Annotated in this window: 52 protein-coding genes (2 of these 52 running past the window's edge); 31 read left to right on the top strand and 21 right to left on the bottom strand. The window is 59.3% G+C overall.

All coding sequences use genetic code 11. The annotated features are described in order from the left end of the window. Both D882_RS0108555 and D882_RS0108550 read right to left on the bottom strand, forming a co-directional pair. Positions 1-826, bottom strand: the 5' portion of a protein-coding gene (locus D882_RS0108555) for an argininosuccinate synthase (RefSeq protein ID WP_027922848.1). 392 nt of this gene lie to the left of the window's left edge; only the first 826 of its 1218 coding nucleotides appear in the window; the start codon lies at positions 824-826; the stop codon falls past the left edge of the window. Between the two features lie 129 nt (positions 827-955). Continuing rightward, a complete protein-coding gene (locus tag D882_RS0108550; RefSeq protein ID WP_027922847.1) occupies positions 956-1867 on the bottom strand; it encodes an OmpA family protein in 912 nt (303 codons plus the stop codon). 159 nt (positions 1868-2026) lie between these two features. Between D882_RS0108550 and pyrC the strand changes: the two genes are divergently transcribed. After that, positions 2027-3073: a dihydroorotase gene (gene pyrC / locus D882_RS0108545; RefSeq protein WP_027922846.1), complete on the top strand. Its 1047-nt coding sequence runs from the start codon at positions 2027-2029 to the stop codon at positions 3071-3073. Continuing rightward, positions 3070-3747 carry a ribonuclease T gene (rnt, locus tag D882_RS0108540; protein WP_027922845.1) on the top strand — a complete coding sequence of 226 codons (678 nt, stop codon included), beginning with the start codon at positions 3070-3072 and terminating at the stop codon, positions 3745-3747. Before pyrC ends, rnt begins: the two co-directional genes overlap by 4 nt. A 74-nt stretch (positions 3748-3821) precedes the next feature. On the opposite strand, the gene D882_RS0108535 is transcribed toward rnt, so the two are convergent. Beyond that, complete coding sequence (locus D882_RS0108535) at positions 3822-4424, bottom strand: peroxiredoxin (RefSeq protein ID WP_027922844.1); 603 nt, start codon at positions 4422-4424, stop codon at positions 3822-3824. 313 nt (positions 4425-4737) lie between these two features. Here D882_RS0108535 and D882_RS1000000131935 point away from each other — a divergent pair, with 313 nt between their 5' ends. Then, entirely contained in the window at positions 4738-4956 is a 219-nt protein-coding gene (locus D882_RS1000000131935) for a bacterioferritin-associated ferredoxin (RefSeq protein ID WP_007943567.1), read from the top strand. A 198-nt stretch (positions 4957-5154) separates the two neighbouring features. After that, on the top strand, positions 5155-5631 hold the full coding sequence (gene bfr / locus D882_RS0108525) for a bacterioferritin (protein WP_027922842.1): 477 nt from the start codon (positions 5155-5157) through the stop codon (positions 5629-5631). 85 nt (positions 5632-5716) lie between these two features. On the opposite strand, the gene grxD is transcribed toward bfr, so the two are convergent. From grxD to D882_RS01000000130905, 4 genes are all read right to left on the bottom strand, one after another. Then, on the bottom strand, positions 5717-6058 hold the full coding sequence (grxD, locus tag D882_RS0108520) for a Grx4 family monothiol glutaredoxin (protein WP_007943565.1): 342 nt from the start codon (positions 6056-6058) through the stop codon (positions 5717-5719). Between the two features lie 97 nt (positions 6059-6155). Continuing rightward, positions 6156-8261: a molybdopterin oxidoreductase family protein gene (locus D882_RS0108515; protein ID WP_027922841.1), complete on the bottom strand. Its 2106-nt coding sequence runs from the start codon at positions 8259-8261 to the stop codon at positions 6156-6158. Between the two features lie 134 nt (positions 8262-8395). Then, a complete protein-coding gene (locus tag D882_RS0108510) occupies positions 8396-8686 on the bottom strand; it encodes a hypothetical protein (protein ID WP_027922840.1) in 291 nt (96 codons plus the stop codon). A 164-nt stretch (positions 8687-8850) separates the two neighbouring features. Continuing rightward, on the bottom strand, positions 8851-9024 hold the full coding sequence (locus D882_RS01000000130905) for a hypothetical protein (protein WP_177327599.1): 174 nt from the start codon (positions 9022-9024) through the stop codon (positions 8851-8853). Between the two features lie 463 nt (positions 9025-9487). Here D882_RS01000000130905 and argF point away from each other — a divergent pair, with 463 nt between their 5' ends. Both argF and D882_RS0108495 read left to right on the top strand, forming a co-directional pair. Beyond that, the gene (gene argF, locus D882_RS0108500) at positions 9488-10408 is read left to right on the top strand and encodes an ornithine carbamoyltransferase (RefSeq protein WP_027922839.1); all 921 of its coding nucleotides are present in this window, start codon (positions 9488-9490) and stop codon (positions 10406-10408) included. Continuing rightward, complete coding sequence (locus D882_RS0108495) at positions 10405-11514, top strand: ABC transporter ATP-binding protein (protein ID WP_027922838.1); 1110 nt, start codon at positions 10405-10407, stop codon at positions 11512-11514. The genes argF and D882_RS0108495 overlap by 4 nt, the downstream gene beginning before the upstream one ends. Before the next feature lie 116 nt (positions 11515-11630). On the opposite strand, the gene D882_RS0108490 is transcribed toward D882_RS0108495, so the two are convergent. Together D882_RS0108490 and ybaK are read right to left on the bottom strand one after the other, a co-directional pair. Next, on the bottom strand, positions 11631-12413 hold the full coding sequence (locus D882_RS0108490; RefSeq protein WP_027922837.1) for a PhzF family phenazine biosynthesis protein: 783 nt from the start codon (positions 12411-12413) through the stop codon (positions 11631-11633). Between the two features lie 107 nt (positions 12414-12520). After that, positions 12521-12991 (bottom strand): Cys-tRNA(Pro) deacylase, encoded by a 471-nt coding sequence (ybaK, locus tag D882_RS0108485; RefSeq protein ID WP_027922836.1) that lies wholly within the window; start codon positions 12989-12991, stop codon positions 12521-12523. A gap of 136 nt (positions 12992-13127) precedes the next feature. Between ybaK and D882_RS1000000132645 the strand changes: the two genes are divergently transcribed. From D882_RS1000000132645 to glpD, 5 genes are all read left to right on the top strand, one after another. Beyond that, positions 13128-13355: a hypothetical protein gene (locus D882_RS1000000132645; protein ID WP_155953711.1), complete on the top strand. Its 228-nt coding sequence runs from the start codon at positions 13128-13130 to the stop codon at positions 13353-13355. Between the two features lie 8 nt (positions 13356-13363). Continuing rightward, a complete protein-coding gene (locus tag D882_RS0108480) occupies positions 13364-14215 on the top strand; it encodes an MIP/aquaporin family protein (RefSeq protein WP_027922835.1) in 852 nt (283 codons plus the stop codon). A gap of 74 nt (positions 14216-14289) precedes the next feature. Further along, positions 14290-15795 carry a glycerol kinase GlpK gene (gene glpK / locus D882_RS0108475; RefSeq protein ID WP_027922834.1) on the top strand — a complete coding sequence of 502 codons (1506 nt, stop codon included), beginning with the start codon at positions 14290-14292 and terminating at the stop codon, positions 15793-15795. A gap of 94 nt (positions 15796-15889) precedes the next feature. Beyond that, a complete protein-coding gene (locus D882_RS0108470) occupies positions 15890-16645 on the top strand; it encodes a DeoR/GlpR family transcriptional regulator (protein ID WP_027922833.1) in 756 nt (251 codons plus the stop codon). A gap of 266 nt (positions 16646-16911) precedes the next feature. Continuing rightward, positions 16912-18450 (top strand): glycerol-3-phosphate dehydrogenase, encoded by a 1539-nt coding sequence (glpD, locus tag D882_RS0108465; RefSeq protein ID WP_027922832.1) that lies wholly within the window; start codon positions 16912-16914, stop codon positions 18448-18450. A gap of 65 nt (positions 18451-18515) precedes the next feature. Here the strand turns inward: glpD and D882_RS0108460 are convergent, their stop codons facing one another. Then, a complete protein-coding gene (locus tag D882_RS0108460; RefSeq protein ID WP_027922831.1) occupies positions 18516-19403 on the bottom strand; it encodes a LysR family transcriptional regulator in 888 nt (295 codons plus the stop codon). 105 nt (positions 19404-19508) lie between these two features. Here D882_RS0108460 and D882_RS0108455 point away from each other — a divergent pair, with 105 nt between their 5' ends. The 11 genes from D882_RS0108455 to D882_RS0108405 all read left to right on the top strand — a co-directional run bounded on the left by D882_RS0108455 (position 19509) and on the right by D882_RS0108405 (position 29491). Further along, positions 19509-20876, top strand: a complete 1368-nt coding sequence (locus D882_RS0108455) for an MFS transporter (RefSeq protein WP_027922830.1) — start codon at positions 19509-19511, stop codon at positions 20874-20876. Beyond that, entirely contained in the window at positions 20857-21282 is a 426-nt protein-coding gene (locus D882_RS0108450) for a hypothetical protein (RefSeq protein ID WP_027922829.1), read from the top strand. The genes D882_RS0108455 and D882_RS0108450 overlap by 20 nt, the downstream gene beginning before the upstream one ends. 282 nt (positions 21283-21564) lie before the next feature. Beyond that, complete coding sequence (locus D882_RS0108445; protein ID WP_027922828.1) at positions 21565-22479, top strand: glutamate/aspartate ABC transporter substrate-binding protein; 915 nt, start codon at positions 21565-21567, stop codon at positions 22477-22479. 192 nt (positions 22480-22671) lie between these two features. Continuing rightward, on the top strand, positions 22672-23418 hold the full coding sequence (locus D882_RS0108440; protein ID WP_027922827.1) for an amino acid ABC transporter permease: 747 nt from the start codon (positions 22672-22674) through the stop codon (positions 23416-23418). After that, entirely contained in the window at positions 23418-24089 is a 672-nt protein-coding gene (locus tag D882_RS0108435; protein WP_027922826.1) for an amino acid ABC transporter permease, read from the top strand. Before D882_RS0108440 ends, D882_RS0108435 begins: the two co-directional genes overlap by 1 nt. Next, positions 24086-24820 carry an amino acid ABC transporter ATP-binding protein gene (locus tag D882_RS0108430; RefSeq protein WP_027922825.1) on the top strand — a complete coding sequence of 245 codons (735 nt, stop codon included), beginning with the start codon at positions 24086-24088 and terminating at the stop codon, positions 24818-24820. The genes D882_RS0108435 and D882_RS0108430 overlap by 4 nt, the downstream gene beginning before the upstream one ends. A gap of 178 nt (positions 24821-24998) precedes the next feature. Then, positions 24999-26900: a sensor histidine kinase gene (locus tag D882_RS0108425; RefSeq protein ID WP_027922824.1), complete on the top strand. Its 1902-nt coding sequence runs from the start codon at positions 24999-25001 to the stop codon at positions 26898-26900. Then, positions 26897-28225, top strand: coding sequence for a sigma-54 dependent transcriptional regulator (locus D882_RS0108420; protein ID WP_027922823.1), 1329 nt, complete (start codon positions 26897-26899; stop codon positions 28223-28225). The genes D882_RS0108425 and D882_RS0108420 overlap by 4 nt, the downstream gene beginning before the upstream one ends. 8 nt (positions 28226-28233) lie before the next feature. Further along, positions 28234-28563 carry a GlpM family protein gene (locus D882_RS0108415; protein ID WP_177327600.1) on the top strand — a complete coding sequence of 110 codons (330 nt, stop codon included), beginning with the start codon at positions 28234-28236 and terminating at the stop codon, positions 28561-28563. Between the two features lie 159 nt (positions 28564-28722). After that, positions 28723-29097, top strand: coding sequence for a transporter (locus D882_RS0108410; RefSeq protein WP_027922821.1), 375 nt, complete (start codon positions 28723-28725; stop codon positions 29095-29097). After that, the gene (locus D882_RS0108405; RefSeq protein ID WP_027922820.1) at positions 29090-29491 is read left to right on the top strand and encodes a transporter; all 402 of its coding nucleotides are present in this window, start codon (positions 29090-29092) and stop codon (positions 29489-29491) included. Before D882_RS0108410 ends, D882_RS0108405 begins: the two co-directional genes overlap by 8 nt. Before the next feature lie 35 nt (positions 29492-29526). Here D882_RS0108405 and D882_RS0108400 read toward each other — a convergent pair whose 3' ends face one another. Beyond that, positions 29527-30279, bottom strand: a complete 753-nt coding sequence (locus D882_RS0108400) for a MipA/OmpV family protein (protein ID WP_027922819.1) — start codon at positions 30277-30279, stop codon at positions 29527-29529. A 219-nt stretch (positions 30280-30498) separates the two neighbouring features. On the opposite strand from D882_RS0108400, the gene D882_RS0108395 reads away from it, so the two are divergent. From D882_RS0108395 to D882_RS0108375, 5 genes are all read left to right on the top strand, one after another. Then, complete coding sequence (locus D882_RS0108395; protein ID WP_027922818.1) at positions 30499-31197, top strand: MtnX-like HAD-IB family phosphatase; 699 nt, start codon at positions 30499-30501, stop codon at positions 31195-31197. Beyond that, a complete protein-coding gene (locus D882_RS0108390) occupies positions 31190-32584 on the top strand; it encodes an aspartate aminotransferase family protein (protein WP_027922817.1) in 1395 nt (464 codons plus the stop codon). Before D882_RS0108395 ends, D882_RS0108390 begins: the two co-directional genes overlap by 8 nt. Next, positions 32581-33459, top strand: a complete 879-nt coding sequence (locus D882_RS0108385; protein WP_027922816.1) for a carboxylesterase — start codon at positions 32581-32583, stop codon at positions 33457-33459. The genes D882_RS0108390 and D882_RS0108385 overlap by 4 nt, the downstream gene beginning before the upstream one ends. A 138-nt stretch (positions 33460-33597) precedes the next feature. Then, positions 33598-35370, top strand: coding sequence for an ATP-binding protein (locus tag D882_RS0108380; protein WP_027922815.1), 1773 nt, complete (start codon positions 33598-33600; stop codon positions 35368-35370). Next, positions 35360-36748, top strand: coding sequence for a sigma-54 dependent transcriptional regulator (locus tag D882_RS0108375; RefSeq protein WP_027922814.1), 1389 nt, complete (start codon positions 35360-35362; stop codon positions 36746-36748). Before D882_RS0108380 ends, D882_RS0108375 begins: the two co-directional genes overlap by 11 nt. Before the next feature lie 36 nt (positions 36749-36784). Here D882_RS0108375 and D882_RS0108370 read toward each other — a convergent pair whose 3' ends face one another. The 3 genes from D882_RS0108370 to D882_RS0108360 form a co-directional block, all read right to left on the bottom strand. After that, positions 36785-37693, bottom strand: coding sequence for a hypothetical protein (locus D882_RS0108370; RefSeq protein WP_027922813.1), 909 nt, complete (start codon positions 37691-37693; stop codon positions 36785-36787). Beyond that, complete coding sequence (locus tag D882_RS0108365; protein ID WP_027922812.1) at positions 37690-38385, bottom strand: hypothetical protein; 696 nt, start codon at positions 38383-38385, stop codon at positions 37690-37692. The genes D882_RS0108370 and D882_RS0108365 overlap by 4 nt, the downstream gene beginning before the upstream one ends. Before the next feature lie 94 nt (positions 38386-38479). Beyond that, entirely contained in the window at positions 38480-39145 is a 666-nt protein-coding gene (locus tag D882_RS0108360; protein ID WP_027922811.1) for a DsbA family oxidoreductase, read from the bottom strand. A 446-nt stretch (positions 39146-39591) separates the two neighbouring features. On the opposite strand from D882_RS0108360, the gene D882_RS0108355 reads away from it, so the two are divergent. Further along, positions 39592-39948 (top strand): DUF6124 family protein, encoded by a 357-nt coding sequence (locus D882_RS0108355; RefSeq protein WP_027922810.1) that lies wholly within the window; start codon positions 39592-39594, stop codon positions 39946-39948. A gap of 111 nt (positions 39949-40059) precedes the next feature. Here D882_RS0108355 and D882_RS0108350 read toward each other — a convergent pair whose 3' ends face one another. Beyond that, entirely contained in the window at positions 40060-41094 is a 1035-nt protein-coding gene (locus D882_RS0108350; protein WP_027922809.1) for an alpha/beta fold hydrolase, read from the bottom strand. A gap of 255 nt (positions 41095-41349) precedes the next feature. Here D882_RS0108350 and D882_RS0108345 point away from each other — a divergent pair, with 255 nt between their 5' ends. Further along, positions 41350-44715 (top strand): hypothetical protein, encoded by a 3366-nt coding sequence (locus tag D882_RS0108345; protein WP_027922808.1) that lies wholly within the window; start codon positions 41350-41352, stop codon positions 44713-44715. Between the two features lie 186 nt (positions 44716-44901). Beyond that, positions 44902-50130 (top strand): dermonecrotic toxin domain-containing protein, encoded by a 5229-nt coding sequence (locus D882_RS0108340; protein WP_027922807.1) that lies wholly within the window; start codon positions 44902-44904, stop codon positions 50128-50130. Positions 50131-50172: 42 nt separating this feature from the next. On the opposite strand, the gene metE is transcribed toward D882_RS0108340, so the two are convergent. Next, positions 50173-52485: a 5-methyltetrahydropteroyltriglutamate--homocysteine S-methyltransferase gene (metE, locus tag D882_RS0108335; RefSeq protein ID WP_027922806.1), complete on the bottom strand. Its 2313-nt coding sequence runs from the start codon at positions 52483-52485 to the stop codon at positions 50173-50175. Between the two features lie 107 nt (positions 52486-52592). Here metE and metR point away from each other — a divergent pair, with 107 nt between their 5' ends. Beyond that, complete coding sequence (metR, locus tag D882_RS0108330) at positions 52593-53510, top strand: transcriptional regulator MetR (RefSeq protein WP_007944922.1); 918 nt, start codon at positions 52593-52595, stop codon at positions 53508-53510. 32 nt (positions 53511-53542) lie between these two features. On the opposite strand, the gene D882_RS0108325 is transcribed toward metR, so the two are convergent. The 5 genes from D882_RS0108325 to D882_RS0108305 form a co-directional block, all read right to left on the bottom strand. Continuing rightward, positions 53543-54040: a GNAT family N-acetyltransferase gene (locus tag D882_RS0108325; RefSeq protein WP_027922805.1), complete on the bottom strand. Its 498-nt coding sequence runs from the start codon at positions 54038-54040 to the stop codon at positions 53543-53545. Between the two features lie 2 nt (positions 54041-54042). Further along, a complete protein-coding gene (locus D882_RS0108320; RefSeq protein ID WP_027922804.1) occupies positions 54043-54681 on the bottom strand; it encodes a LysE family translocator in 639 nt (212 codons plus the stop codon). A 24-nt stretch (positions 54682-54705) separates the two neighbouring features. Beyond that, positions 54706-55140: an NUDIX domain-containing protein gene (locus D882_RS0108315; protein ID WP_027922803.1), complete on the bottom strand. Its 435-nt coding sequence runs from the start codon at positions 55138-55140 to the stop codon at positions 54706-54708. 203 nt (positions 55141-55343) lie between these two features. Next, positions 55344-56669 carry an APC family permease gene (locus tag D882_RS0108310; protein WP_027922802.1) on the bottom strand — a complete coding sequence of 442 codons (1326 nt, stop codon included), beginning with the start codon at positions 56667-56669 and terminating at the stop codon, positions 55344-55346. 238 nt (positions 56670-56907) lie between these two features. Next, a protein-coding gene (locus D882_RS0108305) for a carbon-nitrogen hydrolase family protein (RefSeq protein WP_027922801.1) crosses the window boundary here: on the bottom strand, positions 56908-57671 show its 3' portion. It continues 58 nt past the right edge of the window; 764 of the gene's 822 nt are visible here — the last part of the coding sequence; its start codon lies beyond the right edge, outside the window — the gene reads right to left on this strand; it ends in the stop codon at positions 56908-56910.

The raw sequence follows: 57671 nt of genomic DNA, 5'->3' as shown, positions 1-57671 counted from the left end.
AGCAACCACGGGACTTCATGCCCACGTAACGGTTCTCGACGATGTCGAGACGGCCGATACCGTGTTCACCACCGATACGGTTCAGGGTCGCCAGCACGGTGGCCGGGGTCATTTCGACGCCGTCCAGTGCAACGATGTCGCCGTTACGGTAGGTCAGTTCCAGGTATTGCGGTTTGTCTGGAGCGTTCTCCGGGGAGACGGTCCATTTCCACATGTCTTCTTCGTGCTCGGTCCAGGTGTCTTCCAGCACGCCGCCTTCATAGGAGATGTGCAGCAGGTTGGCATCCATCGAGTACGGGGATTTTTTCTTGCCGTGACGCTCGATCGGGATGTTGTGCTTTTCAGCGTAATCCATCAGCTTTTCACGGGACAGCAGGTCCCATTCGCGCCACGGAGCGATCACTTTCACACCTGGCTTCAAGGCGTACGCGCCCAGTTCGAAACGAACCTGGTCATTGCCCTTGCCGGTGGCACCGTGGGAAATGGCGTCAGCACCGGTTTCGTTGGCGATTTCGATCAGGCGTTTGGCGATCAACGGACGAGCGATGGAAGTACCCAGCAGGTACTCGCCTTCGTAAACGGTGTTGGCGCGGAACATCGGGAAAACGAAATCACGCACGAATTCTTCGCGCAAGTCGTCGATGTAGATCTCTTTGACGCCCATGGCCTGTGCCTTGGCGCGCGCAGGTTCGACCTCTTCGCCCTGACCCAGGTCAGCGGTGAAGGTCACCACTTCACAGTTATAAGTATCCTGCAGCCACTTGAGGATCACCGAAGTGTCCAGGCCGCCGGAATACGCCAGAACGACCTTGTTTACGTCCGCCATGCCATCACTCCACGGGGTTCTACGGAAAGCCGTGAAGTCTACCGGTCATACGAAATAATTTACAGTGTCGCGACAGCTTATGACGACGAAGCGACAGATTCTGTCGATCGGGCGACGATTTCAGCAGGCTCAGGAGGTCGTCGCAGCGCTTCCCGGTGTCGCCCCTTGAGGCGCGACTTTCTCCGTCGGCGCGACGCGTTCCAGACGCACGGCAACCCGGCGGTTCTTCGCGCGGTTGGCGGCGTTGGTGTTGGGCGCTAAAGGGTAACGCTCGCCGTGGAAGCGCATGGTGATCTGCGATTCCTGAATGCCGTTGGCCTTGAAGTAATCCATCACCGCCAATGCACGCCGGCGTGACAGTTCACGGTTGGCCAGACGATTGCCGCTGTTGTCGGAGTGCCCGTCGAGCTCGATGTGATTGACCGATGGATCAGCCTTCATGAACTCCAGCATCACTTGCAACTGCGCCTTGGCATGCGCATCGAGATCGATGCCTTCAGCACCCGTGAAGGTGATTTCGGACTGTTTGACCTGTTCGAAATTCTTCGGCAGCAGTTTCGCCACGCAGCTTTGGTAATCATTGAACGCCTTGCTGAACTTGACCGGCAACAGCCGTACCTCCGAGACCCTGCCATCACCTGAGGCATGCCGGATCACTGGACTGCGGCCATCGATCAAGCCACTGATCAAGCGCCCGGCCTGAGCTTGCGAGCTGTTGAACAGCACATTACCGCTGCCCAGGCGTACCAAACCCAGATTGATGTCGCCACGCCCTGGTTGCCACGGCGCGGCGGCCGCCAGCAAGGTTGCCGAACCGCCCCCAATCATCGCGTTGTAGGTGTTCAGACGAAATATCGCCTGCTCACCGGCACGGCGTACGAATTCACCCGACCCGAAATCGGTGATCGGCTGAGTCAGGCGGCATTCGAACTTGTCACCTTCGACCGTCCACTCGATGCTCTCCAGACGCGTCTGGAAAGTGAGCGCCATCGCAGGAAGGCTGGCAAACACGCTGAGCAAGGCTAAATAACGCTGGCGCACGGGAGGCTCCACTGGCTTCTACAACAAAAAGACCGACACACGCATGTTTCCGGCATACCTGATTCATATCGGTAGGTTCCTGTAAAACTTGATAGCGAGTGCCTGCAAGAGTCTTTTCCGGTAGCATTCCCCTGAGTTTGACCCGCCTGGAATCCCCTCATGTCCGACCGCCTGACCCTGCTGCGTCCCGACGACTGGCACATTCATCTTCGCGATGGTGCCGTGTTGACCAATACCGTTGCGGATGTTGCGCGCACCTTTGGTCGCGCCATCATCATGCCCAACCTGGTACCTCCGGTGCGTAACGCCGCTGAAGCCGACGGCTATCGCCAGCGAATCCTTGCTGCACGCCCGGCCGGCAGTCGCTTCGAACCGTTGATGGTGCTTTACCTGACCGACCGCACCCAGCCCGAAGAAATTCGCGAGGCCAAGGCCAGCGGTTTCGTGTACGCCGCCAAGCTGTACCCGGCCGGCGCGACCACCAACTCGGATTCTGGCGTCACCAGCATCGACAAGATCTTCCCTGCGCTCGAGGCCATGGCCGAAGTCGGGATGCCGTTGCTGATTCACGGTGAAGTCACCCGTGGCGATGTCGACGTGTTCGACCGCGAAAAAATCTTTATCGATGAGCACATGCGCCGTGTGGTCGAGCGTTTCCCGACGCTTAAAGTGGTGTTCGAACACATCACCACCGCCGATGCCGTGCAGTTCGTCAACGAGGCTTCGGCCAACGTCGGCGCAACCATCACCGCGCATCACCTGCTGTACAACCGCAACCACATGCTGGTGGGCGGGATTCGGCCGCACTTCTATTGCCTGCCGATTCTCAAGCGCAATACACACCAGGAAGCCCTGCTCGACGCCGCCACCAGCGGCAGCGAAAAGTTCTTCCTGGGCACCGACTCGGCCCCCCATGCCCAGCACGCCAAAGAAGCCGCGTGTGGCTGCGCCGGTTGCTACACCGCGTATGCGGCCATCGAGATGTACGCCGAAGCGTTCGAACAGCGCAACGCGCTGGACAAGCTCGAAGCCTTCGCCAGCCTCAACGGCCCGCGTTTCTATGGCCTGCCAGCGAACACCGACCGCATTACCCTGGTCCGCGATGAGTGGACCGCCCCAACCAGCCTGCCATTTGGCGAGTTGACCGTTATCCCGCTGCGCGCCGGTGAAAAACTGCGCTGGCGCCTGCTGGAGGAACACGCGTGAGTGAAGACCATTTCGACGACGAACAGGACGGTCAAGGCGGTGGAGGCGGTCCTCGTCATCCAATGGCAGCCAGATTCCGTGGCTACCTGCCGGTCGTCGTCGACGTAGAAACCGGTGGTTTCAACTCGGCCACCGACGCCCTGCTGGAAATTGCTGCAACCACCATCGCCATGGACGAAAAAGGGTTTGTGTACCCCGATCACACCTACTTCTTCCGTGTAGAGCCTTTTGAAGGCGCAAACATCGAAGCAGCGGCGCTGGAATTCACCGGAATCAAACTCGATCACCCGCTGCGCATGGCCGTGAGTGAAGAAGCGGCGCTGACCGATATTTTCCGCGGCATCCGCAAGGCCCTGAAAGCCAACGGCTGCAAACGGGCGATTCTGGTCGGCCACAACAGCAGTTTCGATTTGGGCTTCCTCAACGCAGCCGTCGCACGCCTGGACATGAAACGTAACCCGTTTCATCCGTTCTCCAGCTTCGACACCGCGACCCTTGCCGGCCTGGCCTACGGTCAGACCGTGCTGGCCAAGGCCTGCCAGGCAGCGGATATCGACTTCGACGGTCGCGAGGCCCACTCGGCTCGTTATGACACCGAGAAGACGGCAGAGCTGTTCTGCGGCATCGTCAATCGCTGGAAACAAATGGGCGGCTGGGAAGATTTCAACGACTGATCTGTCGCTGATGAATCCCGCGCAGAAAAAAACCGGCCACTGAGGCCGGTTTTTTTTATGCCTGACGCTTGGGCTTACAGCGCCGCAGCGTGCTCGGTCAGGTAAGCAGCAACGCCTTCTGGCGAAGCGTTCATGCCCTTGTCGCCTTTTTTCCAGTTGGCAGGGCAAACTTCGCCGTGCTCTTCGTGGAATTGCAGAGCGTCGACCAGACGGATCAGCTCTTCCATGTTACGGCCCAGCGGCAGGTCGTTGATGATCTGCGAACGGACAACGCCTTTGTCGTCGATCAGGAACGCGCCACGGAAAGCCACGCCGTCAGCGGACTGAACGTCGTAGGCCTTCATGATTTCCTGCTTGATGTCGGCAGCCATGGTGTAGCGAACCTGGCCGATACCGCCATTGTTCACCGGGGTGTTGCGCCAGGCGTTGTGGGTGAAGTGCGAGTCGATCGACACGGCAACCACTTCAACGTTGCGGGACTTGAAGTCAGCCATGCGGTTGTCCAGAGCGATCAGCTCGGACGGGCAAACGAAGGTGAAGTCCAGTGGGTAGAAGAACACCAGGCCGTATTTGCCTTTGATGGCCGACGACAGGGTGAAGCTGTCTACGATTTCGCCATTGCCGAGGACGGCTGGAACGGTGAAGTCCGGGGCTTGTTTGCCTACGAGTACGCTCATTGGATATCTCCTGGTCTATTAACGTGAAGAACTGGATTCGCATCAGCCTGCCACCCTCAGGCGACAGCCCTGTGACACGATCCCCTTCGAAGGACCGACCATCATACACGGCGTTTTTAGGCTGTCCTCAACGGTTTTTTTCAGGAGGAGCAAAATTGCCGTAATGACCGTTACTGGCAGATTGCCTGATTGAAAACCGTTCGTCGGTCACGCCCGCTTATATCGCAAAGCTTTCAGAAACCACTTTGACAATCATTCTCGTTAACATTAAGATCCATCGCAATTGAGTCACAACCAGCGACGGTTTTTTCTTATGTATGTCTGCCTCTGCACTGGCGTCACCGACGGTCAAATCCGCGATGCAATCTATGAAGGTTGCTGCAGCTATAAGGAAGTCCGTCAGGCCACCGGCGTAGCCAGCCAATGCGGCAAATGCGCCTGCCTTGCAAAGGAAGTGGTTCGCGAAACCCTGACCAAATTGCAATCGGCCCAGGCAGCCATTCCTTTCCCGGTAGAATTTACTGCCGCGTAAAGCCCCTGTTTCAAAGAACCGGACTTGATGTCCGGTTTTTTTATGTCTGAAAATCAATCGCTTACGCTCCAGACGCGGAACACAAACATTCTTATTCAGATTAATTTTCATATAAGTTTCAATAACTTAGGTTTGACACCCTTACATACGCAGCTCAAACTCAGCCTTATTGACAGCTACTCAGGGCAGGACCCCATCATGAAAGGCGACGTTACAGTCATCCAGCATCTCAACAAGATCCTTGCCAATGAGCTGGTCGCGATCAATCAATACTTCTTGCATGCGCGCATGTATGAAGATTGGGGCCTGAACAAGCTGGGCAAGCACGAGTACCACGAATCCATCGATGAGATGAAGCACGCGGACAAGCTGATCAAGCGCATCCTGTTCCTTGAAGGCCTGCCGAACGTCCAGGACCTGGGCAAGTTGCACATCGGCGAGCACACCAAGGAAATGCTTGAGTGCGACCTGCGTATCGAGCGCACCGGCCATGCCGATCTGAAAGTCGCCATCGCTCATTGCGAAACGGTCGGTGACTTCGGTAGCCGTGAACTGCTCGAAGACATTCTCGAATCCGAAGAAGAACATATCGACTGGCTGGAAACCCAACTGGGCCTGATCGATAAAGTCGGTCTTGAGAACTACCTGCAATCGCAGATGGGCGAAGACGAGTAAGTGAGCGCCCGCTAAACTCGAGACATTAAAAAGCCCCGCACTCTTTTAAAGAGGCGGGGCTTTTTTATTGCCTACAAATACCGAATCAAGCTTCGGTCTTGTTGGCAGCGGCCGCTTCAACAGCGGCTTTGATCGTGGTCTGCAACGAACCGTCAGCAGCCATTTCAGTCATGATGTCGCTACCGCCGACCAGCTCACCACCGACCCACAGTTGCGGGAAGGTTGGCCAGTTGGCGTATTTTGGCAGGTTGGCGCGGATTTCCGGGTTCTGCAGGATGTCCACGTACGCAAACTTTTCGCCACATGCCATCACGGCCTGCGCGGCTTTCGCGGAGAAGCCACACTGCGGGGCATTCGGCGAACCTTTCATGTAAAGCAGAATGGTGTTGTTAGCAATCTGCTCTTTAATCGTTTCGATGATATCCATGGAGCACCTCGGCTGAACTTTCCGACTCAGAGGTCGGCACGGTGGCGCATTGTAACGGAAACCCGAGCGCCATGCTCGGTCTCCCCGACAGACACGATCACGCCGCCGCCACGGTGACCGGCACGCCGTTCAACGCCGCATTCCCCGACAACTCGTCGAGCAGACATTCATCGGTCAGGTCATTGGCGCTGGATCCCGGCTGGCCACTGGCAATCGTCATCTGCACACCCGGCCGGGCATGCCCCCAGCCGTGCGGCAGGCTGACCACGCCTTTCATCATGTCCAGGCTGGCGACCACTTCCACTTCAATCATGCCCACCCTCGAACTCACCCGCACGCGCTGCCCGTCGCTGAGTCCGCGACTGGACAGGTCGTCGGGATGCATCAGCAATTGATGACGTGGTTTGCCCTTCACCAGGCGGTGATAGTTGTGCATCCACGAGTTGTTGCTGCGCACATGACGGCGGCCAATCATCAGCAACTGATCAGCGGCCGGTGCTTGTAGTGCGGCGAAACGTGCGAGGTCGGCAAGGATCGCCGGCGGCGCTGCCTGCACTCGCTGATTGGCGGTTTTCAAACGTGGCGCGAGGTTGGATTTCAACGCGCCCAGGTCGACCCCATGCGGATGGTCGAACAAGGTGGCCAGCGACAGTTTGTGTTCCGACGCATCGCCATACAGCCCCATCCGCAAGCCAAGGTCGATCATTTGCGCGGGCGCAATCGTCGGTTTCAGTTCTTTGCCAGTCTTCGCCGCAAACGCCTTGGCCAGGCCGACAAAGATCTCCCAGTCATGCAACGCACCTTCCGGCTTGGCCAGAATCGCCCGGTTGAAACGCGTCACGTTGCGTACCGCGAACATGTTGAACGTCGTGTCGTAGTGATCGTTTTCCAGCGCCGAGGTCGAGGGCAGAATCAGGTCGGCATAGCGCGTGGTTTCATTGATGTACAGGTCGACGCTGACCATGAATTCCAGACCATCCAGCGCTTGCTCCAGTTGCCGGCCATTGGGTGTCGACAGCACCGGATTGCCAGCGACGGTGATCAGGGCGCGAACCTGCCCTTCCCCTTCGGTGAGCATTTCTTCAGCCAGCGCCGATACCGGCAACTCGCCGGCGTATTCCGGACGTGCGGACACACGGCTTTGCCACCGATTGAAATGCCCGCCCGAAGTCGACGCCACCAGGTCCACCGCCGGCTCGGTGCACAACGCACCGCCGACGCTATCAAGGTTGCCGGTGACCAGATTGATCAATTGCACCAGCCAATGGCACAGCGTACCGAATGCTTGGGTCGAGACGCCCATGCGGCCGTAACACACCGCGGTCGGCGCCGCCGCAAAATCCCGCGCCAGTTGGCGGATCTGTTCGGCCGGTACGGCGCACAACGGGCTCATGGCTTCGGCGGTGAACGTGGCGATGGCCTGGCGCACGTCATCCAGACCGTCGACCGGCAAATGACTCTCACGCGTCAGGTTTTCAGCGAACAAGGTATTGAGCAGCCCGAACAACAACGCCGCATCGCCACCGGGACGCACGAACAGGTGCTGATCGGCCATCGCGGCGGTTTCGCTGCGACGCGGATCGACCACCACCACTTTGCCGCCCCGGGCCTGAATCGCCTTCAAGCGCTTTTCCACATCCGGCACGGTCATGATGCTGCCGTTGGACGCCAGCGGGTTACCGCCCAGGATCAGCATGAAATCGGTGTGATCGATGTCCGGAATCGGCAACAACAATCCATGGCCGTACATCAAATGACTGGTCAGGTGATGCGGCAACTGATCGACGGACGTCGCGGAAAAACGGTTACGGGTTTTCAGCAGCCCCAGGAAATAATTGCTGTGGGTCATCAACCCGTAGTTGTGCACGCTGGGGTTGCCTTGGTACACCGCCACCGCGTTCTGCCCGTGACGCTCCTGAATCGCTGCGAGGCGTTCGGCTACCAGGCTGAAGGCGTCTTCCCACGCGATAGGTTGCCATTCGCTGCCCACTCGCAGCATCGGCTGACGCAGACGATCCGGATCGTTCTGAATATCTTGCAGGGCCACCGCCTTGGGGCAGATGTGCCCACGGCTGAACGTATCCAGCGGATCGCCCTTGATCGAGGTGATCTGCACCGCGCCGTCGGCTTCAGTGGTTTCGAGGGTCAGGCCGCAAATGGCTTCACACAAGTGGCAGGCACGGTGATGGAGAGTCTTGGTCATGGCCAGTCTCTGTCTTGTTCTGAGCGGGCAATAGCGGCCGCGGGATCAAAACTATGGCGCCAGACACGCTCCTGCGCCAGCGACGTTCGTCTTGTGAATCGGCGCCCATCAGGCCAGCCGATGGCCGTTTGCACTCAGTTCGGCGGCAAACCGGGTGCCGCCTGTAACTGGAGTTCCTGAAGGGTTTCGACTTGTTCCTGGGGAACATGCACGCCGGTGAGCTCGCCGATCAGTCGCCAATGCTCGTCGAGCCCGGTGCTGATGGTTGCCATGCGATCAATCATTCGTCGACCGGCGGCGTTGGTCACTTCGTCTTCGCTGCGCATCAGCTCGAAGCACATCGAGGTCATTGAGGCGGTGAGGTGGGTCAGGGAGCGGGCCGTGAGGCCGAGTAAATCCATTAACAGCTGTTCTTTCGATTCCATTTCGAAGGCTTCCTGCGTCACTCGTCAGGTAGTTATAACCCAGCACTTTGCATTAGCAAGTGTTTCAGGCCAGACACCGAGAAAGCTCGGAGATGAAGACACACCTCACTGACTGGCGAGGCATTCCTCGAATAAATCTGCACTCGTGTCGTACTTGAAATTCTTCACGCCAATAAAAGCACCGACGATGGCCCCACCACGGCGCTCGGAACGCCGGGGTAAATCGTGCTGGCGATGATCGCGAAGCCCATGACCGTGGACAGCACTGCCGTATCAAACGCCGGAGAGACCCGGCGAAGCCGTGTCAGGCCTGCGTATCCGGTTTTATTGATCGACATACGGCGGGGTCCCTCCTTGGGAGTGTCTGACTAGATTCAGTCGACTTTACGCAATGAGGCGCAGATTACCTGAGTGCCGCCTGATTCCCGCACGCAAAACCCTAACAACAGACAACGTAACCCTTGAGAAAACAAGCCATCTTCGGCGCATAGCCCCCGGGCAAAAGCACGCGCTCAATGCGCGAGCCTGAACAAAGGGGTGGTTGCATACCCGCTTCGGCACCGTGTACAAATGCTGAGCGACGAGGATCAAACAACCTTCGCTTGCATCGAACGGTTGCAGCGCTGCAACCTTTCGAAGCGGTAAAAATGAGCCCCCTATTGGTAAGACGCGACATTTAATTATAAGATCGCGCCTTCCCCTATTTCGTCGCCCCGTGCGGCTTACGCCGCAGGTCTCGCCCGTTGTTCCGTTAAACAAGGCTTTGAGCATCTGCGGTTTGTAGCAAAAAGGTAGTCAATGATGAGCGCAAGGCACTTTCTCTCCCTGATGGATTGCACGCCCGAAGAGCTGGTCAGCGTGATCCGTCGAGGCGTTGAGCTCAAGGACCTGCGTAACCGCGGCGTACTGTTCGAGCCTCTGAAAAACCGCGTCCTGGGGATGATTTTCGAGAAGTCCTCGACCCGAACCCGGATCTCATTCGAAGCCGGCATGATCCAGCTCGGCGGCCAGGCGATCTTCCTGTCGCCGCGCGACACGCAACTGGGCCGTGGCGAGCCGATCGGCGACTGCGCGATTGTCATGTCGAGCATGCTCGACGCGGTGATGATCCGGACCTTTGCCCACAGCACCCTGACTGAATTCGCGGCCAACTCCCGCGTGCCGGTGATCAACGGCCTGTCCGATGACCTGCACCCGTGCCAGTTGCTGGCCGACATGCAAACCTTCCTCGAACATCGCGGTTCGATCCAGGGCAAGACCGTGGCCTGGATCGGCGACGGCAACAACATGTGCAACAGCTATATAGAAGCGGCGATCCAGTTCGACTTCCCGCTGCGCATTGCCTGCCCTGAAGGTTACGAGCCCAACCCTGATTTCGTGGCCAAGGCCGGCGATCGCGTGACCATCGTCCGCGATCCAAAGGAAGCCGTGCGCGGCGCTCACCTGGTGAGTACCGACGTCTGGACCTCCATGGGCCAGGAAGAAGAAACCGCCAAGCGCCTGAAGCTGTTTGCGCCCTACCAGGTCAATCGCGCGCTGCTCGACCTGGCTGCGGACGACGTGCTCTTCATGCATTGCCTGCCGGCCCACCGCGGCGAAGAGATCAGCGTCGACCTGCTCGACGACAAACGCTCGGTCGCCTGGGATCAAGCCGAAAACCGTCTTCACGCGCAAAAGGCCCTGCTCGAATTTCTCGTCCCGCCTTCGTATCACCACGCATGAGCCAGCCATTACTGCTTAACCTGCGTAACCTCGCCTGCGGCTATCAAGACCAGCGGGTCGTGCAGAACCTCAACCTGCATTTGAATGCCGGTGACATCGGTTGCCTGCTCGGCTCTTCGGGCTGCGGCAAAACCACCACGTTGCGGGCGATCGCCGGTTTCGAACCGGTGCACGAAGGTGAAATCACCTTGGCCGGCGAGACCATTTCCCGCGCCGGTTTTACCCTCGCCCCGGAGAAACGCCGGATCGGCATGGTGTTTCAGGACTACGCACTGTTCCCGCATTTGAGCGTGGCCGAGAACATCGCCTTCGGGATCCGCAAGCATCCGCAAAAGGAGCGCGTGACCGAAGAGCTGCTGGAACTGGTCAACCTGAAGAACCTCGGCAAGCGCTTCCCGCATGAACTGTCCGGCGGTCAGCAGCAACGTGTTGCACTGGCCCGTGCACTGGCGCCGGAGCCCCAACTGCTGTTGCTCGACGAACCGTTCTCCAACCTTGATGGCGAACTGCGACGCAAGCTCAGCCATGAAGTGCGCGACATTCTCAAGGCCCGTGGCACCAGCGCGATTCTGGTGACCCACGACCAGGAAGAGGCGTTCGCGGTCAGCGATCATGTCGGTGTGTTCAAGGAAGGTCGGCTGGAACAGTGGGACACGCCTTACAACCTGTATCACGAACCGCAGACACCGTTTGTGGCCAGCTTCATTGGCCAGGGTTACTTCATTCGTGGCCAGTTGAGCAGCCCGGAATCGGTACTGACCGAGCTGGGTGAATTGCGCGGCAATCGGGCTTACACCTGGCCGATGGGCGGCGCGGTGGACGTGTTGCTACGCCCGGACGATATCGTCTATGCCCCGGACAGCCCGTTGAAGGCGCGAATTGTCGGCAAGTCCTTCCAGGGCGCGTCGACGTTGTATCGGTTGCAGATGCCAACCGGGGCGCAGCTGGAATCGATTTTCCCGAGCCATGCTGATCATCAGGTCGGTGCTGACGTCGGCATTCGTGTGGCGGCTGATCACCTGGTGTTGTTCCAGGCGTCCGGCAGCGTTGCCGCGCAGATTCCGGCCGTCGAATCGGGTGTGCGCCGCTACAGCAACGCCAACTGATACATACGGACCACCTGTAGGAGTAAGCCTGCTCGCGATGGCGGTATGTCAGTCAACGAAGATGTCGACTGATATACCGCCATCGCGAGCAGGCTTACTCCTACAGGTGTTTTGCGTTAAGCCAATATCAGTGTGCCGCTCGCAACGAGCGTCGCATTGCCGCCAATCTTCACCCGATCACCTTCCAGCCGGCAGAACAACTCCCCACCCCGTTTCGAACACTGATACGCGGTCAGGGCCGATTTACCCAGCCGTTTCGACCAATACGGAATCAGGCTGCAATGGGTCGAGCCGGTCACCGGGTCTTCGTTGATACCAATCGCTGGCGCGAAATAGCGAGAGACAAAATCATGCTTGCTGCCTTTGGCGGTCACGATAGCCCCGGGCCACGGCAGCTTCGCCAATGCGAGCATGTCTGGCTGGCAATCGAGCACAGCCTGTTCTGACTCCAACACCACAAACAACTCGTTTGACCCCAGCACATCGACCACTTCGACCCCCAAGGCGCGCTCGACGTCCAGAGTGACGCCGACCTCCGAAGGCGTGATCGCCGGGAAGTCCAACCATAAACGCCCACCTTCGCGGCTCACGCTCAACGGGCCGGACTTGCAAATGAAGTCCAGGCGTTCGGCAGGTTCTTTATAGATCTCAAACAACACATAGGCGCTGGCCAGCGTCGCATGGCCGCACAACGGCACCTCGGTGGTCGGGGTAAACCAGCGGATGTGCCAGCCCTGCCCTTCACGCACCACAAAGGCGGTTTCGGCGAGATTGTGTTCGGCGGCGATTTTCTGCATCAACTCATCGGCGAGCCAGGCATCGAGTCGATAGACCATCGCCGGGTTGCCACTGAACGGCCGATCACTGAACGCGTCGACCTGGTGAAATTCAAGCTGCATGACCTTCTCCCTTTGTCAGATCCCCCAGCATGCCGCGCCAGGCTGTCTCACACCAGTGACAGAGAAACCGAATTTCCACCATACAGACCCGTCTGGATAAGCCTCAATCAGACGCGACTGATATCGGCGAACTTGGCTTGGGTATGTTCGGCCAGCACCGCTGGCGCCAATTCCACTTCCAGACCACGTCGCCCCGCACTGACAAAAATACTGGCGAAAGGCTGAGCCGAGTTATCGATGAAAGTACGCAAACGCTTCTTCTGCCCCAACGGACTGATTCCGCCCAGCAGATAACCCGTCGCTCGCTGTGCAGCCGCCGGATCAGCCATTTCGACTTTTTTCACGCCCGCCGCATGCGCCAGATGCTTCAAGTCCAGACTCCCGACGACCGGTACCACCGCCACCAGCAATTCACCTTTTTCACTGGCCGCCAGCAAGGTCTTGAACACCTGCGCCGGGTCGAGCCCAAGCTTCTCTGCGGCCTCCAACCCATAGGACGCGGCCTTTGGATCATGTTCGTAACTGTGCACGCGATGTTCGGCTCGAACTTTTTTCAACAAATCCAATGCGGGGGTCATGACAGCTCCAGACTGGGCGGCAGTAGAAAAATCCTGCGCTGGATTCTAGGACATTGCCTCGCAAAAGGCTCTATTGCGGCCCTGTTTTAAAGGGCTGGCGCCGACTTTTACCGTTCGTCCGCGCAGGAACCACTGCGTGAACAATACGATCATTCACCTGACTAATAGTTGGATTGTGACCGACAGTTCACTTTCGACCTTTGACAGCAGTGTTTCTTGTCTATATTTTTTCGAATCTGAATACAGCACGAAAAGTCCTACAGCAGCACCCGGCAGTAAACCAAGTCCAGGATGGGGATCCTGCCTTGGTGGAAATCGCGCTTGGACCATGATGAAAAAAGCGCCAGACAACAAAAACAATTGAGGTTTTCAATGACAACTGCTTTACAACAACCGTCGCTCTCGAGCCAATGCATGGCCGAGTTTCTGGGCACTGCCCTGCTTATCTTTTTCGGCACCGGTTGTGTTGCCGCGCTCAAGGTCGCGGGTGCCAGCTTTGGCTTGTGGGAAATCAGCATCATCTGGGGCGTCGGCGTCAGCATGGCAATCTACCTGACCGCCGGGGTTTCCGGGGCGCACCTCAATCCTGCCGTGAGCATTGCGCTGAGCATTTTCGCGGACTTCGAAAAGCGTAAATTGCCGTTTTATATCCTTGCCCAAGTGGCAGGCGCCTTTTGCGGCGCACTGCTGGTCTACACGCTGTACAGCAATCTCTTCTTCGATTTCGAACAAACCCACCATATGGTCCGCGGCACTCAGGCCAGCCTGGAATTGGCGTCGGTGTTCTCGACCTTCCCCAATCCAGCCCTGACCACGGCCCAGGCGTTCCTGGTGGAAGTGATCATCACCGCGATCCTGATGGGCGTGATCATGTCCCTGACCGATGACAACAACGGCCTGCCCAACGGTCCGATGGCACCGCTGCTGATCGGCCTGCTGATTGCGGTGATTGGCAGCTCGATGGGCCCGTTGACCGGCTTCGCGATGAACCCTGCGCGTGATTTCGGACCGAAGTTGATGACTTTCTTCGCCGGCTGGGGTGAAATTTCCTTCACCGGCGGGCGTGATATCCCGTACTTCCTGATTCCTGTTTTTGCACCGATTGTCGGTGCCTGCCTCGGCGCTGCCGCCTATCGCGGGCTGATTGCCCGCCATCTGCCCAGCGCCACACCTGCTACAAAGGAAGCAACACCGGCCATTGACGGCAAACCAAGAACTTCTTGATACCGTAGGCGCGTGACCCTGCCCCTGTGGCGCGCGCCTGACCTCACTCCCTTTTTTCGTCCAAGGCAATCGACATGACCGACACTCAGAATAAGAACTACATCATTGCCCTCGATCAGGGTACGACCAGCTCGCGCGCGATCATTTTCGACCGCGATGCGAACGTGGTCTGCACCGCCCAACGCGAATTCGCCCAGCATTACCCGCAAGCCGGCTGGGTCGAACATGACCCGATGGAAATCTTCGCCACCCAAAGCGCCGTGATGGTCGAGGCCCTGGCACAAGCCGGCCTGCATCACGATCAGGTCGCAGCCATCGGTATCACCAACCAGCGCGAAACCACCGTGGTCTGGGACAAGACCACCGGCCGCCCGATCTACAACGCGATCGTCTGGCAGTGCCGCCGCAGCACCGAGATCTGCCAGCAGCTCAAGCGTGACGGTCACGAGCAATACATCAGCGACACCACGGGCCTGGTCACTGACCCGTACTTCTCCGGTACCAAGCTCAAGTGGATCCTCGACAACGTCGAAGGCAGCCGCGAGCGTGCGCGTAACGGCGAGCTGCTGTTCGGCACCGTCGACAGCTGGCTGATCTGGAAATTTACCGGCGGCAAAGTCCACGTCACCGACTACACCAACGCCTCGCGCACCCTGCTCTTCAACATCCACACCCTGGAGTGGGACGCGAAGATGCTGGAGGTGCTGGATATTCCGCGCGAAATGCTGCCGGAAGTTAAATCCTCGTCCGAAATCTATGGTCACACCAAAAGCGGCATCGCCATCGGCGGTATCGCCGGTGACCAGCAAGCCGCGCTGTTCGGCCAGATGTGCGTCGAGCCAGGCCAGGCGAAAAACACCTACGGCACCGGTTGCTTCCTGCTGATGAACACTGGCGACAAAGCGGTGAAGTCCAAGCACGGCATGCTGACCACCATCGCCTGCGGCCCTCGCGGCGAAGTGGCGTATGCGCTGGAAGGCGCGGTATTCAACGGCGGCTCCACGGTTCAGTGGCTGCGTGATGAACTGAAAATCATCAATGACGCCCACGACACCGAATACTTCGCCAACAAGGTCAAGGACAGCAACGGCGTATACCTGGTGCCGGCCTTCACCGGCCTGGGCGCGCCGTACTGGGACCCGTATGCCCGTGGCGCCCTGTTCGGCCTGACCCGCGGTGTGCGCGTGGATCACATCATTCGTGCTGCCCTGGAGTCGATTGCCTACCAGACCCGCGACGTGCTCGACGCCATGCAACAGGATTCCGGCGAACGCCTCAAAGCCCTGCGCGTGGACGGTGGTGCGGTAGCCAACAACTTCCTGATGCAATTCCAGGCCGACATCCTCGGCACTCACGTTGAACGTCCGCAAATGCGTGAAACCACGGCACTCGGCGCCGCTTACCTGGCCGGTCTGGCGTGTGGCTTCTGGGGCAGCCTGGAAGAACTGCGCGGCAAGGCCGTGATCGAGCGCGAATTCGAACCGACCCTGGACGAAGCCGCGAAGGAAAAACTCTACGCCGGCTGGAAAAAAGCCGTCAGCCGCACCCGCGATTGGGAACCCCATGAAGGCGCTGAATAAGCCAACAACAGGTTCACAGTAGGTTGTAACTGGTCGGGAGCGGATTCCTGCGGCATCATGGGCAAATTTTGCACGGCAGCCCAAAGGAAGCCCCATGAATCTGCCTCCCCGTCAGCAGCAAATCCTCGAACTGGTTCGCGAACGCGGCTACGTCAGTATCGAGGAAATGGCCACGCTGTTCGTCGTCACACCGCAAACCATCCGCCGCGATATCAATCAGCTGGCGGAAGCCAATCTGTTGCGTCGCTACCATGGCGGCGCGGCCTACGATTCCAGTGTCGAAAACACTGCCTACGCCATGCGCGCCGATCAGATGCGCGATGAAAAACAGCGCATCGGCGAAGCCATTGCCGCCCAGATACCCGATCACGCCTCGTTGTTCATCAATATCGGTACCACCACCGAATCGATTGCCCGGGCGCTGCTCAACCACAATCACCTGAAAATCATCACCAACAACCTGCACGTGGCCTCGATGCTCAGCGCCAAGGACGACTTCGACGTTCTGCTGACCGGTGGCAACGTGCGGCGCGACGGCGGTGTGGTCGGTCAGGCGAGTGTCGACTTTATCAACCAGTTCAAAGTCGACTTCGCGCTGGTGGGCATCAGCGGCATCGATGAAGACGGTAGCCTGCTGGATTTCGATTATCAGGAAGTGCGGGTGTCGCAGGCGATCATCGCCAATGCGCGGAAAGTGATTCTGGCGGCGGACTCCAGCAAATTCGGGCGCAACGCCATGATTCGCCTGGGGCCGATCAGCCTGATCGATTGCCTGGTCACCGATCAGCAGCCAGTGCCGGCGTTGGCGCAATTGTTGAGTCAGCACAAGATTCGACTCGAAGTCGTTTAACCCTCTCCGCAACAGATCATTCCCACGCTCCGCGTGGGAATGCCCGTCTCACCTCAACGCCGACGCAGAGCGTCTTTTGATGCATTCCCACGCAGAGCGTGGGAACGATCTGTGCGCGAATGTTCGAAAATTTTCCTTTAACCGCCCTTCGATCAGTTTTTTCAATCGAAGTTAGCTGGCTGTGGGCGTCTTTATGGGCTACCATTTTCGCAAATGAACATTAATGTTCGAATTCAAATACATAATACAAGCACCGAGGCCAGCCGATGCCCACTTCTACCTTGCCTACGCCCCCTCTCGCTGAGGTCTACGACATCGCCGTCATCGGTGGCGGGATCAATGGCGTAGGGATTGCAGCGGATGCCGCCGGCCGCGGTCTTTCGGTGTTCCTTTGTGAAAAGGACGACCTGGCCAGCCACACGTCCTCAGCCAGCAGCAAGCTGATCCACGGCGGCCTGCGCTACCTCGAACATTACGAATTCCGCCTGGTGCGCGAAGCCCTTGCCGAACGCGAAGTGTTGCTGGCCAAGGCGCCGCACATCGTCAAGCAGATGCGCTTCGTGTTGCCGCATCGCCCGCACTTGCGCCCGGCGTGGATGATTCGCGCCGGCCTGTTCCTGTATGACCACCTCGGCAAACGGGAAAAACTGGCAGGCTCGAAAAGCCTCAAGTTCGGTGCGGACAGCGCACTGAAAAGCGAAATCACCAAAGGCTTCGAATACTCCGATTGCTGGGTCGATGACGCGCGCCTCGTTGTGCTGAACGCCATGGCCGCCCGCGAAAAAGGCGCCCACGTTCACACCCAGACCCGTTGTGTCAGCGCTCGCCGCACCAAAGGCCTGTGGCACCTGCACCTGGAACGCGCCGATGGCAGCCTGTTTTCGATCCGCGCCAAGGCCCTGGTGAATGCGGCCGGCCCATGGGTGGCCAAGTTCATTCGTGACGACCTGAAGATGGAATCGCCGTACGGCATCCGCCTGATCCAGGGCAGCCACCTGATCGTGCCGAAGCTGTACGAAGGCGAACACGCGCACATTCTGCAAAACGAAGATCAGCGCATCGTCTTCACCATTCCGTACCTGAACCACTTCACCCTGATCGGCACCACCGACCGTGAGTACACCGGCGATCCCGCCAAAGTGGCAATCACCGAAGGCGAAACCGATTACCTGCTCAAAGTGGTCAACGCCCACTTCAAGAAGCAGATCAGCCGCGACGATATCCTCCACAGCTATTCCGGTGTGCGCCCACTGTGCAACGACGAATCCGACAACCCGTCGGCCGTCACCCGCGACTACACCCTGGCGCTGTCGGGCACTGGCGAAGAAGCACCATTGCTGTCGGTGTTCGGCGGCAAGCTGACCACCTACCGCAAACTGGCCGAATCGGCGCTGGCACAACTGGCGCCGTACTTCACGCACATCAAGCCAAGCTGGACCGCCACCGCCACGCTGCCGGGCGGCGAAGACATGACCACCCCGCAAGCCTTGTGCGCCCTGATTCGCGACAAGTATGACTGGGTACCGACCGAAATCGCCCGCCGCTGGGCCACGACTTACGGCAGCCGCACCTGGCGCATGCTCGAAGGCATACAGAACCTGAGCGACATGGGTGAACACATCGGCGGCGGCCTCTATACCCGCGAAGTCGATTACCTGTGCAGCGATGAGTGGGCGACCACCGCGCATGACATCTTGTGGCGCCGCAGCAAGCTCGGGTTGTTCACCACCCCGGCGGAACAGCAGAAGCTGGCGGATTACCTGAGCAAGGTCGAACAGAACCGCAGCAAGATTGAAGCGGCCTGATTTTTTGGCGGCTTAAACGAAAGCCCCTGAATCCTGAGATTCGGGGGCTTTTTTGCTGAGGGTGTTCAGCTCGCCAGGTGCAACAGTAGAAAATCAATAAAGGCCCGTGATTTGTGCGGCAGATGCGCGGTATTGGGGAACACCACGCTGATCGATTGCGAAGGCAGCGAATACGCCGGCAACAACCGCACCAGACGCCCGTCGGCGACGTCCTCTTCGACCACCCACGCCGGCAAGACCGACACGCCCAGCGACGACAATGTCATCGAGCGAATGGCCGTAGAGGAGTTCGATTCAAAATGGCTGGTCCCTCCAATCTCGACATTCAGCCCTTCGCCGTCGCGAAAAACCCACTGCGTTGGCCCCTGCAGATTGCTGTTGGCGATCCACGGCACAGCGCTCAGGTCCTGTGGCTCATGCACAGGATAACGAGCGAGAAACGTTTCCGTGGCCACCAGTACAATTTCATAGTCCGCCAGCTTGCGACTCTTGAATGCCGAGTCTGCCAAGTTGCCCAGCCGGATAACCAGATCGAGCTTTTCGGCGACCAGATCATTCAGGGAAGAGTTGAAGTTATAACACAATCGGATTTCCGGATAACGCTCAGAGAACAACGGTATCAGCGGGAGAATAAACTTCTCACCGTATTCACTGGTTGAACTTATACGTAACTTTCCGGACACCCGATTATTGCCTTCCAATACATGATCAAAGGCATTATCGATATCCGCGACAATCCTCTTGAACTCTTCATAAAAATCCTGACCTATTTCAGTCAGAGATATAGTGCGCGTATTGCGGATCAACAAGGTCGCTGACAGCACCTCCTCCAGCGCCTTGACATGCAGGCTGGCCATGGCCTTGCTGATACACAGGTAATTCGCAGCCTTGGTAAAAGAACCAAAATCGACCACCGCGAGAAATGTCTGAACCCGATTAAGATGAGAGTGCATGGTGATATGGCTCACTGTTAAATCCTGTCAAACACTGTTTTAAGCATCGTCATATCGACACTTCAAGTCTATCGCCCCTATGCTGCACGGCAAAGGGGATACACCATGAACTATCGCTATAAAATCGCGCTCATTTTTCTGATCGGCTTCTTTATTGACTGCATCAATATATTCATGTCCGCCGTGGCATTGCCAAGTATATCGGCAACTTTAAAAGTCAGTACTGCTTCCGTGGCATGGGTCGCCAATGCTTACATTCTCGGTTTGACGTTGATCATTCCGGTGAGCACCTGGCTGGCCGGACGTTTTGGCAGCCGGGAAATGCTCACCGCATCGATGCTGGTGTTTACAGGATCGGTATGGATGTGTGGATTGGCCGACAGCTTCCACGAACTGGTTATCTGGCGTTTCGTGCAAGGGGTTGGCGGTGGCTTGTTGATCCCGGTCGGCCAGGCGCTGACCTTCAACCTGTTTCAGGGCGAGCAGCGGGCGAAGATTTCCACGCTGGTGATGGCTGTCGCACTGATCGCGCCGGCGATTTCGCCGACCGTGGGCGGGATCATCGTCGACAGCAGCTCCTGGCGCTGGGTGTTCTACAGCAACATTCCGTTTTCGCTGATCGCCGCCGGGCTGTCGTGGTTCTGGATCAAGGAGACCAAACCGAGCAGTCTGCCACGTCCGGATATCAAAGGTCTGTTGCTGGTCAGCGCTGCACTCGCCAGCCTGTTGATGGGCATGTCGCTGTACGGCGGCGACTACCCGGCGCTGGCGGCGCTGGCCTGTGTAATGGCAGGCCTGATGTTCATCGCTTTGTACTTGCGGCACTACCGCCGTTGCGGCAACGCGATCATCGAACTGAGCCTGCTCAAAAGTAAAAAGCTCAGTACCTCGATCTTCATCTATTACGCGATTCCCGGTGTGTTCACCGGGGTCAACCTGATGAGCATTTTCTTCCTGCAGAACACCCTGCAGTTCAGCGCCAGGCTGACCGGAATGTTCATGATTGTCTACGCCATCGGCGCGTTCATCGCGATGACCATTTGCGGTCGAGTCTACAACCGGATCGGCGCCAAACGCTTGTTCACCCTCGGCATGCTGCTGCACAGCGCTGGCATCGCCACGCTGATGCTGGTGAATGCGCCATCGGATCTCTGGGTAATCGTCATCGCGTACAGCCTGATGGGGATCGGCGGCGGCATCGGCGCCAACACCGCGCAGACCACTTCACTGATGGACTTTGCCGGGGGCGATACACACAAGGCCAGTGTGATCTGGAACATCAACCGACAGATGTCCTTCAGCTTCGGTGCCGCGCTGTTTCTGATGATCTTCAACCTCCTGCTCAAGCAGCTCGACATCACGGCGGCCTACCACGCGACGTTTGCGATTGCGGCGCTGATCGGGTTGTTCCCGCTGTTTCAGATGAGCCAATTGAACCCTCCAAAGGAATGCCATGAACAACAACCTGGTTGAACAAGCACACCACAGTATTCATCACGTCCATGAACTGATTCATCGCGTGTTTACCGATGAAGACGGTGCCGGTGAAGCGACCCTTACACCGCTGATGGAGGTCTTTGCCGAGCACTTCAGCATGGTCACCACTTCAGCTGCAGTGATCGGACACGTTCAGGTCGAGCAGCTGTTCAAAGGCGCGGTCGGCGCCCGAAAAGGCCTTGAGATCATGATCAGCGATCTGCACACAGTCTGGCACGAAGGCGTGACCGTGGCGCTGCGCTACAAGGAAATCCATCGTCTGAATGACGTCGAAACGTCGCGCATCTCGCTCGCGATCCTGCGTGTTCAGCACGACCACGTCCAATGGGTGTATCTGCACGAAACGGATGTGCGCCCCGTCGCACCTGTTATTCGTATTTGATTGCTTGCCGGTCTGGCACGGAGTTCAACACGTTCGGTTTTCCGAACGTGACCTTGCAGTCGATTCGGTTAACCGGATCATTTGAGCGGACAAATAACGCCATAAATATTTAATTTCCTTATAAATCAACACGTTGACCTGTCTAGCCTGGCCTGGCACGAGTCATGCTCTACACTTCTTCGACGAATGCCTGTTGCGCCTCTTCAGGAGCCCACCAGCATTCGAAGCACAAAAGGGCCGACCAACTGGCTCCATAAAAAAAACAATGTCGAGGAAAATTTGATGCGCATCGTTCCCCATATCCTGGGCGCAGCCATTGCTGTCGCTCTGATCAGCACTCCGGTTTTCGCCGCCGAACTCACCGGCACCCTGAAAAAGATCAAAGAGTCCGGTGTCATCACCCTCGGGCATCGTGACGCTTCCATTCCGTTTTCCTACATCGCGGATGCTTCCGGCAAACCGGTCGGCTACTCCCACGATATCCAGCTGAAAATCGTTGAAGCCATCAAGAAAGACCTGGACATGCCCAACCTCCAGGTCAAATACAACCTGGTGACCTCGCAGACCCGTATCCCGCTGGTGCAGAACGGCACCGTGGACGTCGAGTGCGGCTCCACCACCAACAACGTCGAGCGTCAGCAGCAAGTTGACTTCTCCGTCGGCATCTTCGAAATCGGCACCCGTCTGCTGTCCAAGAAAGATTCGCCGTACAAAGACTTCACCGACCTGAAAGGCAAGAACGTCGTGACCACCGCCGGCACCACGTCCGAGCGCATCCTCAAGTCGATGAACGCCGACAAGCAAATGGGCATGAACGTCATCTCTGCCAAAGACCACGGCGAGTCCTTCCAGATGCTGGAATCGGGCCGCGCAGTTGCCTTCATGATGGACGACGCCCTGCTGGCAGGCGAAGCCGCCAAAGCCAAGAAAGCCGATGACTGGGCCGTCACCGGCACTCCACAGTCCTACGAAATCTACGGCTGCATGGTCCGCAAGGGCGACGAGCCGTTCAAAAAGGCTGTGGATGACGCCATCGTCGCCACCTACAAGTCGGGCGAGATCAACAAGATCTACGACAAATGGTTCATGGCACCGATCCCACCTAAAGGCCTGAACCTGAACTTCCCGATGAGCGACGAGCTCAAGGCCCTGATCGCCAATCCGACCGATAAAGCGGCTGACGACAAGAAGTCCTGATTTTCTGACTAACCTTATCTCCTGAGAGGGCCGCTGCCCTCCCAGGAGTTTGTCACTCCCTGCTGGCATTTTTGGAAACACTCGAACCGGTGGCTGTCGAGCCGGTGGCGTGTGCCCGACTTTCAAGTCGGGCGGGAACGGAGCTTCCCCAGGCGGGCACTTGTACATCGATCGATCTGAGGGGAGACCCTAATGAATTACAACTGGGACTGGGGCGTGTTCTTCAAGTCCACCGGCGTTGGCAGCGAGACCTATCTCGACTGGTACATCGCCGGCCTGGGCTGGACCATTGCCATCGCCATCGTGGCCTGGATCATTGCCCTGACACTGGGCTCGATCCTGGGTGTCATGCGCACCGTGCCGAATCGCATCGTATCGGGCATCGCGACTTGCTACGTCGAACTCTTCCGTAACGTGCCGCTGCTGGTTCAGCTGTTCATCTGGTACTTCCTGGTGCCCGATCTGCTGCCGCAAAACCTGCAGGACTGGTACAAACAGGACCTCAACCCGACCACTTCGGCTTTCCTCAGCGTCGTCGTCTGCCTGGGCCTGTTCACTACCGCTCGCGTTTGCGAACAAGTGCGCACCGGCATTCAGGCCCTGCCCAAAGGTCAGGAAGCCGCGGCCCGCGCCATGGGGTTCAAGCTGCCGCAGATCTACTGGAACGTGCTGCTGCCCCAGGCCTACCGGATCATCATTCCGCCGCTCACCTCGGAATTCCTCAACGTGTTCAAGAACACGTCCGTGGCCTCGCTGATCGGTTTGATGGAGCTGCTCGCGCAGACCAAACAGACCGCCGAGTTCTCTGCCAACCTGTTCGAGGCGTTCACCCTGGCGACCCTGATCTATTTCACCCTGAACATGAGCCTGATGCTGCTGATGCGTCTGGTCGAGAAGAAAGTCGCCGTACCGGGCCTGATCTCCGTAGGGGGTAAATGATGGAATTCGACTTCTCGGGCATCATCCCTTCCCTGCCGGGCTTGTGGAACGGCATGGTCATGACCCTGCAACTGATGGCGCTGGGCGTGATCGGCGGGATCATCCTCGGCACCATCCTGGCGCTGTGCCGTCTGTCCCACAGCAAACTGCTGTCGAACCTGGCCGGCGCGTACGTTAACTACTTCCGCTCGATCCCGCTGCTGCTGGTGATCACCTGGTTCTACCTGGCGGTGCCGTTCGTACTGCGCTGGATCACCGGCGAAGACACCCCGATCGGCGCATTCGCCTCGTGCATCGTGGCCTTCATGATGTTCGAAGCCGCGTACTTCTGCGAAATCGTCCGGGCCGGTGTGCAGTCGATTCCCAAGGGCCAGATGGGCGCAGCCCAGGCGCTGGGCATGACGTACGGCCAGATGATGCGTCTGATCATCCTGCCGCAAGCGTTCCGCAAGATGACCCCGCTGTTGCTGCAACAGAGCATCATCCTGTTCCAGGACACCTCGCTGGTTTACGCGGTCGGCCTGGTGGACTTCCTCAACGCCTCGCGTGCCAGCGGCGACATCATTGGCCGCTCCAATGAGTTCCTGATCTTCGCAGGTCTCGTGTACTTCACAATCAGCTTTGCCGCCTCGCTGCTGGTCAAGCGTCTGCAAAAAAGGTTTGCCGTATGATCTCTATCAAGAACATCAACAAGTGGTATGGCGACTTCCAGGTACTGACTGATTGCAGCACCGAGGTCAAAAAAGGCGAAGTGATCGTGGTGTGCGGGCCGTCCGGTTCCGGCAAATCCACCCTGATCAAATGCGTCAACGCACTGGAACCGTTCCAGAAAGGCGACATCGTGGTCGATGGCACGTCCATCGCCAACCCGAAGACCGACCTGCCGAAACTGCGTTCGCGCGTGGGCATGGTGTTTCAGCACTTCGAACTGTTCCCGCACCTGACCATCACCGAAAACCTGACCATCGCGCAGATCAAGGTGTTGGGCCGCAGCAAGGAAGAAGCCACCAAAAAAGGCCTGCAACTGCTTGAGCGCGTCGGGCTGTCGGCCCATGCGCACAAGCATCCGGGCCAACTGTCCGGTGGTCAGCAACAGCGTGTGGCGATTGCCCGTGCGCTGGCGATGGACCCGATCGTCATGCTGTTCGACGAACCGACCTCGGCGCTCGACCCGGAAATGGTCAACGAAGTGCTCGACGTCATGGTGCAACTGGCCCACGAAGGCATGACCATGATGTGCGTGACCCACGAAATGGGCTTCGCCCGTAAAGTGGCGGATCGTGTGATCTTCATGGACGCGGGCAAAATCATCGAGGACTGCCAGAAAGAAGAGTTCTTCGGCGACATCAGCCACCGTGCCGAGCGGACACAGCACTTCCTCAACAAGATTTTGCAGCACTAAGCACCGGGCACTCGCTCGAGACCACACAAATCACCTGTGGGAGCGAGCTTGCTCGCGATGGCGGTCTGACATTCAACATCAATGTTGACTGGGCTGGCCTCATCGCGAGCAAGCTCGCTCCCACAGGGGGCGCCGGTGGTTCGTGATCAAGTGTTGTGGTTGACCCAAGGCATCTGTGATGAAATGCGACCCCTCTCTCCATCGCGCAGCGCCGCCATCACTCGCCGTGAAACCCCGTCTGATTCGCCATCTGTTCCTGCCGCCGCTGATCATCACCCTGATGATCGGACTGGGTTACGCCGGCTTCTGGATCAGTGAACACTACGGCATTCGCAGCCTCAGCGAGAACGGCCAGCGGCAGCTCGAACTGCACGCCCGCGCCGTCGAGAGCGAGATCAGCAAATACACCTACCTGCCCAGCCTGCTGGAACTCGAATCCAGTGTGTCGAAACTGCTGGCCGACCCATCGCCGGAACACCGGCAAACGGTCAATGATTACCTTGAAGGCCTGAACCGGCGCAGCCGCAGTCGGGCTATCTATGTGATGGACACCACCGGTCGCGTCATGGCCACCAGCAACTGGCGCGATGTCGACAGTTACCTCGGTGAAGACCTGTCCTTCCGCGCCTATTTCCAGGACGCCATTCGCGGCCAGCCAGGTCGTTTCTACGGCATCGGCAGCACCAACGGCGAACCCGGTTACTACCTGGCCCACGGTCTGGAAGAGCACGGCAAGATCATCGGCGTTGCGGTGGTCAAAGTGCGCCTCGAAGCCATGGAAGAGCGCTGGCAGCGGGCGCGCCTCGAAGCGTTTGTCAGCGATGAAAACGGCATCATCATCCTCTCCAGCGATCCGGCGCGGCGCCTGAAGTCAGTCGTGCCGTTGAGCGACGAGACCAAGGAAAAACTCGCCCGCAGCCTCCAGTACTACTGGTTCCCGCTGAACGAACTGCAACCGCTGGCCCGTGAAACCCTGGCCGAAGGCGTGGAAAAACTGACCTTCCCGGCCAACAGCGAAGTGGAGTCCGACGAAGAGGACATCAGCTACCTGGCCCAGACCCGGCCCCTGAGCGACACGCCGTGGAATTTCACCCTGCTCACGCCGCTGCAGGATTTGCGCCGCGAGGCGATCAACCAAGGAATTCTGGTGGCGGTGGCCTTTGCTCTGGTGGCGTTCCTGCTGATTGCCTGGAACGAGCGGCGCAAGGTCATCGCCACCCGCCTCGCCGCCCGGGAAGCCTTGCAGGAAGCCAACAATCAACTGGAGCGTCGGATTACCGAACGCACCACCGACCTGCGCGCCAGCAACGAGCGGCTCAAAGGTCAGATCCGCGAGCGCCGACAGGCTGAAGAGACGCTGCGCCGCGCCCAGGATGAACTGGTGCAAGCCGGCAAACTCGCGGCCATCGGCCAGATGTCGACCAGCATTGCCCATGAATTGAACCAGCCATTGGCAGCGCTGCGCACCTTGTCCGGCAACACCGTGCGCTTTCTGGAGCGCGGTCAGCTGGATGTCGCCAGCACCAACCTCAAGACCATCAACGAATTGATCGACCGCATGGGCCGCATTACCGCCAGCCTGCGCTCCTTCGCCCGTCGTGGTGACGACAAAGGCCAAGCCTGCCTCGGTAAAGCCGTGGACGCGGCCTTGCAACTGCTCGGCGGTCGGGTGGAAAGTGTTCATCTGCAACTGCATCGGGAGTTTTCCGATGTGCAGGTGCAGATTGACCAGACCCGCCTCGAACAGATTCTGGTCAACCTGATCGGCAATGCCCTCGACGCCATGCAAGCCCAGCCGGTGCCGGAACTGTGGCTGGAAGGCGACGAATTCGACGGCAAATATCGCCTGCGCGTGCGCGACAACGGCCACGGCATTGACGCCGAAGCGCGCAAGCACCTGTTCGAACCGTTCTTCACCACCAAACCCGGCGAACAAGGGCTGGGCCTCGGCCTGACCCTGTCCGCCAGCCTGGCCGCCGCCACGGGCGGACATTTGGGTGTCGAACACCCGGCCAGCGGTGGTACCACCTTCGTCCTCAGTTTACCGTTGGTAAGCCCCATTCTCGCCGAGCCAATATGAACAACGACCTTAGTGTGCTGATCGTCGAAGACGACCCTCATGTACTGCTCGGCTGCCAACAGGCGCTGACCCTGGAAGACATTCCCTGCGTCGGAGTCGGCAGCGCCGAAGAAGCGCTGGAACGTGTCGGCGACAACTTCGCCGGTATTGTCATCAGCGACATTCGCCTGCCCGGCATCGATGGCCTGGAACTGCTGAACCGGCTCAAGGCCCGCGACCGCAGCCTGCCGGTGGTGCTGATTACCGGTCACGGCGACATCTCCATGGCGGTCGGCGCGATGCAAAAAGGCGCCTATGACTTCATGGAGAAACCCTTCTCCCCGGAACGTCTGGTGGACGTTGCACGCCGTGCATTGGAACAACGCAGCCTCGCCCGCGAAGTGTCTTCGTTGCGCCGGCAATTGGCCGAGCGCGACTCGCTGGAAGGCCGGATCATCGGCCGTTCGCCGGCCATGCAGAACTTGCGCGAGTTGATCGCCAACGTCGCCGACACCTCGGCCAACGTGTTGATCGAAGGCGAGACCGGCACCGGTAAAGAACTGGTCGCGCGTTGCCTGCATGACTTCAGTCGCCGCCACACCAAACAATTCGTCGCGCTGAACTGCGGCGGCTTGCCGGAGAACCTGTTCGAAAGCGAAATTTTCGGTCACGAGGCCAACGCCTTCACCGGCGCCGGCAAGCGGCGAATCGGCAAGATCGAACACGCCGACGGCGGCACGCTGTTCCTCGACGAAGTCGAAAGCATGCCCCTGCCGTTGCAAATCAAATTGCTGCGGGTGTTGCAGGAACGCACCCTCGAACGCCTCGGCTCGAACCAGAGCGTGGCGGTGGATTGCCGGGTGATCGCGGCCACCAAATCCGACCTCGCCGAAACCAGCAAGGCCGGCGAATTCCGCAGCGACCTGTATTACCGCTTGAACGTGGTGACCCTGGAACTGCCACCGTTGCGCGAACGGCGCGAAGACATCCTGCAATTGTTCGAGCACTTCCTGCAGCAGTCCTCCCTGCGCTTTGATCGCGCAGTGCCAGAACTGGACAACCAGACCCTGTCGAACCTGATGAGCCACGACTGGCCGGGCAATGTGCGGGAACTGCGCAACGTCGCCGAGCGCTTCGCCCTCGGCCTGCCGGCCTTCAAGAAAACCGGGGCCAGTGGCAGCAATCAGGGCCTGGCGTTCGCCGAAGCGGTGGAAGCCTTCGAACGCACCTTGCTCGGCGACGCCTTGCAACGCAGCGGCGGCAACCTGACCCAGGCCAGCCTGGAACTGGGCATGGCCAAGACCACGCTGTTCGACAAAGTCAAAAAGTACGGGCTGAGCCACTGATGGATTTGATGCTCAAAGCGGCACTGGGTGCGGCGGTTGTATTGATTCTGGCGGCGCTGGCCAGGACCAAAAACTATTACATCGCCGGGCTGGTGCCGTTGTTTCCGACCTTTGCCCTGATTGCGCATTTCATCGTTGGCAAAGGGCGCTCGGTGGAAGATTTGAAGACCACCATCGTGTTTGGGATGTGGTCGATCATTCCGTACTTCGTTTACCTGGCGACGTTGTACGTGATGGTGGATTGGATGCGGTTGGAGGCTTCGTTGGCCGTGGCGGCAGTGGGTTGGTTGATCGCGGCCACCGTCCTCGTCACTGTCTGGGTCCGCCTCCACTCCTGACACCTCGCAATTCCCAGTGGGATCTCCATCAGGTTCACTGGCCCGTCCCTTGCATTTACCACCCAAAGCCCTCCCGGCCGGTCTTCATGTTCGATGACGCCGGTGTCCGGGAGGATCCGCCAAGGGTGAATCCTGACCGTGCCTATCCTAGATCCCGACCTGACCGTCACTGTCATTCTGCTGGTCGCCTTTTCCATCGTGCTGGACGTCATCGGCCAGCTCTGTTTCAAGCTCGGCCTGGACCGTTTGCCGGAACTCGAAGGCGGGTTCCGGCTGAACGCCTTCTGGGGCCAGGTGTTCAACGCACCGCTGCTGTGGTGCGGAATCGGCGCTTATGCGCTGGAGTTTTTCGTCTGGCTTGAAGCCTTGTCCCGCGCCCCGCTGAGCCTGTTGTTCCCGGCCGGAGCGCTGGCCTATTGCGGCGTGGTGCTGGCGGGCAACGTGGTGCTGGGCGAAACCGTCAGCCGCCGACGCTGGCTGGCAACCTTGGTGATTACGGTGGGCGTGATGCTGGTGTGTGCCGGCCATGCCTGATTCCAGACCGATGGATTGGCTGCACGGGCGGCTCGGTACCGTGGTGCTGTGGGCGCTGCTGATTATTCTGGAAAGTGCCGGGCAGATTGCGACCAAGGTCGGCGGCGATCAATTGGGGCAGATGACGTTCACCCTGCAATGGCTCCAGGCCGTGGTGGTCGACCCCGGCGTACTGAGTGCCGTGGGCTGCGGTATCGGGGCATTTTTTGTGTGGATGCTGATTTTGCGGCGCAGCAGTTTGTCGCTGGCGTTTCCACTCAGTTCATTGGTGTTTGTCGGGGTTCTGCTCGGCTCGTGGCTGGGGTTGGGGGAGCAGATCAGCGGGCTGCACTGGCTGGGGGTGGCGGTGATTATTGGCGGGATTGCGTTGCTGGCTGAAGGTGAAGAAACCTGAGACCTCACTTCTCCCACAGGGATTGCGCGTCCCGGTCACTGGAACTTGTAAGCAATAGCCGCCTGCACTGCCCCCTGATTGCTATCCCCAACCTGTTTGACGATGCTGCTATCCGCCGCCGAACCCGTCAGGTGTATCCAGCTCGCACTGGTCAGCAACGACCAGTGCGGCGCCAGCGGAAACTCAAAGCTCTGGGTCAGCGCCACATTCTGCCAACCGCCCCCAGCGTTATACGACCGAACCCCGGAAGCCAACGACTCATCCCCACTCACACCAAAAAACGCCTGATTCTGCCGGGCATTGGCGAAGTGCGCCGTCACATTGGAGCTGCCAATCACCCCGCCCCCCACGGGATAACCCACCTCCCCGCCGACCCGGCCCAACACCCCGCCACGGGCGCCGACCGCTTGCCCGACCGAGGCAAACACCCGCCAGAAATCAGCCGGCGCGTACTGCACAAATCCGCCCACTTCACCCATGTCCGGCACGTCGTGCAAGCCTTGCAGCTCACCGTTGGCAGTCCGTCCCGGCAGGTAATTTACGAACGGTCCGGCGCTGAAACCGTTGGCCTTCAACGCATTCCAGGTCAGGCCGTCATCCGTGTTGAGGCTGACATCCCCCCAATCCAGATCTAGGTACGGCACCGGCCGCACTTCGTAGCGACTGCCGCTCGGATCGTGTGGCTGATAGCTGAGACCCGCCCCGGCCTCGCCGGTAATGCCAGCCGCTGAAACACTGGCCGACAGGCACGTCAGCGCGGTGAATAGAACAACAGTGATCCTCGACATGAGGCCATTCCTTGTACGGGACAGGCGCGCATCAATCCCCTTTTCACCTCCCCCGCGCAAGCACTCATGTTGTTTGTAGCGACCTACAAAAATTGTAGCTTCGCAGCACCCAACCCCTGCCAAAACCCCAGCACTGCTGGGCCAAACCCGGTTGGCACAGTCTCTGCTCTATCCCTTTGGCAAGCGCAGACAGCGCGCAACGCCCAATAGGTACTGCAGATGATTGACTGGCATATCGTGTGTGATTTCGACGGGACCATCACCCGCACCGACGTGATCGACAGCATCCTCCAACGTTTTGCCGACCCGAGTTGGGAAGCGATCGAAAACGAGTGGCTGGCCGGCAATATCGGTTCCCGTGAATGCCTCAGCCGCCAGCTCGCGCTGGTCAAGGCCACACCCAATGAACTGCTCGGGTTCTTCGACTCCATCGAGATCGACCCGGACTTCCCCGACTTCGTCGACCACACCATCGGCCTCGGCGCTTCGTTTGAAGTGGTCAGCGACGGCATCGAACAAGGCATCGCCCGGATCCTGGCGCGCAACTATGTGAGCCTGTTGCCGATCCTCGCCAACCGCTTGCGTCAGCTCGACCACGACAGCTGGCGCATCGATTTCCCCCACGCCAGCGACGCCTGCCGCGCCGCTTCCGGCAACTGCAAATGCAAATCCACCCCCAGCACTAAACGCGTGCTGGTGATCGGCGATGGCCAGTCCGACATGTGCGTCGCCGCCACCGCCGATTTCGTGTTCGCCAAGGATCGCCTGGCCGAGCACTGCGAGCGCAACGGCATTCCTCACGCGCGCTTCGACAGCTTCGCCGAACTCCCCGCGTTGCTGGCCCTGCTTCCCAACGCCAGCGCTGCCAATGCCGAAACTTTCAACACAGAAAATCAGGAACTCTTCCACCATGTCTGATAGCCGAATCGCCACCCCTGAAGACCAGATCCTCCTGGATAAAGAAGCCAAATACTGCTCGTACGGCGACACCGTTCACTACATCGACCCGCCGCGTATTTTCAGCCGTTGCAAAGGCTCCTACGTCTGGGACACCGAAGACCAGGCCTACCTCGACCTGCAAATGTGGTACTCGGCCGTCAACTTCGGCTACGCCAACCCACGCCTGAACACTGCACTGAAACAACAGATCGACACCCTGCCGCAGATCGCCAGCCAGTACCTGCACAAAGGCAAGATCGAGCTCTCGGAAATGATCGCGGTCGATGCCAAGAAGAAGTTCGGCCTCGACGGTCGCGTGCACTTCAACGTCGGCGGTTCGCAGTCCATCGAGGACTCGCTGAAAGTCGTGCGCAACGCCACCAACGGCAAAAGCCTGATGTTCGCCTTCGAGGGCGGTTACCACGGCCGTACGCTGGGCGCCTCGTCGATTACCTCCAGCTACCGCTATCGCCGCCGCTATGGCCACTTTGGCGAGCGCGCCAATTTCATCCCGTTCCCGTACCACTTCCGAGGCCCGAAAGGCATGACCAAGGAAGAGTACGGCAGCCAGTGCGTGCAGCAATTCGCCCGCCTGTTCGAGACCGAATACAACGGCGTCTGGGACCCGAAAGTCGGCCAGAGTGAATACGCAGCCTTCTACGTCGAGCCGATCCAGGGCACCGGCGGCTACGTGATTCCGCCGATGAACTTCTACAGCGAACTCAAGCATGTGCTGGATCAGCACGGCATCCTGATGGTGGTCGACGAAATCCAGATGGGCTTCTACCGCACCGGCAAGCTGTGGTCGATCGAGCACTTCGACGTCAAACCGGACGTCATCGTCTTTGGCAAAGCCTTGACCAACGGCCTCAATCCGCTGGGCGGCATCTGGGCCAAGGAAGAGCTGATCAACCCGAAAATCTTCCCGCCAGGTTCGACCCACTCGACCTTCGCCTCCAACCCGTTGGGCACGGCGGTGGGCCTGGAAATGTTCAAGATGACCAGCGAGTTCGACTACGGCGCCATGGTGATGAACAAGGGCAAGTACTTCCTCGAAGGCCTGAAAGACTTGCAGAAGCGCTACCCGATCATCGGCGACATCGACGGCCTGGGCCTGGCCCTGCGCTGCGAAATCTGCGGCCCGGACGGTTTCACACCGGACAAGGCGACCCTGGATTTCATGGTCGAAGAAGGCATGAAGGGCGACATCGAAATCGACGGCAAACGCCTCGGCTTGATTCTCGACGTGGGGGGTTACTATAAAAACGTGATCACCCTCGCGCCTTCGCTGGAAATCAGCTACCCGGAAATCGACCTCGGCATCGCCCTGCTCGACCGCTTGCTTGATCGGGCCATGAAACGATGAATGCCGCAGAGATCGACATGGGCGAAGGCAGCGCCGGTTTCGTTCTCGGCTCAGGGGAGGTCGCGGTGTTGTTGATCCACGGCCTCACCGGCACCCCGACGGAGTTGCGTCGGGTGGCCATGGGCCTGGCCAAGGCCGGGTGCACGGTGTATGTGCCGACCCTGGCCGGCCATTGCGGGAACAACGCCGACCTGCAAGCCACCGGTTGGCGCGACTGGTATGAGAGCGCGCGCAACACCTTCGTTGGCGTGCGACGCAAGCACCCGCATGTGTTCGTCGGCGGTCTGTCCATGGGCGCGGTGTTGTCGATGTACCTGGCCGCCGAACATCCGGGGCAGATCGAAGGGTTGTTGCTGTACTCGACGACCCTGCGCTACGACGGCTGGAACATGCCCTGGGTGGCGAAATTGAGCAGCCTGGTGATGTCGATTCCCTACGGCGTGCACCTGTGCCGCTTCAACGAAAAATCACCGTTCGGCATCAAGGACGAACGCTTGCGCGCCATCGTTGAACGACAGATGAAGGCCGGTGAAAGCAGCAATGCCGGACTGCTGACCATGTCCGGGGTCAGTGTTCGCGAACTGCATCGGCTGGTGGCGGCGGTGAAAAAACGCATGCCGCAGATCACCACTCAGGCGTTGGTGCTGCACTCGAAGGAAGACGACATCACCAGCGCATGGAATGCCGATTACGTGGAGCGAAAACTCGGTGGTCCGGTGGTGAAGGTGCTGCTCGACGATTGCTATCACATGATCACCGTCGACCTGCAATACCGCCGCGTGGTGGAGCTGAGCGCCGATTTCATCCAGCACCGTTTCATGCAACAAGGCTACGCCCCGCAACCCGTGCGCAAGGAATATCGCCAATTGGCCTGAACACGACCTGTAGTTGACTCATGTAGCCGCTGGCGAAGCCTGCGGCTACAGGGATCGGTGGCGCCTTTTCCGGGGCGAAGTCGGCTACTGTATTGAAACGGTTTATCCAATCGGACCTGCTGCGATAAGCGAAACCCAATGCCTAAAGAATCACCCGTCATCGCCCGACCGTTCACCCTCTCCGGCTGGAGCCTGGAGCGCAAACTGGTGCTCGCCTTCTGGTTGGTCAGCGTGATCCCGACCATGATCGCCGCCGAACTGGCCGCCACCACGCTGTCGCAGATTTTCGACAGCAACGTGCGCATCTGGCTGCAGGAATCGACCAAGATTGTCGAAGACGAAATCAGCGAAATTCTCCACGAAAACGCCCGAGCGGCGCAGTTGTTCCTGCGTTATACCCGCCCGCCCACGGATCGACTATCGACCCGACACGATCAACTGACCGCCGACATCGCTGACTCGATGGGCATCGACGTGGTGGCCCTGGTGCGTAACAGCGATCACCAAGTGCTGTTCAGCACCGTCTCCGACGACATCACCCGCCAGATCAGCACCGCCCCCAAAGCGGTGTTGCAGACCCTGCAAGTCGGCGGCGTGGCAACCGGCACGGTGGTCTCGACCTTCGAGACCGAACAGCAAGGCATCGACTACAAACTGGTGGTCGCCACTTACCTGGACAGCAGTTTCCTCACCAGTGTGGCCGATGTGCATTCCCTTGATTTGCGTTTGTACCTGGCCAAGGCCAATGACTTTTCGGAAGTCTTCTCGACACAGCGCTTCGAAGATCACCCGGCGACTGTGCCGGAGAACATCGAACAGATCCTGCGCACCACCAAGCAACCCATCGAACAATTCACCAACCGCTACAGCGGTATCTATCAGCCGATATTCAACGAAAACGGCCAGTTGCAAGGCGTGATTTTCAGTGGCCTGCTGCGCCACTCCAGCCTGGTCGGGCTGGTGAACCAGAGCAACCTGTTCATCCTGATTTTTCTGCTCAGTTCGGCGGCGTCCCTGGCGGTCGGCTGGCTGGTGTCGCAGCGCCTGACCAAGCCGTTGCGCGGCCTGGCTAAAGGCGTGCAAGCGGTGATTGCCGGTGATTACCGCCAACGCCTGGTGGTCACCGGCGGCGACGAACTGGCGGAACTGAGCAGCACCTTCAACCACATGAGCGAACGCCTCGGCGAGTTGCAACACCTGGAATCACAGCTGCGCCGTCGCGACCGTCTGCATGCACTGGGCGAAGTGGCGATGGGCCTGGCCCATGAAATCCGTAACCCGCTGGGCATCATCAAAACCGCCACGCAATTGCTGCACCGGCGCGCCGATTTGCCCGAGACCGACAAGCGTCACCTGGAATACGTGGTCAGCGAAGTCAGCCGCATCAACGACCTGATCACTGACTTTCTCGACTTCGCCAAGCCCAGCGCACCGATGCGCTCGACACAACTGGCGCGTCCGCTGGTGGATGAGCTGATCGGCTTCTGCGCCCCGGAACTGGCCAGCCACCACATCGAGGTGCGCATCGACGACCAGGCGCCGGCCGCGACCCTATATGCCGATGCGCGGCAACTCAAGCAGGCCGGGCTGAACCTGATCGTCAATGCCATCGACGCCATGCCCGAGGGCGGTCGCCTGACGGTCGGGATCAGCAGCGAACAGCACTACACCGTCATTCGCATCAGCGACACCGGCCAGGGCATCGCCCCGGACATGCTCGAACGGATCTTCACGCCGTTCGTCACCACCAAGGCGTCCGGTACCGGGCTGGGTCTGGCCAAGGTCTTCTCGATCATGGAAAGTCATGACGGACGCATCGAATGCGTCAGTGAAAAAGAGGCCGGGGCGACCTTCACCTTGTACATCCCGGCCAACGACGAACACTTCGACAGGGGCAGTGATGACACATAACGTACTGGTGGTCGACGACGAACCCAAGCTGTGCGACCTGCTGGCATCGGCCTTGAGTCAGAGCGGCATTCAGGTGTTCACCGCCAGCAATGGCCTGCACGCACTCAAGGTGCTGGAGTGCGATGACATCGACCTGGTGATCAGCGACTGGCGCATGCCCGGCATGGACGGCCCGCAATTGCTCGCGGAAATCAAAACCCGCTACCCGCACTTGCCGGTGATCGTCATGACCGCCTACAGCACGGTGAAAAACGCCGTGCAGTCAATGCGCAACGGTGCCTTCGACTACATCGCCAAGCCGTTCGACATCGACGAACTGGACATCACCGTCAACAAAGCCCTGCAATTTCGCGACATCCTCAAAGACAACCAGCGCATGCGCGCCGAGCTCGACGAACACCAGCAGATCGACAGCCTGATCGGCGACAGCCCGAACTTCCGCCGGGTGCTGCACGCCATCGACTCGGTGCGTGAAAGCAACGCGACCATCCTGCTGACCGGCGAGAGCGGCACCGGCAAGGAAATGGTCGCCCGCGCCATCCACAAACACGGCAATCGCGCGGACAAGCCCTTCGTCGCGGTGAACTGCGCGGCGATTCCGGAAGGCCTGCTGGAAAGTGAAATGTTCGGCCACCGCAAAGGCGCGTTTACCGGCGCCGTGGCGGATCGGGTCGGGCGTTTCATGCAGGCGGACAAAGGCACGCTGTTTCTCGATGAAATCGGTGAAATGCCGCTGGCCTTGCAGGCGAAAATCCTGCGGGCGTTGCAGGAGCGAGTGATCGAACCGGTGGGCGATCCGCGCGAGCGCAAAGTGGATGTACGGGTGATCGCGGCGACCAACAAAAACTTGCTGGAGGCGGTGGCGAACAAGGAGTTTCGCGAAGACCTTTACTACCGCCTCAATGTGTTCCCGATTCCGTTACCGGCGCTGCGCGAGCGGGTCGAAGACATCGCGCCACTGGCCCGGCATTTCGCCCATACGCTGGGGGTCACGGCGGGCAAACGCATCACCGGTTTCAGCGCCGAGGCGTTGCAGGCAATGGCCAATTATTCGTGGCCGGGGAATATTCGAGAACTGCAAAACTGCGTGGAACGCGCGACCATCGTCGCGTCGGCGGCGGTGATTGAAGAGGAGGATCTGCCGGCGTATTTGTTTGCGTCACGATCGGCTGACCGTGGTGTTCTGGTCGCAGAAGGCAGCGTGCCGGCGGACCTGGAAGCGGCACTGGCGCAAGTGGAGAAATCCTACATTCTGGCGGCGTTGGCGCAGAGCAATGGCGTGCAGGCGGCGGCGGCGCAGTTGATCGGCATCTCCGAGCGCAGCTTTTGGTATCGGCTGAAAAAGCTCGGCATCCACGTCGACAAAATCGTCCGCTGAATCTTGTGGGAGCGGCCTCGCTCCCACAAGGTCGCATCAATGCCCGTAAACCTTCTGCAACTGCGCTTGGGTCAACGCATCCTCAAACGGCACCGGCACCGATTTCACTGCCCCGTAAAGGTTGCGATAACGCCAGTAACTGCCATTGTTGGCCAATTGATAGCCCCGCTCGACCACACGCTGGCCATCGAGGCTATAACGCAAGGTTTCCTGGGCTGCCGCGGGCGGTGTCGGTTGCATCAGGTCGGTGGACAGAACGCGCATCGATTCATCGATACACTCGTCGAGCACCGCCGTGACCTTCGCCAAATCGAGGCTGCCGTCATCGATGCATTCCTTGCCACAGCGCCGAATCGGCTGGCTGACGACTTCGATGCGCATGCGATACAGCGCCGAACCGGCAATGTCCTGGACTTGCACCTGATTGATCAACACAAAGCTGCCACGATCCGGGGTCAGCATCAGCTTGGGTTCAATCACCAGCCGCGCGGTGACCTGCCCCTCTCCCTGCTTGAACCCGGCCACTTGCGATGCCTGTTGATAACGCTGTTGCAGACGCTCCTGCAACGGAACGCCTGCCAGCAAGTCGGCCATCGGTCGCGCCTCGTTGAGCGCGGCTTTTTCCGCGTCGCGCTGCAAGCTGCCGCTGCCCATCTGGGTGTTGATCAGGCTGGCCAACAACAAGCCTGCCACCCCGGCACTGTTGCCTGAACTGGCCACCAGATTCTGACTCGATGAAGCTGCTTGCAGGGCGGCCTTAGAGTCAATCACGGTGCTGGCACCGACAAAGGTTCGCGGCAGCTGCACGTCGACCTTAAGCCCGTGGGCCTGCACGTAAGGCAAGGCACTTTGATCCTTGAAACCGGCCTCAGGGGCCGGTTTTTGCGCACACCCGGCCAGCATCAGCAGGGCCAGGGCACCGGCCACCGTGGGCAAACGCATCATTGCGCGAACGGGGTGATCATTTGCTGACGGCTATTGTCCATTGCCTGATAGAACGCGTTGGACAGGTTGGCATAGGTCGGCTCGTCCCACTCGCCCTGGGCGGCCTGGGTAGCGACAAAGGGTTTGAACCACAGCAGTTTGTTGTCGGCCAGATCGATCACCATGCCCTGCCCGCCCACCTGCGCCATCGGCACGCTGGTCGGCACGACGCTGTAGTAGCTGCGGGTAGCGCCGGTGGCGTAGACATTCACCAGCAGCAGGCGATCGACGCCGTAGGCGTTCTTGACCGGCGTCATGTCCCGGGTCATGTAGCCTTCGCGGAAACTGGTTTCCTTATAGGCCTTCAAGTCGACCGGCTCGTTGATCCGTTTGGCTTTGTAACCCTTGGCCTGCAGTTTGGCGACAATCACATCCGGCAAGGTTTTAAGATCGCTCACTTGCCATTTTTCGACGTTGTCACTGAGTTTGCTGTTTACGCCCTTGTTGATGGCGTAATCGATAATCCCCTGATTGCCGGTCAACGCCAGCACCGGTTCCGGCACCACTGTAATCGCCACGCCGATAGTCGGTTCCTTGGCATCCCAGAATTGCTGGTCCAGCGGTACAGGAGGTTGCACGTGAGCACAGCCAGTGAGGGTCAGGCAGGCGAGCACTGTCAGCGCAGCCCAGGTGCGTAGAGCGTGAAAAGTCATGGATCAAGTCCCTATGATTATTAGCGGTGCTGTCTGTGTCGGCAGCACCACTAACAACTGTAGTGGCACATTGATATTTTTTGCCCAGCCGTCGTCAGTTGACCGTTCCGCCCTTCGCCTCACTCATGATCTGCCGGATCGCCCCGACAAACGTCTCCACCGGCTGCCCGCCAGTGACGGCGTACTGCCCGTTGAACACCACCGTCGGCACTGAACTCACGCCACGGGTCAGCCACAACTTCTCTTCCGCCACCACCTCTTTGGCGTATTCACCCGACGCCAGAATCGCCTCGGCCCGTTGCCGATTGAGGCCGACGCTTTCAGCAATCTGCGCCAACTGCCCGTGATCGGACGGGTTGCCGCCGTCGGTGAAATACGCCTTGAACAGCGCCTCTTTCAGGTTGAACTGCAAGCCTTCCAGCCCTGCCCAATACAGCAAGCGATGAGCATCAAAGGTGTTGTAGATGCGGCTATTGCCGTCGGTGCGAAACGCAAACCCGACCTCGGCGCCACGGGCGCGGATCATTTCGCGGTTCTTCTGCGATTGCTCGGGCGTCGAGCCGTATTTTTCGCTGATGTGTTCGGTGATGTTCTGCCCTTCGGGGCCCATCTTCGGATTCAGCTCGAACGGCTGGAAGCGGATCTCGGCCTGGACCTCATCGCGCAGAATCTCCAGCGCCCGGGTCAGGCCGTACAGGCCGACAACGCACCAGGGGCAGGACACATCGCTGACGAAATCGATTTTCAAAGGGGTACTCATCACACACCTCGCTGGCTGAATTGTGCGGGAAAGCTGGAACGATACACCTGACTGAGCCGAGGTGGCAGCCGTTGTACTGATCCCACAGGTTTTGCCGTGTTTTGGGGCGTGTGTTTAGTTCTGTTTAGGGTTACTTCCTGAAAGCTACAGCGCCTTGCGCCGTCGCCTACAACCACGTCAGAATCCGCCGGCTTGTGCGCCTGGAGGGCCGTCGGTAACTTGGTCCTGTCACTGATTTCCAGTGATCGGGTTTAGTAGCCCGGGTAGGTTTTATTGGATGCACAAGTGTCATTCAGTCAGGTATCCGCCTGCACTTGATGGTGGCTGTGCGCTTGGCGCCCTCGGGCGCGCCGGTTTGATTCCTCCCGGTCTACTAACCTGCGCACAGCCGCCACCCATTCCGTTTAGTAGCGAGAAGGTAGCGGCTCTACTAGAGGAATTTACATATGTTCAAAGTAACGTCGAACCCACCGGAAACCGACGACGTTTCCCCCTACGAAACCCCTGAGTCCAAAAAACTCAACAAAGCCGCCGACCGCGCCCTCGATTACTACCTCAAACCGGTCATCCCCAAAGACACCCCGCGCAAACCCAGCACGATCTACTTCGTCGCCCCCGACACCGACCACGAAACCCTGCTGGTCAATGCCAGTGAATCCCTGGCGTCAGCGAGCGTGCTGTTGAGCAACTACGCCGCAACGGTTGACGGCACCCAGCGCAACACCGTGCTTGGCATTCAGAACTCCGTCATGTTGGGCGAACTGGCGGTGAACCTGATGCTGGATAACGTCGTCCCCACGTAATACAAAACAGGTAGGAGTGAGCCTGCTCGCGATAGCGGTCTGCCTGCTACATCGATGCAGACTGTTCCGCCGTCATCGCGAGCAGGCTCGCTCCTACAGTTTGGATGGGGGTTACAGGAGATTGGGGGATGGAACCGGGTCGATCTGCGCCCAATGCGAAGTGTCTTCGCGGTGGGTCTGCAAGTACGGCAACACCGCCGCCAGCAGCGGTGCCTTGAACGCTTCCTGGAAGCGATGCGCCAACCCCGGAATCAGCACCAGTTGACTGCCCCGAATGTGCGCCGCCAGATGCACGCCATGCATCACCGGCAACAACGGATCAGCCGTGCCGTGCACCACCAGCGTCGGCACGCGCAAGTGGTTGAGCAAATCCACACGACTGCGCTCGGCGAGGATCGCCATGATCTGACGCTTCACGCCTTCGGGGTTGAACGCCCGGTCGTAGGACAGCGCCGCTTGATGCAGCAATGCTTCGCGGTCATCCGTCACGGAAGGACTGCCCAGCGCCGCGAGCAAGTCCGCCTGCTGTTCCAGCGCCACTTCCCGATTCGGCGCGCCGCGGCGCGACAATAACTGCACCAGCGCCGCACTCGGCGCCGGCAAGCCTTCGGCCCCGGAACTGGTCATGATCAGCGTCAGGCTTTCCACACGCTGCGGCGCCATCGCCGCCATGTGCTGGGCAATCATCCCGCCCATGCTCGCGCCCAAAACGTGGAATTGTTCAACGTGCAGCGCGTCCATCAAACCCAATGCATCGTCGGCCATGTCGGTCAGGGTGTACGGCGCCGACACCGGCAAGCCGAGTTTGTAGCGCAAGGCTTCGAAGGTCAGGTTGGCCTCGGCCGGGGTCTGGCGCCAGGTGGACAGGCCGACATCACGATTGTCGTAACGAATCACCCGAAACCCCTGCTGACACAGCGCGACCACCACCTCGTCCGGCCAATGAATCAACTGCCCGCCCAGGCCCATCACCAGCAACAACGCAGGGTCCGACGCACGGCCGATGCTCTGGTACGCCAGGCTCACCTGCGCCAGATCAACGTGTTCGGTGGGTACGTTGACATCACAACGAGACGCCGCGAAAGACGGCAGGCCGAACAGCAGCGCGGCCAAAAAGACAACTCTTGAAAAAAATCCAGTACCCATGAAAAACACCAAAACGCAGAACCCCAGTAGAGCGCGAGTCTGATGAAGTTTGTTCAAGCGCGCTGCCACAGTTACGTGACAGTTTGATGAAGAGTGCTGAACGGTCGCGAGATGCGTCGACCGCTACCGCTGGTCAGAAAACAGTCTGAACCTGTTATTTCTGACAGTAGCCAGTCGGCGACTTTAAGCGTGCAATCTGCCTCTGACGCGACACCACCGAACCGGTTCGCGCGCGTGTGTGGATTGGAGAACGTCATGACGGCACTGTTCATTTACTCGCCACAACAACTGGTGGCGCTGCAAAAGGAAAGCCCGCAGCAACAGGTCGATGTGTTTGCCGAGGTCAGGTCCAATGGCCTGTTCACGGAGGATGGCGTACTCAGAATATTCCCGATCATGATTGCTGGCTGGCATGCGGTCGACTACCCCCGGGCCTTGCGTGGGGTCAACGCCGATGAAACCGCCGGCCCCGGACTGGGGTGGTGGGTGCTTTTCCCCTCCTACACGTTAATGGACGCGTTTGACACGCTGCGCCTGTATTTAGGCAAGCGATTGCTGCCCGGTGAGGAGCCGGATCCGGCAGACACCGGCCAACTGATCAAGACTGTCATTGTCCCTGTCGATCACGGTCACCAGAACATCGCCAGCGTCATCGCAAGGATCACTGTCGAAAAACCGGGTATCCATCACCTGTGGTACACCGTCGAGCGTACCAGCGGGAATGGCCCGGAACGCTCGGACCCCATCACCGTATGGTTCAAGCCGACCTTCCCGGACAGCCTCGATCCAACCGGTCAATCCAGTGAGCGCGTGCCTCTTGAAGCCCCACGCTTCCCGCAGGTGATTGATAAAGAGATGGCCGGCGCCGGTGTTGACTTCATCATCCCTGCCTGGCCAGTCATGACTTCGGGCGACCGGATCAAACTGATGATCGATACCCAGATCGTCGAATTCGTCATCACTGCCGAACACGTCGGTCAGGACATCGTGGTGTTCGTCTCCTCGACGATCCTCAAGTCGATCGGCCCGGCCGACCCGCTGCTGGTGAGTTACACCCTTCATGACCAGGTACACAACAGCAGTTTGACGTCCAACATCGGCGTGGGTGCGCTGCAACCGGACACGACGTACCTTGAAGCGCCTTCAGTGCCGCTCGCCGTTGACGATGTTCTCGCCATTGATGATCTCGACGGCGCAGCCATGGACGTTGACGTACTGGTAAGGCGTGCAGACGTCGTCGCGGGCGACAAAGTCGAATTGACGCTTTATGACGCCTCGACCGGGATCAGCGAAGTCTTTGGCCCGCAGGATTACAAGGCCGGGGTCGTGACATTCAGGGTCCCTATCGAACTCGTGAAGAAACTGGCCCCGACCACCATCAAGCTGAGCTACCAGCGAATCCGAATGGTTGCGGGTTCACCGGTACGGACACCGTCATACCCCTACTCTCCACGGCTTATTGGCGAAAAGTACCGCGCGCCGGCCCCTACGGCTCCGCAAGCCCATGGGGCGGTCTTCCCTCCAGGACTGGTAGACACTGTTGTCTATGCCGGCCCCGGAATCGAGGGCCTGGAAGTCGGTGACAAGGTGACACTGAACTGCCTGAGCACCAGCGCTGGCGGCACCACTCGGCTGCAAACCTTCGAGCGATTTGTCACCCGTTCAATGGACATTCCCGGTGTAGGTATCGTGGTGCCGTTCGATTGGGAAACAGCCCACTTCGATACTTACCCGAACGGTTCGGTGGAGCTGTCGTATACGGTGACCGGCATCACGCATGCGGCACCATTGGAGTCTTATGTCCGGCGCCTGCGCATCGGTCAGGTGACGGATATCCTGGAAGTCATCGATATCGGCAAGGATGAAAACGGCGTACTTGACCCCAAAGATATTCCCTTCGGCACACCTGCCATTTGCCCGGCCAAGGCCCACACGCGCATTGGCGATACGGTGCACCTGGAGGTCTGGAAGCAGGGCAATCCGCTCGATCCGCAAGATGCCCTCGTTTTTGAGGATTCGTTACCCATTACCGCCAGCAATGTCAGCAAAGACATTGAGTTTCGGCTGGCGCAGGAGCTGATCAATCCACTGCTCAATCGAATTATCGGTGTGGACTGGTACATCGCCCGTCACCGCGAACTCCCGCTGACAGCCCCCGAACGGGTGCTGCGAATCGGGGCCAAAGCCTTGGTACTGCCGGCGCCTGAACTGTTGCAGGCATCGCCTGGCAATATCATCAACCCGCAAAACACCCAGCAAAACGCCACGGTCAAAGTCACCTATACCGGAATGAACCCCACACACCGTGTCAGCCTTTTCGTCAAAGGACGTGAGGGGTTTGGCAGCCCTGCACTGGCGACACTTCAAGGCAGCGCCAGTGGTTCATTGCTGTTCACCCTGCCGCTGACCGCCGTCCCCGCCAACATGGGCACATTCATGTCCTTTTGGTATGTCGTGACGCAGGAAGGCATACATGACCAAAGCTCCGCGCCCACGAAGTATGAGGTCACCGCTATTTCCAACGAGGATATCAACTACCCGCGCATGACCATCAAGGAGGCGCCGGATCACAAGACGCTGAACCTCAACCATTTCACGGGGGACGCACACTGGACACTGACTCCATGGATCTTCATGGCCATAGGGACACGGATGCGCGTGGCGTTGAGTGGCCAACAATCCGACGGTAGCGAATACGTCCTCCTGTTGTTCGACGGGGTGATTAACGCCAACCATGTGAACACCGGATTAAGCGGTGTCATCAGCCGGGAGCCACTGAAACTGTTCAAGGACGGTACTCAAGTATTCGGCCTGTCGATTGCCAACTTCAGCGACAAGGGAGGCGTTGATACGTTCTTCCCCCTGCGGGAACTGACGATCAAATCGGAAATGCTGGCAGTGCCGATGATTACCCAGTTGATCGACAATCAAGGCCCACTTACCGGGCAGGTCAGAGAGGGTGGGACATGCGATGACCCCACTCCTGAATTGGTCGGTACCGCAACACCCGGAAGCGCGGTGAGCCTGTTCAACGGTGCGGCCCCCTTGGGGTCAGCTGTCGCAGACGATAATGGCATCTGGAGGACGCAAGTTTCTGTCGGAACGGGCAGCCATGGCCTGATCGCAAAAACGGTGGATGGACAGCAGGCGTCGACGCCCTGGCAAGTCACGGTGCAGGCAGACCTGAATTCCGTGACCGATTTTTTAAACGGCAATTTCAATGGTTGGGCATTGGGCGCTGGAGCGCAAACCGGCCGATTGCTGGGCACAGCCCCCAACTATCTCTTTCACATCTGGACACCTGGAAAAATAAATAACTCAGGCGTGTTGTTCACCCGCAACTTTGCGTTGGTGAGTGGCGCGCAATACCAGTTTTCCTGCCAGCTATACAACACCGCCGTGAACGGTTACGACGTCGACCCGAAAATAAGTCTGCATGTCGACAACATGCTCAATACCCCCGTCGTCAATATTTTCAAACATACCGGCTGGATTACGGTGGCAGGCAGTTTTACTGCCTGCGCGGCTACCGCCAACTTCCACATCACCAATCACGAGCCTGGAGACATCGGCAATGATTTTTACATTCACGCACTGACCGTCAGGCAGCTTTCGAATTAACCGATTGATCGACACGGCCTAGCCACCAAAGCCACTGCAACCCCGCTGAACAGGGAGGCTTCAGCGGCTTTGGTCGTACTCGCTTGGCAATGCGATAACTATGTAGTGCCATGGACCCGGACAGATTTTCTTTAATGGCGCTCTTCAAGAGCGGATACGCCGCTCCCTGCACAGAGCCACGTTGTCATGAAAGAAAGTGCGTTCAGTCCCCTGCCCGTCTCTCCGCCAATCACGATGGCGGCCCATCCGCCCCTGAAGCACAACCCCGATGAAAGCCTGTTACTCAGCGCTACGGCGCGCTGGCGCGACAGCAGCCAGGGCTTGCAAGCGTTGTTTGCCGCCGCCCCCCTGAGAAACCACCGTCAGGACCCATCGCTCATCCACCGCTGGATGGCCTATTGGGACGCCCGGGCACCCGGTACGCCAGTGTCGCGACGCGAGCGGGCGGGTCAGTTGTACTGCAGCCATTTCGAGGCCTGTGCCCAAGTGGCGTTCGCGCGCAGAACCCTGACGGCAGAGCAGTTGCAGACGCTAGTGCTGATCCCTTCCCCTCCCGATTCCGGTCTGCGCCTGAATGATCAACCCATCCACATCGAGCAGTTGACCCTGATACTGAGCGACAGCGGCACCCTGAAACTCCCGGCTGCCTGGGTCATCAGCGTGGGCGAACGCCAACCCGTCGCGCAGTGGCTGTATTTGCCGAGCCGGGCGGTTCCCATTCAGGTCTTCAACCAGCGCAGTGACATGGAAGACTGGTTGTCTGAACAATCTCTCGTCCCGCAGGGCCTGCCTGATGATGACGTGCGTTTTGAATACGGCGCGAAAGATCAGCCTCTGACGGTCGGCATCACTGAGCGGCTGTTACACCCGCAGTACGCGGACGCCGTCGTTTTCGCCTTACCTCCAGACCATGAAACCCTGCCGCCAGACAACCCTGCCGGGGAGGATGAACAGCCGCTGTTCGACAGCCTGTTTGCCGATATCCCCTGGCCCCAGCGCCAGGCTTCGCTGAACCGCCAGCGCGATGCACTCGAGACGCTGCTGGGCGATCAACTCGAAAGCGACCGGCAACAAACATTCAAAGAGGCCTTGAAGACGCTGGAGACGGCAGAGCAAGTCGCTGATACGGCCGCGTCCACCCTGCTTTACAGGGCGCGCACCTTCGACTTCGTGACCATCAACCGCGAGTTCAGTGCGCTCTATCAGGCGCACAAGGATGGCCTGCGTGCCGAGGCCCAGCTTCAACTGGCGCTCAAACAGCTCAACAGCGACGAATTCAGCCTGCTTGAAGCGGTGCTGGACTCGCCGCTCGCGGCCGATCGTGACTCAGCCATTACCGCCGCCAGCTTGACGCTGTCGATGACAGAGGCAAACACCGGCGTCAAAACCGAAGAACTCATCGGCCCTTTGGTCATTACCCGAGCGCCGCTCGATGCCGCATCGCCGCGCAGTCTGTTGCTGTACTGGCCCGGCGCCGGCGGCGGTTTGCAACGGTTCGCCAATTGCACAGAACTGGAGCGCCAGGTGTTCAAGATTCAGGACGGGGACACGGTTCTGGGCTTGAAAATGAACACAATCGAGACCGACCCGCTGCACTACAGCCTCAACAAAAAAACGAGTCATTTCGAAGAACAAGCAGCGCACATACGCCAACAATTTCCTGATGCAGCCCAGGCTCAACAGCGTGCAGATGAACTGGAAAAGCTGCGCAAAAAAACGCTGGCCGCCTTGCAAGTCCCGGTGGCGGCCGCCAGGAGCCAGGCCTTCTCTCACCTGTTGGAACAAAGCCGTAGCGCGACCCTTTTCTCTTTGCTGCCCACCTGGATGGCCAGGTTATCGGGAGCCGAACGCGTTGAGCTCAAGGGTTTGTTCGAGGGCTACATCCTGGCAATGCGCCGTAGTCATGAACAGCTGGAGATCGCCCTCCCCTCCCGTGACGATTTCACCCGCCAGCATGTGCAAGCCCGTCTGCGCAAAGACTTCTCGCTCAAGGGGCACTTTGACGTACAAATTGACCTGCCTGACTCGGTCCTGCTGAAAAAACAACTGTCGGATGGCGCAGCCCCGGGAACCCCGCAGAAACTCGTCGCAGTGCCCAGTGCAAGCCGCAGCAAAATGTCACTCGAAGAACTTGTCCAGCTCAACGTCGACAATACGCCCTCGATGCGGCTGGACCCCCTGTCACTGCGATTGGGATTTATGCGACTCGAAATCACGGTGACGGATGAAACCGAACGCCAGGCGTTGGCAAGGGGTATCACCCAGCCCTGGCTGCGCAAGATGCTGCCCGAGCTGGACTTGCCCCAAGCCTACGAAAACCTGATTCGCGATGCCTTCATGGGCTCGACCAGCGAGACCGCTTTCGTAAAAGAGCACCGGCGTGAATGCCTGATCGAGCCCTGGCGCCTGATGCTGCAATTGCAGGGGGCCTGCGCACGCCTGCAAAAGCGGATCAATCAACACGAATGGCAGATATTGAACATCGCCATTGATGCCGACACCCCGCAGGCCTGGAACGTTGAAGGCAAGCGCATTGTGCTCCTGCCGGCGTACCTGAGTGCCGGTGGCAAGGACACACCAAACGAGGGCCCCACCACGTTGTTGGGGGTGACGTTCATTCAAGAGCAAGTCAGCGGGATTACCCTGCTGTATCTGCCGGACAGTCCTGACGGCCAGTGCCTGCGTCGCTACGACAATCTTGAGGCGGCTCGCCAGGCCTTGTTCAATGCGTGCCTGCGCAGTGAGATGGTCAGTTATCTGGCAGGACGCGCCTTGCAAGGCACGGTGAGCGCTCATGAAAGCCGCATCAACCAGGCTGTGCTCAAGCATTTCAACGCGATGATCGGGATCGGGCTGCCCTGGCCGAAAACCACATCACTGTCGTCCCATTTGCTCAACGCGCACATGGGGCGACTGATCGAAGCGCATCGCGCAACCTCCCGTTCCAACGATGCCTTGTACCTGGAACGCTACGCGCTCAGCGGTCCGAGGGCGTTCAACTACATGAAAATGGCCTTGAGCATGGTGCCCTTTGTCGGCGCGGGCATCGCACTCTACGATGCCTGGCACAGCGCCAACCACGCCGTCGCGGCCCTGTTGCGCGGTGAGGCAGGCGACGGCCTGACGGAGATTGAATCGGTGTTGCTGTCGCTGATCGATGCCGCCATGGACGTTCTTCCTGGCGCGTCCGCAGGATCCCGGTCAGCCAAGGGCGCCCGTTCACTCACGCGGCTTCGTCAAATCCAGGCATTGGGCAAAAGCGCAGGAGCGTTGCAAGGAAGATCAAGGCGCCAAGCGCGGCATGGCTTCAATCGCTTCGCCGGTTACGACTACCAAAAGCCGATCTCTCTTGCCGGCTTGCAACCGGCCACCCACGGGATGTACCGCAACATTTACCGGCACGCAGACGGCGACTTTATCGTTCGCCAGGGGCGCATCTTTCAGGTTGAACGCAGCACGGATTCACGTAACTGGCGACTGACCGGCACGCCCCAAAAAACCTATAAACAACCCATCGGCCTTGATGAGGCGGGCCGTTGGGACACTTACTTCGGTGTCTACGGAGTGACCTTTGAGGGTGGCGGACTGGGAGGCGGTGGGGTGCTCGGGCATCTGGCGGACGGGCTAGACCCGCTCTGGCCGGCGGCCATTCGCGCACGCCTGCCACGCTGGTGGGCCGATCATGCCTTTCGCCGCCATCACCAATTGACCGAAGCCGTCGATGAATTTGCTCCGACACTCGACGCCCAAGTCCTGCGGACCAATGCCTTGATCGAGCAGTACAACATCAGTACCGAAACTCATCGCCCGACGCTGATGCCGGCGACAGAAGCCGCGTGTATCGGCGACATCGAACTGGCCAGCAGGCACTACCAGACGCTGGTTGAACTTTCGCCCCTCACTCACGGCAACAAAAAGCGCGTGCTGCGGGACATGCAGAGCCATGACGCTTCGTTGATCGCTGACCGGTACAAGCAACGGGTGTTCTTTGCCAATCATCGAGCCGATCCGTTGGTCGGCAGGATCGACGATCTCATCGGGCGCCTGGACGCACTGCCTAACTCCGCGCTCAGCGAACGCTTCCGTATTCTGCAAGACATCAGAAAGGTGCGTGTGGACTTCATGCACGAGCTGGATCAAATCGATGCCGCCATGCGCAATCTCAACCTGTGGTACGAACGCATAACGGTCAGCAGTCACAAGGCACAACTGACCGGCGAAGTCATGATGTTGAACAAGCGGCTCAGCGAGACCAACCTGCTCTACTTGAGAACCGGCCACCTGCTGGAAATCGTCAAGCGCTATGACACCACCCGGGAGATCTCCTGGTTTTATCTGCAAGGACAGGCGGAGAATCTGCGGGCCAAAGTCGATCGCGCCTTGTTCACCCAATACAGCCTGCCGGAAGTCACCGCCACCAGAACCCAGCGCAACCAGATCTTGCTGGAGTGCCTCGATCTCTACAGAGAATTTCGTCGCAACATGAACGCCTGGACCGCCAGCTATCCGCAACACTTCCATCTGGACGCCGTGGCGCCACTGCTGAAGGGTATCGAGAAAATGGCCGAACGAGCGCGCAGGGCCATCGATCAGCCGGTCCCCCCTTCCCCCGGCGGGCAACGCAGGAAAAAAGTCTTCACCACCGAAGATGATCATTTGCTGATCGGGGTGGAGCATTGGGAGTCGACCACCCAGACGCACCGATACACGCTGACGGGGCGGGGCGGATACGAGGAAATCTGGGAACTGGGCGTCAACGGCAAGTCTCGCCTGCTGAATCCGCAGACACAGACGTCTGGAGCGCCACAAAGAAACCTTCAGGCCTTGGTCGAAGATGCCAATAACCGTCTGCAGTCCCAGGAAACCTACAAGGCCAGGGTTCAAGCGTATGCGGCTCAGGACATGCTTGGAGTCGATCTGGAGCACATGATGGTCAGCGAGGCCAGCGAGCTGAACCGTCGCGCCCTCACTATCGAAGAACTTGCCCCGCACAATTCCATCATTGAGCAACTGCGCGACAAGGCCACGGAACTCACGGCTACCGGTCGTCAAATGCGTACCCGCCAGTCGATACGTACGCAAAAACCTACCGATAGCATGCTCGACGACCTGATCAGCCAAAACGCAGTGCAGATTCGCAAAACGGCGCCGATGAAAAATCTTGGCAAACGCCCTGACGGACGGATCGATTACCTGCAGGAGTACCAAGTGTGGGACCTGACGGCCACGCCGCCCAAGGTGCTGTGGTACGCCCACTTCCACTACAGCAAACCCGCACCGGCATTCGCTGAATTCGAGAAAGCGCACTTGAAACTGCCCGAGCACCGGTATCTGACCCACGCCGACAACGCTGCCCTGCCCTACGCCGATATCGGCAAAAGATCAGTAGCACTAAAGCATTTCGAGCCGCTGTAAAACGGGAAACGGGAGCGGTTTTCCGCTCCCGTTTTGGGATTTTTATGCCAACTGGCTGCGCAATTGTCGCGCCGCCGCCACCATATTCACCAACGCGGCTTCGGTCTCCGGCCACGCTCGGGTTTTCAATCCGCAATCGGGGTTCACCCACAGGCGCTCGGCCGGAATCCGCTTCACGGCTTTGCTCATCAACTTGACCATCTCGGCGGTGTCCGGCACCCGTGGCGAGTGGATGTCGTAGACGCCCGGGCCGATGTCGTTCGGGTAGTCGAAGGCTTCGAACGCTTCCAGCAACTCCATGTCCGAACGCGAGGTTTCGATGGTGATCACGTCAGCATCCATGTCGGCGATGGCCTTGATCACGTCGTTAAATTCGCTGTAGCACATGTGGGTATGGATCTGGGTTTCATCCCGCACGCCGGACGCGCTCAAGCGGAACGCTTGCACCGCCCAATCGAGGTATTCCTGCCACTGCGCCCGACGCAGCGGCAAGCCTTCGCGGAACGCGGCTTCATCGATCTGCACGATCTTGATGCCGGCGTTTTCCAGGTCCACCACTTCATCACGCAGGGCCAGCGCCAACTGCTGCGCCTGGATTTTGCGCGACACGTCTTCACGGGGAAACGACCACATCAGCATGGTCACGGGACCGGTGAGCATGCCTTTCATGACCTTGTCGGTCAGGCCCTGCGCATAGGTGATCCAGTCGACGGTCATCGCCTTCGGACGGCTGAGGTCGCCGTAGATGATTGCCGGTTTGACGCAGCGCGAACCGTAGCTCTGCACCCAGCCGAAACGGGTAAACAGGTAGCCGTCCAGTTGCTCGGCGAAGTACTCGACCATGTCGTTGCGTTCGGCTTCGCCGTGTACCAGTACATCGAGGCCCAGGCGTTCCTGGATTTGCACGGCGTGGCGGATTTCACTGTGCATGGCGTCGGTGTAGTCGTTGGCCGACAGCTTGCCTTGCTTGAACGCCTGACGCGCCAGTCGGATCGAACCGGTCTGCGGGAACGAACCGATGGTGGTGGTCGGGAATGCCGGTAATTTCAAACGTGCGCGTTGCTGTTCGATGCGCTGGGCAAACGGCGAATGGCGTTGGCTGTCTGCTGCGCCGATGGCGTTGATGCGCGCCTGCACGGCGGCTTTATGGATACGCGGCGACTCGGCGCGACTGGCTTGAATCGCCCGGCTTTCGGCCAGTGCGGTGTGAACTTTGGGTGATTGCGGATCGTTGAGGGCGTCGCGCAACACGGCGATTTCGCCACACTTCTGCACGGCAAATGCCAGCCAGCTTTTCAGTTCCGGGTCGAGTTTGTCTTCGCGCTCCAGATCCACCGGGCTGTGCAGCAACGAACAGGAACTGCTGACCCACAGGTTGTCGCCAAAGCGTTCCTGGGCCGGTTGCAGTTGCGCCAACACTTGTTCCAGTTCACAGCGCCAGACGTTGCGACCGTTGACCAGACCGACCGAGAGAATCTTGTAGGTCGGCAGACGATCCAGCACCTGACCGAGTTGATCCGGCGCCCGCACGGCGTCGATGTGCAGGCCTTGCACCGGCAGGCCGACTGCCAGGCCGAGGTTGTCTTCCAGACCGCTGAAGTAGGTCGCCACGAGTTTTTTCAGCGGTGAGTATTGAAGGATGTGGTAAGCGCGTTCGAACGCATTTTTCCAGGCTTGCGGCAGGTCGAGGGTCAGGATCGGTTCGTCGATCTGCACCCATTCCACGCCTTGTGCGGCAAGGCGGCCGAGGATTTCGTTGTACACCGGCAGCAGGTGTTCCAGCAGGTCGAGTTTGTCGAAGTCGTTGCCTTTGGCCTTGCCCAGCCACAGGTACGTCAGCGGGCCAATGATGACCGGTTTGACGTTGTGACCGAGGGCCTTGGCTTCATCCACTTCGTCGAACAACTGTTCCCAGCTGAGTTTGAATTGCTGGTCAGCGCTGAATTCCGGGACCAGGTAGTGGTAGTTGGTGTCAAACCACTTGGTCAGTTCCTGGGCGTATTGCGCGGTGCCGTGGTCGCCGCCGCAGCAGTTCGCGCTGGCACCTCGGGCCATGGCGAACAGGGTGTCGAGGGTCGGCTGGCCGCTGGCATCCCTGGCGCTGTCGAAACGCTTGGGGATCACACCGAAGGTCAGGGAATGGGTCAGCACCTGGTCGTACCAGGCGAAGTCGCCGACCGGCAGCAGGTCGATGCCGGCGTCTTTCTGCAGTTGCCAATGGGTGGCGCGCAGTTGCCGGCCGACACCGTTCAGCGCGTCCTGATCGAGATCGCCCTTCCAGTAGGATTCGAGGGCTTTTTTCAGTTCGCGGTCCGCGCCGATGCGTGGGAAACCGAGGGTGTGGGCCAGCGCCATGGTGAATTGCTCCTGTAAAAGATGGCGCTATTGTCGACAGCCAAGCCAACATGAGACAAACTCAACCTTTTCGTGTTGATCACAAGTTTTCCTCATGGAGCCATCCGGTGCTTGAAATCCGCCACCTCAAGACCCTGCACGCCTTGCGTGAAGCCGACAGCCTGGTCGATGCCGCCGACCGTTTGCACCTGACGCAATCGGCGCTGTCCCACCAGTTCAAGGAACTGGAGGAGCGCATGGGCATGCCGCTGTTCGTGCGCAAGACCAAGCCGGTGCGCTTCACCAGCGCCGGCCTGCGCCTGCTGCAACTGGCCGACGCCACCTTGCCGCTGCTGCGCGGCGCCGAGCGTGACATCGCGCGATTGGCCGGTGGCACCGCCGGGCGTTTGCACATGGCGATCGAATGCCACAGTTGCTTCCAGTGGCTGATGCCGACCATCGACCAGTTCCGCGATGCGTGGCCGGAAGTCGAACTGGACCTGGCGTCAGGGTTTTCCTTTGCACCGCTGCCGGCGCTGGCCCGTGGCGATCTGGACCTGGTGGTGACCTCTGACCCGCTGGACATCGCCGGGATCACCTACGTGCCGTTGTTCACCTATGAAGCCATGTTGGCGGTGGCCAACCAGCACCGCTTGGCGAGCAAGGCGTACATCGTGCCGGAAGACTTACTCACGGAGACGCTGATCACTTATCCGGTGGAACGAGATCGGCTGGACATCTTCACCCGTTTCCTCGAACCGGCCGACATCGAACCGGCGCAGGTCCGTACCTCGGAACTGACGGTGATGATGATGCAACTGGTGGCCAGCGGTCGCGGCGTGTGTGGCATGCCGCATTGGGCGCTGCATGAATACAGCTCGCGGGGTTACGTGAAGGCCAAGCGGCTGGGTGAAAAAGGATTGTTTGCGACATTGTATGCGGGGATACGCGCGGACATGCTGGATGCGCCGTACATGCGTGATTTCTTGCTGACGGCGAAGGACACGTCGTTCTCGACACTGGATGGTGTGAGCGCCGTCAGATAACACAACACTCCTACAGGGGAATTGCGGTGGGTTCAGATTTCCCGCCACATGTGGATTTTGTCGAAGTATTCCTCGCCCACCCGCACCGCCAACGGTTCCAGGCCGAACTGGATAAAGCCGCAACGCTGGTACAGGTTGAACGCCGCGTCATTACCGGCAGTGACGGTCAGCTGAATCACCTTCAGCGCCGGATGCTGCTGCGCCTCGGCCAATGCCGCCTGCACCAGTTGAGACCCCAACCCGCGCTGGCGAACCGTACCGGACACGTACATGCCAAACAGTGTCGCCTTGTGCCGGGCCTTTTCCCGAGGCTCGAAGGCGAGACCGACGATGCCGGCCAACTTGCCCTCCTCGAATGCCCCGAACACCACATCCAGCTTGCTGGTCAGGCGCCCTTCCCACCAGCTCAGCGGCATGGCGGCGCGTTCGCGCACACTCGACGTAAAAGCCTGCGGATGCCGGTCATAGGCTTCGAGCATCAGCTCCCGGTAAGCCAGCGCATGACTGGCGTCCAGCCGTTCAATCCACATGATCAAGCCGCCCTGCGTTGCTCAAGCATCAGCCGCACCGCCAGCGCCGCCAACACAAACCCCATGACATAACGCTGCAGCGCCAGCCAGGTCGGGTTCCTGACGAACCACGAGGCGATGCCCGCCGCGAACAGCGCGATGAGCAGGTTGACGCAGAAACTGACGCTGATCTGGGTCAGGCCGAGGATGATGCTTTGGCTGAACACCGAGCCGTGTTCAGGGTTGATGAACTGTGGAAACACCGACAGGTAAAACACCGCAATCTTCGGGTTCAACGCGCTGGTAAGAAAGCCCATGGTGATCAGTTTGCGCGATGAATCCGGTGGCAACTGCTGCGGCTCGAACGGTGAGCGGGCACCGGGTTTGACTGCCTGCCAGGCCAGCCACAGCAAGTACAACGCCCCCGCCCACTTCAACACTTCATAAGCCATCGGCACGGCCAGGAATACCGCGGTCAAACCGGCCGCCGCCGCGAACAAATGCACGAAGAACCCCGCGACCACGCCGAGCAAAGACGTCACACCCGCCTTGCGCCCCTGGCAGATCGAACGGGAGATCAGGTAGATCATGTTCGGCCCCGGCGTCAGCACCATCAGCAACGCGGCAGCGGCAAAAATCAGCAGGTCTTGAAGCGGGATCATGGGCAATCCTTCGTCCGGAAATGATCAGGCAGGTTCGGTCAGCGATGCTCGATAAAACGGCAGGATCAGGTCCCGTGTCAAGGGTGCCAGCCTGACACCGCCGTCGGTGGCCGGGTCAATCCAAATCACTTCTTCGATCTCGGCTGCGGGGGTGACGTCGGCATCGATGGTCAGCAAAAACAGCTCGGCCTGTACGACAAACCCCGGCTCGTTGGCCGCCGGTGCCGAGAATTGCCCAAGGTAACTGGCGTGCGCGGGGTCGATGAGCAAACCCAGCTCTTCTTCCAGCTCGCGGGCCAGGGCGTGAACCGGTTGCTCATGGGCTTCGATCTTGCCGCCCGGTTGCATGAAGGCTTGGGTGCCGCGCTTGCGCACCAGCAACGTACGGCCGTCGGGACCGATCAACAGGGCAGCGGCGATGCGGATGATGCGTGGCGAATCAGCGGATGCAAGGGTCATGGATCGCAATGGGCCTTGGGTAAAAGCCGCAAGGTTCACATAACCCTTGAGCATCGTCACGGGGAATATCCGCACTCACCGCCGATCCCCTTGTAGGTGTGAGCCTGCTCGCGATAGCGGTGTATCAGTCGACATCAATGGTGAATGCCGGACCGCTATCGCGAGCAGGCTCACTCCTACAACGGTTTTTCGGTGTCAGGAATTCAGGTGGCTTCCTGGAAATCCATTTCCGGAGGCTGGCGACGGAAACCGCCAGTCAGCACCGCCAGGTACACCACGCCAATCGCCAGCCAGCTCAGGCCCAGGTAAATCGCCAGGTGATCGAGACTGACCATCAGCCACAAGTCTGCCGCCAGGCCGATGAACGGGAATATCAGGAACAGCAGCAGTTCACGCGGGCCTTTTTTCTCGCCGCCGATCCAGTAGTGAAAGATCACCGACAGGTTGACCAGGCTGAAGGCGAGAAATGCGCCGAAGTTGATGAACGAGGTCGAGGTGGTGACGTCCAGTTTCAGCGCCAGCAACGCGACGACGGCGCACAACAGGATGCTGTTGACCGGGGTGCCGAAGCGTTCGTGCAAGGTGCCGAAGAACGATTTCGGCAGCACACCGTCGCGGCCCATGGCGAACAGCAGGCGCGAACCGCTGGCCTGCGCCGACAGGCCCGAGGCGAACTGGCCGACGATCAGGCCGATCAGGAAGATCGAGACGAACAGGTCGCCGCCGATGTTGCGGGCGATTTCATAGGCCGCCGAGTCGACGTTGTCGAACTGGAATGACGGGTGTGCGACCTGTACGAAGTAGGAGACACTGACGAAGATCAGCCCACCAATCAGGGTGATCAGCATGATTGCCCGCGGGATGGTGCGGCGCGGGTCGCGGGTTTCTTCGGTCAGGGTGCTGACCGCGTCGAAGCCCAGGAACGAGTAACAGGCGATGGCCGCGCCGCTCATGACCAGCGGCATCTGCATGTCGCCGTTGAAGAACGGTTTGATCGACCACAACGGCGTGCTCGCATCGCCACCGACGTAGTGGATGCACAACACGACGAAGGCGATCAGCACCAGGGCCTGCACCAGCATCAGCAAGGCGTTGATGCCGTTGGCCAGCTTCAGGCCGACGATGTTGATCGCGCTGGTGATGCCGATGAACGCCAGCACCCACAGCCATTGCGGCACCGCCGGGAACGCGGAGTTGAGGTAGGCGGCGCCGATCAGCCAGATCGCCATCGGCAAAAACAGGTAATCGAGCAGCACCGCCCAACCGGCGATGAAGCCGAGCTTCGGACTGATGGCTTTGCGTACATAGCTGTAGGCCGAGCCCGCGACGGGGAATGCCGAGGCCATTCGGCCGTAGCTCATGGCGGTGAAAAACATCGCCACCAGTGCCGCGAGGTACGCGGCCGGCACCATGCCGGCGGTGGATTGAGCGAGGATGCCAAAGGTGCCGAGCACAATGATCGGCGTCATGTAGGCAATGCCAAACAGCACCACCGAACCCAATGACAGGGTGCGTTGCAAACGAGCCATGAGCGACTACTCCGAATTTATTAGATTTATGGCAGAGCCGAGTTCGGCGCTAAATTTCGGGGGTTACGTTGTTGTTTTTGGTTCAAGGGACAAACAGGTGTGTCGTCTGTCAGGGCCTCATCGCGGGCAAGCCCGCTCCCACAGGGATCCTTGTGGATACAGATTTTGTGAATGACATAAATCCTGTGGGAGCAGGCTTGCCCGCGAAGGCGTCAGTCCCGACAACACAGAATCCGGATCAGCGCGAAGGAATCAGCAGCTCCCGAACCCCGCAAGCCCGCTCCACAATCTCCCCCGGCAACTTCAGCCGTTGATCATCCAGATACCGGTAGTCCTTGCGTGCTGCCTGCAACCGGTTGAAATCCAGCTCAACCGTGAATTGCCCCTCATGGCGTCCCGCTTCGAACAACAGCGTGCCCAGCGGATCCACCAGCGCACTGCCGCCAGCGAACACCAACCCGTCATCACCCGCTTCCACCCGATTGACCATCAGCGCAAACGCCTGGTTTTCCTGGGCACGGGCCATGATCGCGGTGCGATGCGTCGGGCCGTAGGGGTCCATGTTGCCGTTGGTGACGATCAGTAATTCGGCGCCCAGTTGCGCAAGGGCGCGGGCGGTTTCCGGGAATTCGATGTCGTAGCAGATCAGCAGGCCGACCCGCACACCGTTCCACTCGCAGGTGGCGTAACGGTCGCCGGGCTCGAACACGCCGCGATCCGAGGCCCACAAATGCGTCTTGCGGTATTTCAGCGCGATGCCTTCGGGGGTGATCAGCAGCGTGGTGTTGTAGAAGCGACCGTTGTCGTTCTCGGCCATGCCGATCACCACGGCGATGTTGCGCTCACGGGCGGCGGCGAGCACTGCGCTGACGGTCGGGCCGTCCAGTGGTTCGGAGGTTTGCGCCACGGTGTCGGCGGTCGGAAAGCCCATCAGGTGGGTTTCCGGGAAGACGATCAGTTGCGTGTCGGCAGCGCAGGCCGCAATCGCCACCAGGGCGCGTT

It is taken from the genome of Pseudomonas sp. URMO17WK12:I12, from assembly GCF_000514395.1.
GTDB classification, from domain to species: Bacteria; Pseudomonadota; Gammaproteobacteria; order Pseudomonadales; family Pseudomonadaceae; genus Aquipseudomonas; species Aquipseudomonas mucoides.
This window is presented reverse-complemented; position numbering and strand designations above follow the sequence as displayed.

What these genes read in the sequence shown, in the direction of transcription:
- D882_RS0108395 (WP_027922818.1), top strand. Translation starts at nt 30,499, where the DNA reads ATGATTGACTGGCATATCGTGTGTGATTTCGACGGGACCATCACCCGC.
- pyrC (WP_027922846.1), top strand. Translation starts at nt 2,027, where the DNA reads ATGTCCGACCGCCTGACCCTGCTGCGTCCCGACGACTGGCACATTCAT.
- D882_RS0108460 (WP_027922831.1), bottom strand. Translation starts at nt 19,403, where the DNA reads ATGCACTCTCATCTTAATCGGGTTCAGACATTTCTCGCGGTGGTCGAT.
- D882_RS0108445 (WP_027922828.1), top strand. Translation starts at nt 21,565, where the DNA reads ATGCGCATCGTTCCCCATATCCTGGGCGCAGCCATTGCTGTCGCTCTG.
- grxD (WP_007943565.1), bottom strand. Translation starts at nt 6,058, where the DNA reads ATGGATATCATCGAAACGATTAAAGAGCAGATTGCTAACAACACCATT.
- D882_RS0108400 (WP_027922819.1), bottom strand. Translation starts at nt 30,279, where the DNA reads ATGTCGAGGATCACTGTTGTTCTATTCACCGCGCTGACGTGCCTGTCG.
- D882_RS0108340 (WP_027922807.1), top strand. Translation starts at nt 44,902, where the DNA reads ATGAAAGAAAGTGCGTTCAGTCCCCTGCCCGTCTCTCCGCCAATCACG.
- ybaK (WP_027922836.1), bottom strand. Translation starts at nt 12,991, where the DNA reads ATGACCCCCGCATTGGATTTGTTGAAAAAAGTTCGAGCCGAACATCGC.
- D882_RS0108455 (WP_027922830.1), top strand. Translation starts at nt 19,509, where the DNA reads ATGAACTATCGCTATAAAATCGCGCTCATTTTTCTGATCGGCTTCTTT.
- D882_RS0108355 (WP_027922810.1), top strand. Translation starts at nt 39,592, where the DNA reads ATGTTCAAAGTAACGTCGAACCCACCGGAAACCGACGACGTTTCCCCC.
- D882_RS0108310 (WP_027922802.1), bottom strand. Translation starts at nt 56,669, where the DNA reads ATGGCTCGTTTGCAACGCACCCTGTCATTGGGTTCGGTGGTGCTGTTT.
- D882_RS0108380 (WP_027922815.1), top strand. Translation starts at nt 33,598, where the DNA reads ATGCCTAAAGAATCACCCGTCATCGCCCGACCGTTCACCCTCTCCGGC.
- glpK (WP_027922834.1), top strand. Translation starts at nt 14,290, where the DNA reads ATGACCGACACTCAGAATAAGAACTACATCATTGCCCTCGATCAGGGT.
- argF (WP_027922839.1), top strand. Translation starts at nt 9,488, where the DNA reads ATGAGCGCAAGGCACTTTCTCTCCCTGATGGATTGCACGCCCGAAGAG.
- D882_RS0108405 (WP_027922820.1), top strand. Translation starts at nt 29,090, where the DNA reads ATGCCTGATTCCAGACCGATGGATTGGCTGCACGGGCGGCTCGGTACC.
- D882_RS0108480 (WP_027922835.1), top strand. Translation starts at nt 13,364, where the DNA reads ATGACAACTGCTTTACAACAACCGTCGCTCTCGAGCCAATGCATGGCC.
- D882_RS0108385 (WP_027922816.1), top strand. Translation starts at nt 32,581, where the DNA reads ATGAATGCCGCAGAGATCGACATGGGCGAAGGCAGCGCCGGTTTCGTT.
- D882_RS0108370 (WP_027922813.1), bottom strand. Translation starts at nt 37,693, where the DNA reads ATGATGCGTTTGCCCACGGTGGCCGGTGCCCTGGCCCTGCTGATGCTG.
- glpD (WP_027922832.1), top strand. Translation starts at nt 16,912, where the DNA reads ATGCCCACTTCTACCTTGCCTACGCCCCCTCTCGCTGAGGTCTACGAC.
- D882_RS0108430 (WP_027922825.1), top strand. Translation starts at nt 24,086, where the DNA reads ATGATCTCTATCAAGAACATCAACAAGTGGTATGGCGACTTCCAGGTA.
- D882_RS0108350 (WP_027922809.1), bottom strand. Translation starts at nt 41,094, where the DNA reads ATGGGTACTGGATTTTTTTCAAGAGTTGTCTTTTTGGCCGCGCTGCTG.
- D882_RS1000000131935 (WP_007943567.1), top strand. Translation starts at nt 4,738, where the DNA reads ATGTATGTCTGCCTCTGCACTGGCGTCACCGACGGTCAAATCCGCGAT.
- D882_RS0108440 (WP_027922827.1), top strand. Translation starts at nt 22,672, where the DNA reads ATGAATTACAACTGGGACTGGGGCGTGTTCTTCAAGTCCACCGGCGTT.
- D882_RS0108470 (WP_027922833.1), top strand. Translation starts at nt 15,890, where the DNA reads ATGAATCTGCCTCCCCGTCAGCAGCAAATCCTCGAACTGGTTCGCGAA.
- D882_RS0108535 (WP_027922844.1), bottom strand. Translation starts at nt 4,424, where the DNA reads ATGAGCGTACTCGTAGGCAAACAAGCCCCGGACTTCACCGTTCCAGCC.
- D882_RS0108490 (WP_027922837.1), bottom strand. Translation starts at nt 12,413, where the DNA reads ATGCAGCTTGAATTTCACCAGGTCGACGCGTTCAGTGATCGGCCGTTC.
- D882_RS0108450 (WP_027922829.1), top strand. Translation starts at nt 20,857, where the DNA reads ATGAACAACAACCTGGTTGAACAAGCACACCACAGTATTCATCACGTC.
- D882_RS0108510 (WP_027922840.1), bottom strand. Translation starts at nt 8,686, where the DNA reads ATGGAATCGAAAGAACAGCTGTTAATGGATTTACTCGGCCTCACGGCC.
- D882_RS0108360 (WP_027922811.1), bottom strand. Translation starts at nt 39,145, where the DNA reads ATGAGTACCCCTTTGAAAATCGATTTCGTCAGCGATGTGTCCTGCCCC.
- D882_RS0108345 (WP_027922808.1), top strand. Translation starts at nt 41,350, where the DNA reads ATGACGGCACTGTTCATTTACTCGCCACAACAACTGGTGGCGCTGCAA.
- D882_RS0108515 (WP_027922841.1), bottom strand. Translation starts at nt 8,261, where the DNA reads ATGACCAAGACTCTCCATCACCGTGCCTGCCACTTGTGTGAAGCCATT.
- D882_RS0108415 (WP_177327600.1), top strand. Translation starts at nt 28,234, where the DNA reads ATGCTCAAAGCGGCACTGGGTGCGGCGGTTGTATTGATTCTGGCGGCG.
- D882_RS0108375 (WP_027922814.1), top strand. Translation starts at nt 35,360, where the DNA reads ATGACACATAACGTACTGGTGGTCGACGACGAACCCAAGCTGTGCGAC.
- D882_RS0108390 (WP_027922817.1), top strand. Translation starts at nt 31,190, where the DNA reads ATGTCTGATAGCCGAATCGCCACCCCTGAAGACCAGATCCTCCTGGAT.
- D882_RS0108435 (WP_027922826.1), top strand. Translation starts at nt 23,418, where the DNA reads ATGGAATTCGACTTCTCGGGCATCATCCCTTCCCTGCCGGGCTTGTGG.
- D882_RS0108315 (WP_027922803.1), bottom strand. Translation starts at nt 55,140, where the DNA reads ATGACCCTTGCATCCGCTGATTCGCCACGCATCATCCGCATCGCCGCT.
- D882_RS0108425 (WP_027922824.1), top strand. Translation starts at nt 24,999, where the DNA reads ATGAAATGCGACCCCTCTCTCCATCGCGCAGCGCCGCCATCACTCGCC.
- bfr (WP_027922842.1), top strand. Translation starts at nt 5,155, where the DNA reads ATGAAAGGCGACGTTACAGTCATCCAGCATCTCAACAAGATCCTTGCC.
- D882_RS0108420 (WP_027922823.1), top strand. Translation starts at nt 26,897, where the DNA reads ATGAACAACGACCTTAGTGTGCTGATCGTCGAAGACGACCCTCATGTA.
- D882_RS0108325 (WP_027922805.1), bottom strand. Translation starts at nt 54,040, where the DNA reads ATGTGGATTGAACGGCTGGACGCCAGTCATGCGCTGGCTTACCGGGAG.
- metE (WP_027922806.1), bottom strand. Translation starts at nt 52,485, where the DNA reads ATGGCGCTGGCCCACACCCTCGGTTTCCCACGCATCGGCGCGGACCGC.
- D882_RS0108495 (WP_027922838.1), top strand. Translation starts at nt 10,405, where the DNA reads ATGAGCCAGCCATTACTGCTTAACCTGCGTAACCTCGCCTGCGGCTAT.
- D882_RS0108320 (WP_027922804.1), bottom strand. Translation starts at nt 54,681, where the DNA reads ATGATCCCGCTTCAAGACCTGCTGATTTTTGCCGCTGCCGCGTTGCTG.
- D882_RS01000000130905 (WP_177327599.1), bottom strand. Translation starts at nt 9,024, where the DNA reads ATGTCGATCAATAAAACCGGATACGCAGGCCTGACACGGCTTCGCCGG.
- D882_RS0108365 (WP_027922812.1), bottom strand. Translation starts at nt 38,385, where the DNA reads ATGACTTTTCACGCTCTACGCACCTGGGCTGCGCTGACAGTGCTCGCC.